The sequence below is a fragment of the Amycolatopsis sp. NPDC051372 genome (genome assembly GCF_040682095.1).
Classification (GTDB): Bacteria; Actinomycetota; Actinomycetes; order Mycobacteriales; family Pseudonocardiaceae; genus Amycolatopsis.
Genome location: NZ_JBFBAF010000016.1, coordinates 1 through 55,423, shown reverse-complemented (window position 1 = coordinate 55,423; position 55,423 = coordinate 1). Strand labels below are relative to the sequence as shown.

The window sequence follows — 55,423 nt, the reverse complement described above, 5'->3', positions numbered from 1 at the left end:
CAGGCGGTGAACGGATTCCCGCTGCGGGCGTCGGGAACGTGTCTCATTGCCCAGAGCGGCGCCGTCGCCGGGAGCCTGGTGTCTCGGGAGCTGGCTGATGGTTACGGCATCGGCGACTGGGTGACCGTCGGCAACCAGTCCCAAGTGGACGTGGCGGATTACCTCGAGTACTTCGCCGGCCTGGACACGACACGCTCGCTGGCAGTGTTTCTGGAAGGCGTACCGGACGGCGACCGGTTCCGCCACGCGCTCGCCGTGGCACGAGCGCGCGCGGTGCCCGTGGCGGTGTTCAAGACCGGGGTGACCGACGCGGGCCGGCGCGCCGTGTCGTCACATTCCGGCGCGCTGGCCGGGAGCGGGGCGGCTTATGGCGCGGTGCTGGCACAGGAAAGTGCCGTACAGGTCACGGAGATGACCGGGCTGCTCGAAATCGCCTGGACCCTGGGTCACACGCCGAGTCCGGCCGGCGGCCGCGTCGCGATCGTCACCACCTCGGGTGGCGCGGGCAGTGCCACGGCCGACTTGATCGACCAGCACGAGCTCGAACTGGCGGAGTTCGATCCGGGGACCGTTACCGAACTCGTCGGTGTGCTACCAGCGTTCGCACACGTCGACAACCCGCTCGACGTCACGGCCGAAGGCGCGTTCGCGGAGGGCACGATGCGGCGCGTCGTCGAGCTTGCAGCCGAAGATCCCGGGGTCGACCTCGTATGCGTGGTGCTCACCAGCATCGCGGGAGCCGATGCCGTCCGCGTGGCTCAGCAGATTGCTGACGCCGCCCCGGGCACAAAGCCGGTGCTGGTGTCCTGGCTCGTCACGCGGTCCCTCGCCGAAGAGGGCATGGCCTTGCTGGCCGATCAGGGTATCCGGGTGTTCACCGAGCCCGCGCGGATGGTCGCGGCCGCCGCCGCGCTCGTTTCCCACCGGGCGATTGCGCAAGACAGGAGTACGCGTGTCTGAAACTGATACCGTCGAAGACCTTCGGGCATTGGTCGCACTGTCGTGCCGCATCCTGGCCGCGACCGGGTGCGTCCGGGAGATCACCGGCCACGTCAGCGTCCGGGTACCGGGGACCGACCGGTTCCTGGTGCGCTGCCGGCCGCCGCGAGACCCCGGTGTGCAGTTCACTATCGCCGACGACATCCAGCTCGTCGGCCTCGAATCGACCAACGCAGACCTTCCCGACGGTTACGCGCTCCCGGGAGAGTGGGCGATCCACACCGAGCTGTACCGGCAGCGACCGGACGTAGGGTCCGTGGTGCACGGTCATCCCGAAGCTTCGTTGAAGTGCGGGATCCTCGGACTGCCCATGGAACCGGTGATCGGCGCCTACGACCCGGGCGCGATGGAGCTGGCCGTGCGCGGCGTGCCCACCTACCCCCGCGCCGTGCTGATCAGCGATCGACAGCTGGGTGGTGAGGTGGTCAAGGCGATGGAATCCTCCGACGCCTGCCTGCTTCGTGGGCACGGCGTGGTCGCGGTCGGCGCGGATCTTCAGCAGGCGACCGTACGCGCGATCAAGCTCGAGACGCTGGCCGAGCTGACGCTGAGCCTGCACTCGGTGCCGGGCGCGCAGCCGCAGCAACTGTCGCAAGACGACATCGCTGAAGTCTCGGGCTTCGTGGACAGCCGCAACGCCGGAAAGACCTACGCGCATTGGACGTGGGACTTCTATCGACACACGCTCGGCGACGCCGCCGATGTGACCAAACGAATCTGATTTGCGGAGGAGGAGTACATGGCTCAGGTAGTGGGCGGCGCCGCGATGTCGCACAGTCCGCAGCTTTCCATGGCATCGGTTGGCTGGCGCGCACACGGCGATCTGGAGCTGCCGCGCCTTCCAGGTCTCGACCTGACGCCGACCGACCGGACCGAGCAGGAGCTGGAGGAGGAACTCGTGCCGACGCTGCTCGCCAACAGGTACGAGGCGTGCCAGCGCGCGCTCGAGCGGACTCGGGACGAACTGCTGGCGCAGCGCCCCGACATCCTGGTGGTGATCGGTGACGATCAGCGGGAACTGTTCCTCGACGACATCATGCCGGCAGTCTCGATCTTCCGAGGCGAGTCGCTGGAGGACCGGCCGCCCGGTGCGGAGGTCTATCCGTCCACCATGGAGAGCGCGTACAAGTATTACCACGCCGACGGTGTCGACGTGTACGAGACGCATGGGGAACTGGGCCTGCACCTGGTTGAGCAGCTCGTCGAAGCGGGCTTTGACGTGGCGCAGTTCTCGGAGCAGCCCAAGGACCGCACGCTGGGTCACGCGTTCACATTCGTGTACCGCAGGTTGCTTGAAGGCTTGCCTCGGATCCCGCTGGTGCCGGTCTTCCTCAACACCTACTACCCGCCCAACCAGCCGACGCCGGGGCGCTGTGTCGAGCTGGGCAAAGCACTGCGCGAAGCGATCGACAGCTGGCCCTCTGACCAGCGGGTATCGCTGATCGCCTCGGGCGGGCTGACTCACCCGATCATCGACGAGAAGCTGGATCGCGGGCTGCTCGAGGCGCTCGAGGCTCACGACGACGAAGCTCTGGCCCGGATCCCGGTCGAAAGTCTGAGGGAAGGCAGTTCGGAGATCCGGAACTGGATCGCGGTCGGCGCAGCGCTGAACGACTCGCCTGGGAAGATCATCGACTACATTCCGGCCTACCGCTCGAAGGCCGGTTCCGGCTGCGGCATGGGATTTTTCACCTGGACCACCGAATGACCTCGATCCGGGAACGGCTGCTCGCCCTCGACACCTGCGTGCTGTCCGATGCGCTCGACGCACTGGGCCGGACCGGAGCCGTGGCGGGGATCCTGCCGGTCTGGGAAGGCGCGCGCCTGGCAGGCAGGGTAGTGACGATGCGTACGGTGCCGGCAGATGGGCGCAGAAGCCGAAGTCACTTGGGCACCGCGGCGATCGAGCGGGCGGTTGACGGCGAAGTCGTGGTGGTGCAGCAGGCGGTCGACATTCCCTACCGGTCGGCGACCTGGGGTGGCTTGCTGGCCCGGGCGGCGACGCTGAAGAGACTCGGAGGAGTCGTCATCGACGGCGCGTGCAGGGACGTCGACGAAATCCGCGGGCTTGGCCTGCCGGTGTCCGCGCGGGAGGCCACCCCCTTCACCGCGCGGGGCCGGATCGTCGAAGACGCTGTCGGCGTCCCGGTCAAGATCGGCGGGGTGCGGGTTGCCGAGGGCGACTACGTGCTCGCGGACGGCAGCGGCGTGGTTTTCGTCCGTGCGGACGAGGTCGAGGGTGTGCTGGCAGCGGCGGAACGGCTCGTCGCGCGGGAGGCCTTGATGGCTGAGGACTTACGGGCGGGCGGGCAGCCGTCCGAGGTCCTGGGAAAGGACTATGAGGAGATGCTCAATGGGTGACGAAACAATCGACCGCGCGCGAGCGATCGGCACCGCCGGACTGTCCGATGCCCTGGACAAGCTGGGCCTCGCCGGTGCCGTTCCTGGCATCGTGCCCTTCGACCCGCGGTTCACGATTTGCGGACGGGCCTTCACCGGTCAGTACGAACCCGTGGACTCCCTCGGCGGGACGGTCGGCGACTATATCGACGACGTCGAGCCCGGCCAGATTGTAGTGTTGAGCAACGACGGGCGCCTCGACTGCACCGTGTGGGGCGACATTCTCACCGCGGTCGCTTCCGCCCGCGGGCTCGGCGGTACCGTGATCGAGGGCGTCTGCCGCGACGTCGCCGACAGCCTTGCGATCGGCTACCCCGTCTTCGCACGCGGGCGGAGCATGCAGACCGGCAAGGACCGGGTGCGCCTAGCCTCGACCGGCCGGCCGGTCCGGCTGGGCTCGGTGCTGGTACACCCGGGAGACATCGTCCGCGGCGACGCCGACGGTGTCGTGGTCATCGCCGATGAGCACACGCAACGGGTGCTGGACCTCGCAGAGAGTATCGAGGATGCTGAAAACAGCATTCGCACCGCGGTTGTTGGCGGTCAGCGGCTCGATGAAGCACGGGCACGGATGGGTTACCATACCCTGCAGACGAAAGCCGATGCGCGATGACCGCACATGCGACCCAGCTCGGTGCATTCGGTACTGCCACCCTGCACGAATCAGGTGCCACTCCGCTTCCACCCCAGCTCCGCCCCCTCGACCGGGAATGGCGGATTTGCGGCTACGCGTTCACGGTTCGGCTGACACCTGGGAACAACATCTGGCTGCATCGCGCCCTTTACGCCGCTTCCCCCGGAGATGTTCTGGTCGCCTCGAGCGGCGGCGCGTTCGAGTTCGGCTACTGGGGCGACATCCTCACCAGCGCGGCCATCTCCCGACGCCTCGGGGGCCTGGTCCTCGACGGGTGCGTGCGTGACTCGGCCGATCTGCACCGGCTGGCCTTCCCCGTCTTTGCCCGTGGGCTCTGCGTTCGCGGTACCGGCAAGGACGCTAACGGCGGCGACCTCGACACGGACATCACCATCGGCTCGGCGGTGGTTCGGCCTGGTGACCTGGTCGTCGGTGATGCCGACGGCGTAGTGGTACTTGCCCGAGAGGACGCCGCTGCGATAGGTGAGCGGGCGGCACAGCGGGAAGACAAGGAAGCAGCAGTACGCGCACGGATCGCCGCCGGTGAGTCCACCCTCGAGATCTACGGTTTCTGATGGACACGTCCGGGCTGGGCATCGCCGGGTGGGGCGCCGCAGGGCGCCTGATGGCTGACGCGGTCACGCGCGCGAGTCGGTTCCGGCTCGCCGGCGTTGCCGACGTAGACCCCGCAGCGCGCGAGCACGCGGGGAGCGAAACCGGGTGCCGGACGTATGAGGAAGTTGCTTCGCTCGCTGCGGCCGAAGACGTCGACGTCGTGTACATCGCGACTCCGACCTTTACGCATGGTCCTGCGATCCGCGAGGTTGCCGCTCATGGCAAGCACGTCATCTCGGAGAAGCCGCTGGCGACGACGCTGGCCGAGGCGCAGAAAGCACTCGAGGCCGCCGAGCGCGCCGGTGTCAATGTGCTCGTCGGCGCGACTCACAGCTATAACGCCCCGGTGCGCGTCTTGCGCCGGATCGTCGAGGACGCCCGGCTCGGTCCGCTCCTGTCGGTGTGTACGACGTGCCACACCGACTGGCACCGGCGTCCGCGGTCCGCGTCCGACCTCGATGCCGCGCAGGGTAACGGGCTCGTGCTCCGGCAGGGAGCGCACCAGATCGACATTCTCCGATACCTCTGCGGTGGGCTTACCAAATCGGTGGCGGGGACGACGTTCGGTGGTTCGGACGGGACCGAGCTCGGGTTCACTGCGCAACTTGCGTTCCCCGGCGGAGTCCACGCCAGCGCGTACTACTCCGGAACGGGTGGGTTCGACAGCCGGGTACAGACGTGGGGCGTCGGGGAACTAGGGACCTTCGACGTCGCGCCCACACCGACGCTCAGCCGGCACTTCGTCCTGCCGGGGCAGAGATCGGTTTCCCCGGTCTTCGGCACACTCGTCGCGACCTTCGCTGCGGGTGGCGCATGGGTCACGCCCTCGGGCGTGCTCGTGTTCGCCGGCGGCGAGGTAACGGAGATCGGCGTCGAGGGCGAGCCGTCCGGCTGGGACGCTCTGCTGGACGAGACCGCGGACGCGCTCGACGGCCACCAGACTGTCCACACTGGACGATGGGGTATGGCGACACTCGAGGTGGGCTTGGCCCTGCACGAATCCGCTCGCACCGGACTCCGCGTCGACCTGCACCACCAGATCGGCACAGCACTGCTTCGCACACAGGCGTAAGGAGAGAAGAAATGATCATCGACGCTCACGCGCACGTCAACGCCCCGCCGGAGTTGTACGCCTACCAAGCGGCGCTGATGTCGTCGCGGGGTGCCCACGGGCGAGGCACTGCCGGTGTCGGCGATGCCGCGCTCAAGGAGTGGGGAGAGCGCACCCTCGCGACAATGGACAGCGTCGGCACCGACCTGCAGCTGATCTCACCGCGGCCGTTCCACTGCGGGCATTCCATGCGGCCGTCGAAGGCCGTGCACTGGTGGACCAGCGCAGTCAACGACGTCATCGCCCGCCAGGCGGCCTTGTTCCCGGGCCGCCTCGCCGGGGTGGCCGGCCTGCCGCAAGCGTATGGCGAACGCGCAGAGGATTGGGTCGACGCCCTCGATGAGGCGGTGACGCAACTGGGCATGGTCGGCTGTGTGCTCAACCCCGACCCTTCGGAGGGTTCCGGACACGTGCCGCCGCTGGGGGATCCGTTCTGGTATCCGCTTTACGAGAAGCTCGTGGAGCTCGACGTACCGGCACTTATCCACTCGGGCAGCTGCCTCAACGACCGGGAGACCTACAGCGAACACTTTGTTACTGAGGAGAGTATCGCGATCCTCACCTTGCTGAACTCAGAGGTGTTCCTACGCTATCCGACCCTGAAGATCATCGTCGCACACGGTGGCGGTTCGGTGCCCTACCAGATCGGTCGCTGGCGAGCGGCCCGAGCGCATCCGAAGCTGCGCGAAGGGCACGTGCTCAAGGACGAGTCGTTCGACGAGAGCCTGCGCCGGCTGTGGTTCGATACGGTGCTGCACAACCCGGCGTCGCTCGAATTGCTGATCAAGACCGTGGGTGCGGACCGGTGCCTCTTCGGCACCGAGAAGCCGGGTAGCGGTAGCGCTCTCGACCCCGTGACCGGACACGACTTTGACGACATTCGCCCGGTGGTCGAGGGCTTCGATTTCCTCGACGAGGCCGAGAAGTCCGCGATCCTGGCCGGCAATGCCCAGTCGCTGTTCCGGCTGCCTGTGACTGTGCGGTAGGTCGTCCGGCGCGAGCAAGGCTAAATCTGCGGAGCCCTCTGATGCGGGCGGCGGCCTCAGCCCTTCGCCGCTCGGAGGGCTCCGTCGACTCCGGGTCCGCGTCGCGAAGCCCTCCGGATGCCCAGGCACGATAGACCACATTAGGTCCAGCGTTCATTACTTACAGTAGTCTACTATCATTAGCCTCAAAGTTTGAGCCATGCTTGCCGGGCGAGGAGTGGGGTGCCACCATGGTTGTTCAACCTGTGCACGGCAGTGGTGATGAGCCGCGGTCTCCTCGTGGGGCGCGGCGCCGGCTTGACGGACGTCGACCCCAGAAGGTGTCGCTGACGATCGCACAGCGGATCGTGGACGACATCACCGAGGATGACCTCGAGCCGGGCACCAAACTGGCCAGCGAGCGGGACATGATGGCGCGGTTCGAGACCGGCCGCGGGACTCTGCGTGAGGCACTGCGATTCCTCGAGATGAACGGCGTCATCCGAGTCAAGGCAGGCCCGCACGGCGGTCCGATCGTCTCCGAGCCGGATGCTCACGACCTGGCCGGTGTCCTCGGACTTTTCCTGCAGCTGAAGGGTATGCCGTTCAAGGCTTTGGTCTCGGCCCGTGAGGTGCTCGAACCGGAACTGGCAGCGCTGGCCGCGGAGGCCGCGGACAAGGACATGCTCGCGGATATCGCGGATTCGATCGCGGGTATGCGGGAGTTCCTGGACGACGAGCACAACTTCCTCGCGGAAAACGATCGCTTCCACGTTGCGGTTGCCGCTGCCGCGGGCAACCAGTTGTTCGCACTGCTCATCACGTCTCTGCACTTGATCACCGATGGCATGCCTTTGGGCGTTAGCTACCCGCCGGCGCGGCGGAACGCGGTCCTGCAAGCGCACGAAGCTGTCTACGAGGCCATCAACAACGGAGATGTGGAAGGTGCCCGCTGGGCCATGCGCAGGCACATGCGTGAGTTTCGCCGGTACATCGTGGAGAAGTTCCCGATGGTGTACGAACGTCCGGTGCGTTGGCGCGACATCTCGCCGTGATTGCTTCGCGTGCCGGGTCGCAGAGCGGCCGAGTGGCTGCGGATTTCCGCATACACTCAGACAACGGAAGGGGGCGCGGTCAGGGAACGATCTCGCGCCACCGCAGCGGACGGTCCATGAGAGCTGGGAAATCGGTCTCGACTCGGGTGCGCAGGCGGCGAAGGTGTTTGCGCATCGCCCACCGCGCGCCTTCCGCGTCGCGTCCCTCAATGGCTTCGAAGATCTCTGTGTGCGAGCCGACCACGCCTTCCCTTCGAGGCCGGGAGTAATCCAAGCCGAGTGGGACGCCGTCGGTGATGGTGTGCAGCGACGAGATCACCAGCGCGAACAGCTCGTTGCCCGAGGCCGCGGCCACGGCGGCGTGGAACCGGTCGTTTTCGGCGAGGAAGTTCTGCTCGTCGTCGATAAACGCGGCCATCCCGTCGATGGAGTCCTTGATCTGCGCGCGGTGGTCGTCGGTGGAGTTTTCCGCCGCAAGACCGGCCAGCTCGGGCTCAAGGACTTCACGGGCCGCGACGATCGCCTTAAACGGCACCCCCCGCAGCTGCATGAACAGTCCCAGCACCCAGGCGAGGTCTTGCCCGTCCTGCTCGGAGACGATCGGGCCGCCGTAGGGCCCGGACTTGAGGGTAATCGCCCCCGTCATCTCTAAGAACCGAAGGGATTCCCGCAACGTGCCGCGCCCGGCGCCGAACCGGGTGAGCATGTCCTTCTCGCTCGCCAATTTCGTACCCGGGGCGAGCTTGCCGTCAGTGATCTCGTCGACGATCTCCTGGGCGATGGACAGAGCGGCCTTGTGAGATCGTCGACCATCCGGCCGTCGACGTGGCTTCCGCTGTACACCCGCGACGTCGTCGCGGTCGCTTGCCCCCGTGTTCACCACGTCGCACACCACCTTCTGCTCACGCGCACCCGCTGGTCAGCCCGACATTTGAGCCTACCATTACCCCCTTCTTCTATGAGGATGAACGACGGCGCGTGTTGCAGTCGCTGGTAGTGCGCGCACGAGGTGGAGTTGTGAATCGCTGCACTTGACGGCGGTCGCTCCTATAATTATCCTGCTAACCACTCCGCTTCCAGGCCCACTGAGGTGGTTTGCAAGATGGAGATCCTCGCGGGACTGCGTGGGCGCCCGTTCACAGGGGACTCCAAGACAGCCGACGGCCGGCTGATCACGCGTTCTGCGCGGGGATCGCCCGGCGGAATCCGACGCAGCGACGCGCCCACGGTGATCCGGCTCCGCAGCGCTGCGTCAAAGGACACGGATCTGACCGCTATTCCCGGTCGGGCCGAGCAGGAGCGCCGATGTTCACCGACGTATACGCCTCTGACGGACCAGCCGCATTGTGAATGGTCGTGCTCTCGGTGTGCTGCGCGCGATCCTCGGCGTCCGCGTGTCGCGGATGCGGTCTCCCCTGCAGGACTGGGCCGTTTCCTCCCGCCGCGAGTCCCGACACCGCCAGCTCCCACTCGGTGAGCTCGTTGATCCGTGTCCACCAGACGACACCGCAGGAGGATCAATGCCAGACAGCTGTCCCGCCCGTAAGTCCGCTGATGTCCCGCTGCCGCTCGATCCGACGTTGCCGCGCACGGCCAATTACGCAGATGGCAGCGCGGTGCTGCGATCCTCGGCATTCAGTGTGGACGTTTACCACGAGAACGCCGCGCTCCTAGCCGGTACGCTGCTCGGCTCGGACGGTGATCGCCACCGGCACCTAAAGCGGCTCGAAGGAGCCCTCTTCAGCCCCGCTCACCTCGCCCACTACGAGAAGTCGGTCTTGGCCAAGGTCGTGGATGAGGAGCTGGCGGCCGTCGCGGCCGCCTCACCCGCCGACGGTGTGCCGCGAGCCGATCTGATCCCGTTGGTCCGTCGCATGGCGTTGCGGATCTCGGCGGAGGTCGTCGGCCTCGACGACGTCGACGAAGCTCGCCTGTCGCAGCTGACTCGCCTGGTCGCCAGGCTCGGCGACGGCATCCTCATCCAGTGGACGACGCGGGATCACGGCGAGGTCATGCGAGATGCGTTGGCCTGCAAGGAGGAACTCTGGTCCGATTTTGTCTTGCCGGCCCTGCGGAAGCGGCGTGCCCGGGTGGCCGCCGGGCAGGAGTTGCCGGGCACCGACCTGATTTCGGTAATCATGACCGATACCACGCTGACGTGGTCGGACGATGACATCTCCAAGGAAACCCTGCTGTACATGACTGCGGCCGCGTTCACCACCGCGACGGCAGTGACGCACGCCGTCGCCGAGCTGACGAGCTGGCTGCCCGATCATCCGGAAGCTCGTGAGAAGCTGTCCGATCCCGAGTTCCTCCGGATCGCCGGCATGGAGTCCCTGCGGTTGCACCCGGGCCGGCATGTGTTGTTCAGGGCTGCGGCCGAGAAGACGACCATGCCGGACGGGACGAGGGTGGATCCCGGACAGGTCGTGCTGGTTGACAAGTTCCAGGCGAACATGGACGACGAGGCATACGGCGGTGCGGTCGACACATTCAACCCCTACCGCACCATCGCCGAGGGAACTTCTCCCTACGGGTTGAGCTTCGGGGCCGGCCCGCACCAGTGCCTGGGCAAGCCGCTCGTACTCGGCACCACCGCCAGCCGCCGAACCGAGGCCCGTGACGGCACGCTCGCTTTGTTGCTAGGTGTGCTGTTCCGTGCCGGCGTGGAGCGGGATCCAGACAACCCGCCGGTCCGACCGGACAGTGTCCATGACCGCTACGAGTCGTTCCCCGTTTGTTTCACGGCGATCTGACACTGACGCCGATCCTTAGATCGTTGTGCTCGCCCTTGCGGGCGTGGAAGGAGAGAGATCCGATGCGTTCACGGGCGATGGTGCAGCTCGGGCCAGGTGTGCTGGAGGAGCAGGAACTGGCGGTTCCTGTCCTTGCGGAGGGGGAGGCCCTGCTGAAGGTGGAGGCCACCGGGATTTGCGGCAGTGACAAAACGCAGCTTGACGGTGGGCTTGCGAAGAGCGGTTGGTCGTCGTATCCGGTCGTGCCCGGGCACGAGCCGGTCGGGCGGATCGTCGACATCGGGGCCGAGGCCCGACGCCTGTGGGGCGTAGAGGAGGGCCAGCTCGTCGCCGTCGAGTCCGTGGTTCCCTGCCAAGTCTGCGACCGGTGCACCAGCGGGCTGGTGAAGTTCTGCCGCAACCGCTTCTCCTACGGATTCACACCGACCACGTTCGGCAGCGGCTTGTGGGGTGGGTTCGCCGAATATCTCGTGCTGCGGCCCAACAGCCGCGTGCACCCGGTACCGGCGGGCGTGCCTGCCGAGGTGGCTACGCTGTTCAACCCCCTCGGTGCCGGATTCGACTGGACCGTCCGCAGGGGAGGAACCGTGGCCGGCGACGCCGTGGTCGTGCTGGGGTGTGGACAGCGCGGCTTGGCCTGCGCGGTTGCCGCGCGGGCCGCGGGCGCGCAACGGGTAGTGGTCACCGGCCTCAGCCGGGATCGGCACAAGCTCGACATCGCCGCCAAGCTCGGCGCGGACATTACGCTGGAAGTGGACAACCTGCCCGAGGGCTGCCTCGATGTCGTCACAGCAGTGCGCGCAGCGCTGGACGGCGATGCGGATCGGGTGATCGACACGACGCCACATGCCGTTTCCTCGATCGGCGATGCGATCGGGATCGTGCGGCCCGGGGGAGTGGTTGTGATCGCAGGGTTAAAGGGGGGCGCCGACATGTCCGGTGTCGACGCCGACGCGCTGGTGTTGAAGGCAGTCGACGTCCGCGGTGTGGTGAGCGTGGAATCGTGGGGGTACAGCCAGGCGCTGCGGCTGCTCGGCTCGGACCGCCTCCCGATCGAGCTCCTGCACTCGCACACGGTGGCGCTGGCGGACGTCCGGGAGGGTATCGAGCTGCTCAGTCGCTCCGACGCCGTGCACGTGTCGGTACTGCCCTCGAAAGTGCGCGAGGACTGAGCCGAAAACGGAGGCCGGCCCTTTCGTCTCCGCACTCTTGGGGATCGGGCTGAAGTGCTTCCGCGCGAGAGTGAAGGCCAGAAGGCGGAAAAACGTCGGGTGTTGGCGGATCGACGGAACGGACAGCGACCAGCTGCGGCTGCAGTTGGTCGCTGTCGCATGTTTTCCACATTTGGACCGGCACGTCGAACCTGTTGCACACCAGCAAAACTAGGCGTCTGCCCGCCTATTCCCTGAAGTCGCGCTAGCGGCCTGCAGCGCACTGCGTCACCGGGGGGTCACAGTCCAAAGTGAACGCTTGTGTGTCGACAGGATTGCTCCTATGGTTATCATCAATGTCATCCGGCCCAAAGGAGGGACCGTGCATCTCGGCTTCAGAAGTGGGGGGCGCAAGGGGCGGATGGCCGCCGTGCTGTCGCTCTCGCTCGGCGTCGTTCTTACCGGCTCCGCATGCAGCGGAGGAGTGGGTGGAGACTCGAGCGGCGACTCGATCAAGGTGGGCGCGATCTTCGCGCTCAGTGGCGTGTACGGAGCAGTCGGGAGCGAGATGCTTGACGGCGTCCGGTTCGCAGTCGACGAAGCGAACGCTGCAGGCGGTATCGGCGGCCGGAAGGTCGACCTCGACGTCAAGGACTACCGCTCCGACCCGAGCCTGCTTACCGGGCTCGCGAACGAGTTGTTGCAGGACGGGGCCGTCGCGGTCGTCGGACCGGAGACGAGTACGTCGGCGGTGGTGCTGGACCCGACGATGGCCTCGGCCAAGGTGCCGATTATCACGGCCGCGGGGCTGGTACCGAAGGGCGAGTACAGCTTCAGCGTTCAGCCGCTCAGCGGCTATTTCGACCTCGCTGCGGAGTACGCGAAAAGCCGTGGCGCCAAAGCTTTGTGCGATCTGGGTGTGAGCGGGGCGTCGTTCGAGTCGTTGCAGAAGGTGCTCGAGCCGGCCGCAGCGAAGGCCGGGTTGCCCATGGGCACCCGCATTCCGTTCGACGCCGCGGCGACTTCGCTGACGCCCCAGATGACCCAGCTCAAGAGTGATGGGTGCACCGCGATCTTCGCCGGGGGCACCGGACCATCGGTGCTGGTGGTCGCGAGAGCGATGGTAGATCTTGGGATGACCGACACGATCCTCATGACTCAGCCCACGAACGCAACCAGCGCGACGATCAACCAGCTCGGCCAGGCCGCGCCGTTCACCAATTTCGGTCTGCCGAAGGTAATGGTCGCCGACTTGATTTCGGCCGACGACCCGGCGATGGCGGCGATCAAGCCGTTCGCAGCGAGTTGGAAGCGAGCCGGAAAGCCAGCTCTGACGACGAACAACGCGATGGGCTACTCGAGCGTCCAGATCGTGGACCAGGCGATCGAGAAGGGCGGGCCGACGTCCGATGCGATCTACTCATACCTGAAGTCGGGCAAGGACTTCCAGACGCCAATGATGACGTACAACTTTGGCTCGTCGCGTAACGGAACGCTGCCGGATCGCGGTGACGGCTGGTTCAGCTTCGCCCGATGGAATCCCGCCACGAAGGCGTTCGAGCTCACCTTCGACCCGGCGAAGGCTCCGGCCGGCCGCTGAGCGAGGAGAATGCAGGTGCGGGAACTTCAATCACTGATCAACGGCATTGGCCTCGGTGCATTGTATGCGCTCGTCGGCCTCGCAGCGGCTTTCGTTCTGCGAGTCACGAAGATCATGAACTTCGCCGTGGGCGGGATCGTGGTTCTGGCCGGGTTGGCAGCAGCTTCCTTTTCGGGTGTGCCACCGGTTCTCCGGCTCGTGTTGCTGCTGGTGGTCGGGGCGCCGGTCGGTGTCATCGTCCACTTGGTGTCGACACGGTGGCTGGCGGGGCGCCAGAGCCAGAGCCAGGAACACGACCTCGGCGGTGTGCTCGTGACGGTGGCATTGGCGACGGCTTTGCAAGGCCTGGGATATCTGCTGTTTGGCTCCGATTTGCGCTTTGCGAAGCCGGTCGTGTCGGCACACACGTTTTCGCTCGGTGGTGGAATCACGATCACCACCGGCACGTTGCTCCTCGTCGGGGCGGTCGTCCTCGGCGGAGCAGCGAGCTGGCTGGTCCTGGAACGTTCGAGCCTCGGCCGGGCGCTGCGGGCCGTGTCCGACGACGCAGTCACAGCGCGGTTGTCCGGAGTACGGGTTTCGACGATGGCTTTCGTTGCCTACGCGCTGCTCGGAGTGCTGTGCTTCTTTGTCGGCGACATCTCGGCCGAGGTGGTCGGAGTGACACCGGACAACGTCTTTCACATCATCGTCGGCGCGTTGTTCGGGCTCGTCATTGGTGGCGGTGATCGCATCGTCGGGCCCATCGTCGGCGGTCTGATCATCGGGATCGCCGAGGCCGTCGTCAACGGGCGTGGCGGACAGTTCGCGGCGACCGTCGTCGAACTCGGACTGGTACTGGTGATTCTTCTGGTGGCGCCCCGGGGACTGTTCCCGGACCGGACGAGCAGGGTGGTCGGATGAGTGGGACGATCGAAATGAATCGCGCGCTGGAACAACGACGCAACGGATCAGCGCGTCGCGCGTTCGGCGACGAACGGGTGCTGCGCCGAGCGATCCAGATCATGGTCGTCGGCCTGTACTGCTACGGGCTGCTGGCCGGCAGCTACTCGTTCCAGGCAACGCTGACGACGGTCACGTTCACCGCGGCTCTGGCGGTGGCCTATTCCCTGGTGCTTGGCTACCTCGACGTATTCAACTTCTCCCAGCACGCGGTGATCGGCATCTCGGCCTACGGCTTCGCGATCATCGCGACGGCTACCGGGTCGGTATGGCTCGCGTTCGTGGCCGCAGCCGTGGGCGCGGTCGTCGTGCTTGTCGCGATTTCCGCGCTCAGCGTGCGGCTGACCGGGTTTCAGCTGGGACTGCTCACGATCTCGGTTGGGACAGTGTTCCTGACTGCATTGACCACCTTCACGGACTTGACCGGTGGGTCGTCGGGCATCACCGACTTCCCACGCTGGGTGGATTTCTCTGCCCGGCAGACGGGGCCTGCGCTGCTGCTCGCGGTTGGCGTGCTCGTCGGAACCGCGCTGGTGGTACGGCTGTTCATGTCGGGCCGGACCGGTCGGCTTGGAGTCGCAATTGGCGACGACGTCTTCCTCGCCCGGGTGGTCGGGACGAACGTCGTGCTCGTGAGGATCGGCGTCTCGATCGTGAGCGGTCTGCTCACGGCCGTGGGAACGGTCTTCTGGGCGCAGGAGCAGAAAGTCGTCGTGCCGACGACCTACGATCTCCCGCTGCTGATCCAGATCTTCCTCGTCCTGATGGTCGGCGGGCGGCGCAGCATCTGGGGGCCCATCGCGGCGAGCATCGTCGTGGTCGGTGTGCCGGGTTGGATCGGCGGACTCAATGGCAACCTGCTTACGATCCTGTTCGCGTTGCTGGTGATCGTCGTGGTGGTGCGCCGGCCGACCGGATTGTTCCCGGAGCCGCTGCGCGACCGTCGGCGTCGAACACTTCTCCGTCGCCGTAAGGCCGGGCCCGACATCGGGGAGAGGCAGGAGATCGTCGCGATCGAGGCTGACTCGGTGCGGAAGTCGTTCGGCTCGGTCGTGGCGCTCGACGAAGTCTCCGTGAGCTTCGCATCCGGTGAGATCACCGCGATCATCGGCTCCAATGGCTCGGGTAAGACGACCTTGCTGAACTGCTTGAACGGGATCTGGCAGCCGGAGTCGGGGATCGTGGGCCTTCGATGGTCAGACGGCGTGGGGCGACACCTGCGGTGGGGCCGCGTGCACCGGCTCGCCCGGCACGGCCTCGGCCGCAGCTTCCAGGTGCCCCGGCTGGCTGCCGGTTTGAGCGTGCGTGACAACGTCGGGCTGGCGTGCGACGGCTGGGGGAGGCGCGCGGATCCCGCTCGACTCGAAGAGGTCATGCAGCGCTGGAACTTGACCGAGTGGCTCGGTAGGCCGGTCTCGGTACTGCCCCACGGCGTGCGCCGGTGGGTTGAGCTGGCGCGGCTCGAACTCGGCGGGTGCCGGGTGCTCCTGCTGGACGAGCCGGCCGCCGGCCTGACGGACGACGAGGTCGAATCCCTCGTGGAGGCCTTGCGGCGGTGGCGGGCGGAAGGGCGCGCCGTAGTGCTCGTCGAGCACAATCACGAACTGGTGGAGCGCATCGCCGACCGCACGGTGGTGATGGTCGGCGGCCGCGTGGTCGGGATCGGCGACCTCGCTGAGATGCGAGACCGCGGAGACTTGCGTGACGTCATCGGATCCGGGACGAGGAGCTGACCGCCATGTTGCGACGAACGGTCGCGAGTAGCCCGATCCGTGCACTCACCATCGAGCGCGCGGACATCGGGTATGGGCAGATGAAGGTGCTGCGGCGCGTCAATTTCATCGTCGGCGCCGGAGAGTGCGTGGGCGTGCTCGGACCGAACGGCGTGGGCAAGACGACCCTGCTGAGCTGCCTCGCGGGCGTGCTCGGTCCCGGCCCCGGCACCGTGACCGGCGGGTACGAGACCGGCGAAACAGTCGACTTGACTCGGTCGGGACCCGAAGCACGGCGGATGGGAGGGATCTCACTCGTCCCCGAGGGCAGGCGCATCTTCCCCCGACTGACCGTCGAGGAGACGTTGCGCTTCGCCCACGAGGCCCTGAAGCAGCCCCGTGCTCGGGCCGACGAGGAGATTGACGAGGTCTACACGCGATTTCCGAGTCTGGCGAGCCGGCGTCAGGTCGCTGCAGGGATGCTCAGCGGTGGTGAGCAGCAGATGCTCTCGCTGGCCCGCGCGATGGCCGGTGGGCCTTCCGTGTTGTTGGTGGACGAGCCGTTCATGGGCTTGGCGCCGAAGGTGATTGACGAGCTGATCGACTACTTCCGCGAGCTTCGCAGTACGGGGATGACGCTCGTTGTGGCCGACGAAAGCGCCACCTCGGTGGACCAGCTCGATCCGGAGCGGACGGTCGACGTGCGCGACCTGCAGCCGGTGGATGCAGTCGGGGGACCGAGCTGATGACAGGGACTGACAAGGGGCCCGTCGTCGTCACCGGCGCGGCAGGTGGGATCGGGCTGGCCTACGCGCATGCTTTTGCGAAGCAGGGCCGTCTCGTGGCGTTCTGCGACCGCGCCGAAAGGGTTGTCGAGGTCGCCGAGGACGCAGGCGGGCGCGCATCCGGCGCTCTGGGCGTGGTGATGGACGTCGCCGACGAGCTTTCGGTCGACGCGGCGTTCGCGCGCATCGAGGAAGAGTTCGGTATGCCCTCAGTCCTTGTCAACAACGCCGCGTTGTTCGTGGATCTGCCGTTCAGCCGGTGGCAGGACATCGACGTCGAGACCTGGGACCGGGTCATGGCCGTGAACCTGCGTGGTCCGTTTCTGTGTGCCCGTCGCGCGTTGCCGGGAATGGAGCGCCGCGGCGCTGGAAGGATCGTCAACATCAGCTCGACGACCGCGCATGTCGGCGGTCATCAGCGCCTGCACTACGCGGCGTCCAAGGCGGGCGTCATCGGCTTCACTCGTGCGCTCGCACGAGAGGTGGGTGCATTCGGGGTAACCGTCAACGCGGTTGCCCCGGGCAGCACCCAGTCCGAGGGCGTACGCGAGCGCTACCCGCAGGACATGCTCGACCGCGCCGTAGCGGCGCGGGCCATTCCGCGAGCAGCTATTCCCGACGACCTCGTCGGGGCGGTCCTGTTCCTGGCCTCCGACGCGGCATCCTTCATCACCGGGCAAACCATCGTTGTGGACGGGGGCCATGTCTTCCTGTGAGCCGATCGACCCGATCGCTGCGGCAGATGCGGAAACCATTGCTGGCGCTCTCTCTCACCTTCGGGCCGGATTGCGTTCCGGCCGGCGGCACGGGCCGGGAAGCCGGCCCTGCGTCATCGTGGTCGACATGCAGCGCCATTTCATCGACGAGTCGGACCGGGACACCGTGGCAGCGGTCCAGGCCACGGCGGAACTGCTCGGCCACGCGCGCAGGGCCGCGATCCCGGTGTACCTGGTCCAGGTGGTGTTCGACGACGTCGCAGGAGCAGATCCCGCCTGGGCTGCGCGGTTTGACCTACGCGCACTGCTACGGGGTGAACAGGCCACAGAAATCGATACCCGGCTTGGGCCGCACACCGGAGACGTGGTGATCGGGAAGCGCCATGCTTCCGCGTTCGCGGGGACGGATCTCTCCGGGCGGCTGGCCGCAGCAGAGGTCGATACTGTGCTGCTCTGCGGCCTCACCACAAGCGGCTGTGTGCGAGCCACGGCCGTCGATGGCGCAGCGCAGGGGTTGCGGGTGGAAGTTGTGCTGGACTGCGTGGCCGACTCAAGGCCGTTGTCCGGGCCGGTGGCGCTGGCTGACCTGGCCGACCGGTACGCCGACGTGGTCGACCTTGGTGAGGCTCGGGACATGGTGGAATCGCTGGGGTGTGCACTTGGCCGAGCGAGGCGGTGAGCCGGTCTCACAGCTTCGCTGCCGGTTCCGCGGGCGCTGTGGCGCAGCTGGTCTCGCGCTCACGGTGGTCTGAAGCAGCCTCGCATTGAGCGTGCGTCAAGTGAGCTGGCTCGTGGTCAGCACCTTCAGAGCCGCCTCATGGAGTTCGGTCGTCCAGCCGGCGCACGCCCTCAGGCAGGATCGTCACACCGAAGTCCGCCGCAGAGGCGGTTCGCGCGGAGGACTCGACGCAAACGTTCGTGGCCGCTCCGCAGACGACGAGTTTCGTCACTCGCGCGCTGCGTAGCTCGATGTCAGCTCGGTGCCGTAGAACGCGTCGTACCGGTTCTTGTCGACGATCAAATCGTCGTCGCGAGGGCTGAGTTCCTCAAGCACTTCGGCGTCCCCGTTGCCGCGAAGCAGCTCGCCCGAGTCGCGGATCCCGGCGCCGAGCCGTTTGAAATTCGCGCCCGCGTCGACGTACCCCGGCCGGAGGCAGTGCCGGGTGTAGATCACCGGGACGTCGGCGGCGCGTGCGCTGGCAACGGCGTCCGTGCACCCGGTGACGGCCGCGTGCACCCCTTCCACGGGTCTCATCATCGCGGGCACCGAGCCGCGGGGGGTGGCAAAACTCGTTCTGCGAGCAGTGCCTGCCTGAGGGACTCCGATCAGAGTGGGTGGGTCAGTTCTCGAGAGGATCCGGGCGAACCCAACAGCGGGCTTCGGCCGAGTGATATGCCGCCTCGACCAGTGACATTACGTAGTAGCCCTCGGCGAAGGACGGACCCGGGCACTCGGCCGTGTTTCCGCGGACCTGCTGAGCGACGCTGTGGCACATGGCCGCGGTCGCGAAGAAACGCGGGTTTTCCGCCGACTCGATGACCGCGGGCGCGTCTGCCAGCCGGCGAAACGACTCGTGCACGGGGAGTTGCCCGAGTGTGGTGTCCTTGAGACCTGCGAAAAGGAGCCGGGCGTTCTGGGGACCGAGCCGGTCGGCGGTCAAGATCAAGCGTCCGGCCGTTCCGATGGCCTCGATCCCGAATCCTTCCGCAGCCGGTGTACCCCAGGACACATCGAGGCTGGCGTCGGCGCCGCTTTCCATCCTCATCAGCAGAGCGGCGTGGTCTTTCGTGCCGTTGGGCTTGCGCCGCCCGTCGGCGAAGACGAGTTCGGTGATGTTCTGGGACAGTGTCGCGCAGAGTTCAGCGACCGGGCCGAAGAGCCATACCAGGGTGTGCAGGAGGTGGGCGCCGAAGTTCCGCAGCGCGCTGGCCTTGTGCCGGGGTTCGACGATCCACTCGTAGGACCAGTTCGCAGGCGGACTCAGGAGGATGTCGCTGCGGACGTGACCGCGGATGCTGCGCACTTCGCCCACGAGTCCGGTGTCGATCAGGTGCTTGAACTGGCGTGCCGCCGGTTCGTGGCGGTGCAGGCTCTCGACGACCGAGACCCGACCAGTTGCCCTTCCCTCGTCGCGCAAGCTTCTACCCTGTGCCAGATCGAGTGCGAACGGCAGTGGCTGCAGCAAATGCTTACCTGCCCGCAGGATCGAAGGTCCCATCGGTGCCCGGATCGCCGGGCGCACGGTGACGTCGACAAGGTCGATGGTGGCGTCGGCGATCAAGTCTTCGACTCGCCAGTAAGCGGCTGGGATCGACTGCTGAGAGGCGACCTTCTCGGCCGTGTCCCGATGCGCGGTGCACACTGCGACGACGTCGACGCCCGGCGCGGCGCGCCACCCCGCGAGGTGCGCCAGGCCCCAGTTCGCGCCCACGAGCCCGACGCGGACCGGCTGGAGCGGGACATCGTCGCGGTCCTCGGCACGATGGGTCGATTCGGTCTCCGGCGCCGTTGCCACTGGCTGCTCCTCGGGGGAATACGTGCTCATCCACCAGGCACCTTCGGCGTGCGGTTGTGAAGCTGGACGCCCCTGAGGCCTGGGTATGAAGCCCAACTGGGCTGCTCCTATGATTATTTGACGCTAGTAGCGGCTTCGGCGGGCGTCAATGGGCATGTCCAGCGAGCGGGCAGGATGGTGCCCACTGTAGGAAAATTGCCGATGCGCGCTCGATCGAAACAGGCTCTGACCCTGTCGATCCTGCATAGACGAGGCGGCGATCTAGGCCTATGATTCGCCTAATCCCAGGCTCGACGGCCGGGTCGGGTGCAACAAAGCTCCATCTTCGATGACGAAGGGAGTGCTCTGCGATCATGAGCTCGACACCAGGCGCGGAAGCACCTACTGTGACGCCGCAGCGCAACGGCAACTTGCTCAAACTCGGGGTCTTTGCCATGAACTGCAAGGAGGCACGACCCTCACGAAGGTCGACTCTGGCGGATCGTCCCGACCTGGTGGCAGCAGGTGGCGATCGCACAGGCTGCCGACGCATCCGGCTGGGAGCTCATGCTCCTGCTCGCGCGGTGGCGCGACATCGGTGGCGAGACCAACCCAAATTCCGCGCAGTACGAGGTGGTTCCTGGGCTGCCGGGTTCACTGCGGTCACTTCACAGGTCCAGGTCCTTGCCACCGCATACGTGCCGTTGTTCGAGCTACCTACACCACCTCGGCGGCCGTCCCGGTGGTGCTGGTGACCACCTTCCGCGAGAACACCACCGTGCCGCCCTCGTTCACCGCGCACCCGTGAGGGAAGCCTTTGCCGACATCGATCCCGACCCACACCTCTCGCACAGCCACCCGGCCGGTCCTCGTGCTCGTGCCCGCCAACCCCGTGGACGACCCACCAGCAGTTCCATAAACGGCGACCGAGCGCAGATCTCAATCAGCGGCCAGGGCATCCAGAACGACGGGACGGCTACTCCTTGAAAGCCACCCCACGGGGCAAGAACACATCAGCCACACCCTGCCGCCCTGGGCATCCAGAACACTCGTCCTGAACATCAACAACCTTATGGAGGAAATGCATGACGGGACAGGGTCCGCTCGGCGGCCGGGTGGCGATCGTGACCGGGGCAGGGCGTGGCATCGGCCGCGGTGAGGCAATCGCCCTCGCGGCGGCCGGCGCGAAGGTCGTGGTCAACGACCTGGGGGTGGACGCCGATGGTGGGGGTGCGGCATCGGGCCCGGCCGACGAGGTGGTCGACGTCATTCGGGCGCAGGGCGGGGATGCGGTGGCCAGCTACGAGTCCGTTGCCGACTGGGCCGGCGCCGGGCGGGTAGTGGCCAGGGCGGTCGAGGCGTTCGGCCGGCTTGACGTATTGGTCAACAACGCTGCCGTCGTGCGTCAACACAAGATCGAGGACGCGACCGAAGAAGACTTCGACGTGATGGTCGGGGTTAACCTCAAGGGCACGTTCGCGATGTGCCGACACGCCATCCCGGTTCTCCGGCGGCAAGGCGGCGGGCGGATCATCAACACCTCGTCCAACCAGTGGGCAGCTCCGCTGGGCAACGCGGAGTACGCGTTGTCCAAGGGCGGGGTGACGAGCCTGACCTACGCGCTGGCCTGGGAGTTGCAGAACGAGAACATCACGGTGAATGCGGTCGCTCCGTTCGCGTTGACCAGGATGACCGCGGACCAGGCCGAGCGCGACGCAGCGCGCATTGCGGAAGGCGTGATGAGCGAGCGCCGGGCGAAGGCGAAGGAGCCCCGTGCCGAAGCTGGGCTGGTGGCGCCGATCGTCGTGTACTTGGCGAGCGACCACGCCGCGGGTGTGACCGGTCGGGTGTTTCGTGCCGGCGGAGCGAAGATCGGGATGTACAGCCACCCTGTCGAGACGCGGACGATCTTCAGGGAGGAGAACGCCGGTCCCTGGCCGCACGACGAACTCGTCGACCTGCTGCCCCGCACCGTCCTGGTGAGTGACACCAAGGCCCCGCACATCGTGTGAGAGGCATTCCCTGACGTACGCGTGGAGCCCCTGACGTACGCGTGGAGCCCCTGACGCCGGCGGCTCCACGCGTACGCCCACGCGGGGGATGCCGTTCTCTTCGCAGGAACAGTGCGTTCCCCGTGCACCCGCCTTGTATTCTCTGAAGCCTATCATTATATTGATAGGAGCAATCACGGCGAAGTGAAGGTGGTGCAATGGGCATCGGAAGGGTTCGGGTGACCCGCGTGGTTCGACCCGAGCGGGGCCGGCCATGAGTGCGTCCGAGGCGGAGTTCGAGGTCCGCGTGCTCGCTGCTCGCTGGGAAGCGGCCGGAGTCATCTCCCTTGAACTCGCCCGCGCGAACGGTGGGCAGTTGCCTCCGTGGAATCCGGGTGCCCACGTGGAGGTCGTCCTCCCCTCCGGCCGGATTCGCCACTACTCGTTGTGCGGGTCGCGCGAGGAGTCAGACTCCTACACCATCGCTGTGCTCCGGGAGGCGGCCGGGCGAGGGGGCTCGGCCGAGGTCCACGACACCGCGCTCGTGGGCAAGAGCCTAGTGATCCGTGGTCCACGCAACAACTTCCCGCTTCGGCCCGCGTCGGCGTATGTCCTCGTGGCGGGCGGCATCGGCATCACGCCCATGCTCAGCATGGCGCGTGAGCTGACCACGCGAGGCGCGGATTGGCGCATGCACTACGGCGGGCGCTCGCTCGAGTCGATGGCGTACCTGCGCGACCTCGACAAGCTCGCGTGCGCAGCGGACGCGCCCGTCGAAGTCCGCCCGCAGGATGAGGCGGGCGTGCTGCCATTGGACGAGATCGTGAGTGCGGCGCCGGTCGGCGCGGCGATCTACGGTTGCGGGCCGGCGTTGATGCTCGACGCTCTGCGCGCGGCGGTGGCGCGGCTGAGGCCGGAGCTCGAAGTCCACTTCGAACTCTTCAGCGCCGCGACGCCAGACGCGAGCGGGGACTGCGCTCCCGACCACCATGAGCGGCCGTTCACCGTCGTGCTGGCTCATACCGGCAAGGCCGTCGAGGTCGCTGAGGGCAAGACGATCCTCGAAGCCGTGCGCGACGTCGTGCCCGAGGTCCCGTACTCGTGTGAGGAAGGGTTCTGTGGCACCTGCTGCACCAAGGTGATCGGCGGGACCCCCGTTCATCGCGACACCGTGCTCAGTGAAGAAGAGCAGGCAGCCGGCGACACGATGATGATCTGCGTCGGCAGCTGCTCTTCCGCGGAGTTGGTGCTCGACCTGTGACCATGTAGGCATCCGAACAATGGTGAGTCCACTCTGCGCCTCAGTACAGTTTCCTGCTTAGGCCGGCCCACGTGGCCTGTGTGTCGATGGGAGAATTCGATGACCGCTGTTGACCGCGCGGCGTTCCGGGCGCAGGTATCGGGTCGCGAGCCGGTGATGGTGCAGTGGTGTCCCGACGCGCTGACCGCGCGCCTCTGCGAACGGCTGGGTTACGACGGCGGATACCTCGGTGGAGGCGGGCTGGGCTACTCGATGGCCATCTCCGAGGCACTGCTGAGCGTGTCGGATCTCGCGGCGGCGAGCTGGCAGATCCGGCGACGTTCGCAGATTCCGCTGATCGTGGACGGCGGGGTCGGCTTCGGCGATGCGATCCATGTGGCGCGGACAGTGTGGGAGCTCGAAGCGGCCGGTGTTCACGCGATCGAGCTGGAGGACCAGGTCGCGCCCAAGCGGGCGAGTCACCACCGGCATGTCGAGCACCTGGTCCCGATCGAGGAGATGGTGCAGAAGATCCGGTTCGCGACTGAAGCGCGGAGCGATCCGGACCTCCTGCTGATCGCACGGACCGGGGCTGTGCAGAACGAGGACTTCGAGCGGGCGATCAAGCGTCTCATGGCCTACCACGAGGCGGGCGCGGACGTCGTCATGCTGCTTCCGGGGAACGACGAGCAGCTGGCCGCGGCGCCGGCGCGGCTCACGGCGCCAGTCGCCACCCTGACGTCGTTCGACTTGCACACCGCAGACGAGTGGCAAGGACTCGGCTACGCGATTCTGATCGACGCGGTCACAGGACAGACCGCGGCCTTCGCCGCGCTGCGCGAAGCCTATGAGAGGCAGCGCGCGGGCAAGCCCAGTGGCCGGCCGGCCGCGGAGTCGTTCGCGATCTACGAGAGTTTCCAGGATTTCGCAGGATTTGAGGAGCTCTACGACATCGAGCGTGCGACCACGGAACCCGGAACCTGAGGTCACGTAAACGCGGTGATGAGCTTCGCGCTCGGGAAATGCATCACCGCCCTGACGGGTTTCGGGCCTGGAGCGCGCGACCAGTCCAGCAGGACGCTGAAGAGCTTCTCGAGCGTCCCCGGCAGGGCCGACTCGTCCGCCGCGTTCAGCGCCGTGCTGCCGTTCACCTTCCGCATCAGCCAGAACCCATTGATCAATGCCGGGGCGACCGCCGGACGCTCGGTGCCCGGGACGACGTCGAGTACGTGGCGTTCACGTGCTTCTCAATTCCGGCGCGGAGAATCTCTGTCGCCCGCGGGTTGGACGCGGACTGCAGGACGAGCAGGAAAGGGTCGAGGTCGTCCGCGTCCGGCGCGCTGCGGCGGACAAGCGTCGCCGCCGCGTCGCGCGCCAGTGTCGTGGGGTCGCCGCTCAGTTACCGTTCGCTCGGTCAGAGACACCTCCACCACTTCTTCGAAGAGCCCTTCCTTGGAGCCGAAATACTTTCTCAGGTATCAGCACGGTCGAATACGTCGACGAACCTAGCGGGAGGGTGTGCTGGGATCTGTTCTTTCCGGTCTGCGAAGGACCCCGGTAGCCGGCCGCTCTTCGTGCTCGGTCGGCCGGTGGCTCTGCGGGTGGACGTATGGCGAGTCTGGACAGCGCCATGCATTGAGTATAACTATAGGAACATTCTATCTGAGGTGAAACCTTCGCCTTTGGGCTGGGTGCCACGACTGCGTGCTGTCGCGGAGCGGCTCATTCACCCGGGCACAAGGCTTCGAGAGAATTGTGAGGCAACATGACGAGTGCGACGATGACCGACGAGCTGTTCTCCGTCCGGGAGAAGGTTGTCGTGGTCACCGGCGGCGGCCGGGGGTTGGGTGAGATGATCGCCCGGGGCTTCACCGAACGCCACGCCAAGGTCTACATCGTCGGCCGGGACGTGGACACACTGACGAAGACGGCCGAACGTCTGTCCGCCGCGGGGACGTGTATTCCGGTCGCGGCGGATCTGTCCACTGTCGCGGGTATGGACGCCGTCGCCGAGGCGCTGTCCGCAGAGCCGGCTGTCCACGTGCTCGTCAACAACGCGGGTGCCAACATCCGTGGCGAGGTGGGCACCTACCCCGAGTCGGCGTTCGACGACCTCTTCGCTATCAACGTAAAGCCGGTTTTCGGCCTGGTGCAACGGCTTCTGCCGGGCCTGCGCAAGGCGGCGTCGCCCGGGGATCCGGCGCGGGTCGTCAACATCGGCTCGGTGGTGGGACTGAAGCCGTCGGGGCAGGGCTACGCCTACTCGACGACCAAGGCAGCGGTGCATGCACTTACGCGCCACCTCGCCCTCGCTCTCGGCCCGGAGTCGATCACCGTCAACGCCATCGCGCCTGGCCCATTCGAGACCGAGCTGATGGCCGGCCGCATGGACCGCATCGTCAGCCAGCTGTCGATCAGGCGCCCAGGTGTCGACCTCGATCTGATCGGCGCGGTCGTGTTCCTGGCGTCTCGTGCCGGTGCGTTCGTGCACGGCAGCGTGCTGCCGGTCGACGGTGGTCTCGCGATCACGTGATCGGGCGGGTGAGCACCTGCAGGACGAGGCTAGACCCGGCCGTCGAGCGGCCGGGCCTCGGACTCAGCCGGTCAGGGTGTTCTCGAGCCAGTTCATCAGCACGCCCGCGATCTCGCTGCTGTTGTCCTCGAGCATCATCATGTGGCCGTTCCCCTCGATCCCGATGTCGGCGAGGTACAGCGGTTCCGCTGCTGCTCCGGCCGCGGTGAGCCAGTCGACGACCTCGGCGTCGAGCTCTCGCGGGTGGTCGATGTCCTCGGTGCCGGTCACGACCAGGATCCGTTTGCCGACGAAGCCGGAGGTGTCCTCGACCCTGAGCTGCCCACCGCCGATGTTGGTTCGTTCGAACACGACGGTACCGCTGATTCCTTGAAGGGAACGGAAATACTGATCTGCGGCGTCGCGGGGGAAGCGTGTACTTGACCCCACCAGCTTCGCGCTGTGGAATTCCGGCGGGAAGACCAGTGTGCGGTCGAGGTCGAGCACGGTGTGCCCGGATGGCATGGCCACGACCTTGCGGTTGCCCTCGTCGCGCAACAGCCGGCCGAGTTCCGCCTCCATGTTGCCGGGTGACGCGGGCGCGATACCGATCAGCGCCGCGATCGAGCCAGGGTGCTCTTCGACCAGTTTCCAGCCGAACGCGCCGGAGATTGAGTGGGTCAGCACGACCACCGGCTCCCCGATCGCGGCGATTACCTTCCCTAGCCCCGCGACAATCACTCGGCCGGTCAGGTCCTGCGGAGGAACATGGCCGCTTCGTCCGACTCCGGGCCAGTCGACGAGGACGACGCGGTGCCCGCGACGCAGGAAGTCTTCGGCCCAGCCCGGGCGTCTGTCCGGGGTTGTGAGGTAACACGCGCCGGAGTGCACGCCACCGGTGATCATGAGTACCGGTGGGAGTGAGCTGGGTTCGAGCGGCTCGAACACCTCGTAGTAGGTCGACGGCTCGTCGACGAACCCGGAACGGTGCCGGCAGGGGGTGGTCTCGAGCTGACGGCCACCGGTCATGTCTGAGTTCCCTTCGGTTCCGGTACGGCTAGAGCACACGACGGGGGAGCGGGGCGAGTCCCGCGGCCGGTGCGGCGATCTCGGCGAACCAGGCGAGTGCCTCGGTGAAAGCCGTCAGTGAGGGGGCCGGCAAATCGATGATGAAATCCGTGGCTCCGATTGCCGTCCAGCGCGTGACGAGATTGGCCACTCGTTCGGCAGCGGCATCGCTCGGCGCCTCGAACGACGGAGCGGGTTCGCCACGAGGTGCGCGCCCGCCCAGCGGTGCCAGAGGGGCAACGATCCGAAAGTCATCCGACTTCGATTCCCATTCGGGTGTCGAGCGGGCCTTGGCGACGACATCTGTGATGGTCTCGAGCGGCGCACCGAACGGGGCCCAGCCGTCGCCGAGGCGCAATGCCCGTCGCAACCCAACGAGCCGGTTCCCCCCGATCCAGATGGGCGGCCGGGGCAGCTGACTGGGTCGGGGCTCGCACAGAACGTCGTCGAACCGGACGAACTTTCCATGGTAAGTGGCGACCTCGTCCCTCCACAGCGCTTCGATCGCCTTGATGTGATCATCGACGATGGCTCCGCGCTGGTCGAAGTCGACACCCGCGGCGTCGGCTTCGTGCCGACGGCTGCCCACGCCGAATCCGGCGATCAGGCGACCGCCGGAGAGATGGTCCACCGTCGCCAGTTCTTTGGCTGCGATCAAGGGACTGCGCAGATGGGCCTGGTACACGAGGGTCACCAGGCCGATGCGGTCGGTGGTCGCGGCCAGGAACCCCAAGGTCGCGACGGGGTCGTAGAAGCGCGCACGCCCGTACACGCGCAACTCGTCCACTGCCAGTGCGCCATGGTCGCCACACGCGATGAACGCGTAGCCGAGTTCGTCCGCGAGCCGGCCGATCTCGACCAGATCGGCGGGGGTTGCGTGCACTTCCCAGTCCCGCAGGCTGATCGGGTACAGGATCGGCGGGAAGAGCCCAAAGGAGAGCTTCGGGAACCTCTTCGCGGTCGGGCTGGTCTCCGTCTGTGCCCGGATCTCCGGGGTGTCGAGCATCGTCGCTCCCATCTGGCCTGACGGTCCGATGCCGGCGCCGCGCCTGGTGATCCTGGTAGGAAGACGCCGACGATCGCCTTAAGCTCCTATGATTATCCTATAGGGTGAAGCCTGTCCAGAGGGTAGATCGGCGCCGTGGTGCGCAGCCAGTCGGGCACCGATTGCGCATTTTCGTTGTCGGCCTGCGGAAGGGATGACGGTCATGGACAAGCACGTAACGGTGATCATCGGCGTCGGCGGAATGGGGATAGCCATCGCGCGGAGGGTCGGGTCCGGGCGGGCGCTGTTGCTCGGCGACCTCGACACGAAATCCCTCGAAGCCGCGGCGGCCCAGTTGCGCGCTGAAGGCCACGACGTGACTACGCGACCGGTGGACGTCGCCGACGGCGAATCAGTCGCGACGCTCGCGGGCACGGCGACGAACCTCGGACACGTCAGCCAGATCATCCACACGGCTGGGGTCTCGCCGGCCCAGGCGTCCGCAGAGCAGATCCTGCGCGTCGACCTGCTCGGCGTCGCCCAGGTCGTGGACGAGTTCGGCGGAGTCGTCGCGCCCGGAGGGGCGGGAGTCGTGATCGCGAGCATGGCCGGGCACCGGTTGGCCACGATGCCGGTCGAACAGGAGTTGGCCCTCGCCGACACCCCGGCCGCGCACCTGCTCTCGCTCCCGTTCGTCGAGGCCACCCTTTCCTCTGCCCGCTCCGCGTACTGGCTGTCCAAGCGAGGCAACCAGCTGCGGGTGCAGGCCTCGGCGGCACGATGGGGTGAGCGGGGCGCCCGCATCAACTCGATCAGCCCCGGCATGGTGTCCACACCGATGGGACAACAGGAGCTCGACGGGCCGGGCGGTGACCGAATGCGTGCGGCGGTGGCGGAATCGGCCGCCCGGAGATTCGCCACCCCCGACGACATCGCGTCCGCCTGCGCCTTTCTGGTCAGCGCGGAAGCGGGATTCATCACCGGCGCGGACCTGCTGGTCGACGGCGGCGTCACCGCCATCCGGGCGCGCGAAGCCCGCATGGCGATCGCGGGTTGACACCGCTGCGCGCGCCGCGGACGTGCTGTCCTCAGTGGACGTCCGCGGCCGCGCGTGCGGAGTCAGCCCTTGAGCAGGGCCCGAGCCATCACGATTCGCTGGATCTGGTTGGTGCCTTCGTAGATCTGGGTGATCTTGGCGTCGCGCATCATGCGTTCGACCGGGAAGTCGCGGGTGTAGCCGGCGCCGCCGAAGAGCTGGACGGCGTCGGTGGTGACCTCCATAGCGATGTCGGACGCGTAGGTCTTCGCGGCGGACGCCATGAAGCCCGCGCATTTGTCACCGCGTTCGGAAGCCGCGGCGGAGGCGTAGATGAGATGGCGGGCGGCTTCGATTTTCATACCCATGTCGGCGAGCATGAACTGCACGCCCTGGAACTCCGCGATCGTCTTCCCGAACTGGCGACGTTCCCTAACGTACGCCACGGCCGCGTCGAGAGCGCCCTGCGCGATGCCGAGCGCCTGAGCGCCGATGGTGGGGCGGGTGTGGTCCAGTGTCGCGAGCGCGGTCTTCAACCCGGTGCCGGGTTCGCCGATGATGCGGTCGGCGGGGATGGCGCAGTTCTCGAAGTGAATCTCGCGGGTGGGGGAGCCCTTGATGCCGAGTTTGCGTTCCTTCGAGCCGATGGAGAAGCCCGGGTCGTCTTTGTGGACGGCGAACGCGGAGATGCCGTTGGACTTCTTCGCGGCGTCGGGGTCGGTCACGGCCATGACGGTGTACCAGGTGGACTCGCCGGCGTTGGTGATCCAGGCTTTGGTGCCGTCGAGGATCCAGCGGTCGCCGTCGAGTCGAGCGCGGGTGCGCATGGACGCGGTGTCGGAGCCGGCTTCGCGTTCGGACAGGCCGTAGGAGGCCAGCGCACCGGCGGCGATGTCGGGCAGCACTTGCTGTTTGAGATCTTCCGAGGCGGACAGGATGATCGGCTGGGTCCCGAGCTTGTTCACCGCGGGGATCAGGGCCGCGGACGCGTCGACGCGCGCGACCTCTTCGATCACGATGCAGGTGCTGATGGCGTCGGCGCCCTGGCCGCGGTAGGCCTCGCCGACATGTACCGCGTTGAAACTCGACTTGTTCAGTGCCTCGACCGCTTCGGCCGGGAACCGCTCGTGCTCGTCGACCTCCGCCGCGTACGGCCCGATCTCCTTCTCCACCATCGCACGCACGGCGGTGCGCAGCTCCTCGTGCTCCACGGCGAGCTGGTACATCAGGCATCCTTCCTGTAGTCGTAGAACCCGCGACCGGATTTCTTGCCGTACAGCCCGGCGTCGACCATGCGCAGCAGCAGCGGAGGGGCGGCGTAGAGCGGCTCCTTGAACTCCGCGTACATGGAGTCCGCGACAGCCTTGGTCGTGTCGAGCCCGATCAGATCGGTCAGCCGTAGGGGACCCACGCGGTTCCGAAGAAGGCGATGCTGCCGATCACGTCGGTGGGCCAGTGGACGCCGAGGTACACCCGGGTCCGCGCGATCGCCACCACGTAGGTGCCCGCGATGATCCACAGCGTCGCGCGCAGGACCGGCCGGTCGCGCAGCCGTTGCGCCGCGAGCCGGGCGAGCACGCCCGCGGCCAGGATCGCGTCCGAGGTGTGACCCGAAGGGAACGACTGGCCCGACGCGGCGGCGGCCCAGTCGGTCTCGGGCGGTCGCGGCCGCGCGATCAGCGCGGAGAGCCCGAACCGGCACAACACGCCCAACCCGACGACCCCGGTGACCATAGCGGCGCGCGCCAGTCGCGGACCGAGCGAGCCTTGCGTCAGCGCGATCGCGGCGAGGAACACCGCCGGCACGGCGAACGCCGAGGACGCCGTGCTCGTCAGGGTCGCAGCGAACGAGACCACCGCGACGGAGCGGTGGCCGGTCACCCACGCGTGCAAGCCCAGGTCGAATCCCTTCGTCCAGAGCAGGATCCCGGTCGCCGAGACCGTCAGCAGCAGAAAAACCAGTGTCGCGACCTCGGCGACGGCGGCCGGGGCGAGCACCCGGCCGCCGGTCTCCGGTTCCGCGGTTCCGTGCACGGCTCGACTGTAGGTTCCCCACGACTAACGGGAGGTTCGAGCGAGGTCAATGACTTCGCAAGCGGATTTAACCGGTCGCTAACCGTACGCTGACGGTCTGCTCAGCCACGCGCCGGTAGTTTGCGGTGGAAGAGACCCGGAGGCGCGAGTGCACGTCGTGATCGTCGATGACGAAGCCGCGCTGCGGGACTCGCTGTCGCGGACCCTGCGGTTCGAGGGCTACACGGTGTCGGTCGCGTCGGACGGGGCGCGCGGGCTGGAGCTGGTCAGGTCGCAGCGGCCGGACGGGGTGATCCTCGACGTGACCATGCCGGTCCTGGGCGGCATCGACAGCTGCCGGCTGCTGCGGGCCGAAGGAAACCACGTCCCGATCCTCATGCTCACGGCCCGCACTGGCGTGGACGACCGTGTGGCCGGCCTCGATGCCGGTGCCGACGACTACCTGGTCAAGCCGTTCGCGTTGCAGGAGTTGCTCGCCCGGGTCCGGGCCCTGCTGCGCCGCACGGACTACGCCGCCGCCGCGACGGAGCTCCCGCCCCCGCTGGCGTTCGCCGATCTGGTGCTGGACTCCTCGACCCGGGAGGTCACCCGTGGATCGCGGCCGCTTCGCCTCACGCGCACCGAGTTCTCGTTGCTGGAGACGTTCCTGCGCAACCCGCGCCACGTGCTGACCCGCGCGGTGATGTTCGAACAGGTGTGGGGGTACGACTTCGGTGCGGCGTCCAACGGCCTCGACGTCTACGTCGGTTCGCTGCGCCGCAAGCTCGAGGCCGGGGGAGAGCCGCGGCTGCTGCACACGGTGCGCGGCGTCGGCTACGTGTTGCGTGAGGACCCGTTGTGAAACGGCGGTTCCCGGACCTGACGTTGCGGGCCCGGCTGACCGTGCTCGTGGTGGCGGCGGTCGCGGTGGCCGTGGTCGCCGTCTCGCTCACCTCGTGGCTGGTGACGCAGGCGAGCCTGTACCGGCAGTTCGACGCGCAGTTGCAGGCCTACGCCCAGGTGGCCGCGAAATCCGCGTCGCCGGCCGACGCGCTGGCTACCTTGCGCGCGGCCGACCGTGACGGGCGCAGCGCGGACCCGGGTCACGGCGTCGGCCTCACCGTCCAGTTCCTCGACGCAGCGGGCGCGCCGACCGGGGCCGCCGGGGAGGTGAGCGCCTTTCCGGTCGGTGCGCAGGCGCGGCAGGTCGCGGCCGGGGTGATCTCGGTCGGCTCCGAGGTCGACAGGATCGGGTCGGACCGCTACCGCGTCTGGATCGCCGCGCGTCCGGCCGGCGGTGCGGTGCAGGTCGCCCGCGATTCGGAGGGGGTCGAGCACACTCTGGCCGACCTCGGGCTGTGGGAACTGCTGGTCGGTCTCGCCGGTGTCCTGGTCGCCGCGCTCATCGGCCGCGCGGTGGCGAAAACGGCGTTGCGTCCGGTCGACACGTTGACCGCGGCGGCCGGCGAGGTCGCGCGGACCCAGGCGCTGGCGGCCGAGATCACCGTGAAGGGCCGGGGTGAGCTGGCGAAGCTGGCCGAGTCGTTCAACGAGATGCTCGCCGCGCTGGCCACTTCGCGCGACGATCAGCGCCGCCTGGTCGAGGACGCCGGCCACGAGCTGCGCACGCCGCTGGCCAGCCTGCGCAACAACATCGAGCTGCTCATCCACGCGCAGACCCGGTCCGGGCTGCCGTCGGACGACCACGCTCGCCTGCTGGCCGACCTTGATACTCAGTCCGCCGAGCTCACCGACCTGGTCGGCGAGCTGGTCGAACTGGCGACGGGAGACCGTTCACCCGAAGACGTGGAAGACGTCGAGCTCGCCGACGTCGTGCGTACCGCGGTGGACCGGGCGCGGCCGCGAGCGACCGGGATCCGGTTCGCCCTGTCGGCCGAAGCCGCCGTGGTCCGGGGCGGGCCGGCCGCGCTCGAGCGCGCGGTGCTGAACATCCTGGGCAACGCCGCCAAGTGGAGCCCTGCCGGCGGCACCGTGACCGTCACCCTCACCGCCGAGCCGGGCGAGGCGCACCTGGTGGTGACCGACGAGGGCCCGGGCATCCCCGACACCGATCTGCCGCACGTGTTCGAACGCTTCTACCGGGCCGCGTCCGCCCGGGCACTGCCCGGCTCCGGGCTCGGGCTGGCCATCGTGCAGCAGGTCGTCCTGCAGCACCACGGACGGGTCACCGCGTCCAACGGCGACCGCGGCGGGGCTCGCTTCGAGCTGACCCTGCCATGCGCAGCACCCGTCCGCGGTTCTTAACCAAACCGGGCTCGATCTTCATCGTTTCCTCATTCAAGCTCACGATCGTGGGCCGAGTGACGACCACTTCGCCTCGGCCCGCTCGGATCAGCCCGATCGCGTGGACCGCGATCGGGCTGTGGACGGCGGCGTTGGCCCTGGTGGGCGGGCTGACCATCGGGTTCGCGGACCGCGTCGACCCGTTCCGTGACCCGGTGAGCGACTACGCGCTGCACCGCTGGGGCCGGGCCCTATTCACGATCGCGGTGCTGCTCGTGCTCGCCGGCGGGATCGCCCTCGTCGTGGCGGCCCATCTGGCGGGGCTGCCCCGCGACCGCGCCGTGTCCGTCCTCTTCGGACTGTGGGTGGCCGGGCTGTTCCTCGTCCTGCTTTTCCAAGAAAACCCCAGCACCACCGTCGTCACGGTGCACGGCGAAATCCATCGCTTCGGCGGCGCCGTGCTGTTCGCGTGCCTTCCGCTGGCCTGCCGGGCGCTGGTGCGGCTCCTGCGCGCTGACCCCCGATGGTCACGCCACGCGCAGCGGGTCCGCTCGTGCGGCCGGCTCGCCTTCGCCACCGCGGCGGCGTTCGGGATCGCACAGTTCGTCTCTGAGCTGCCCCAGGGACTGCTCGAACGAGGCGCGCTCGCCGGGGAGCTCGGCACCCTGGTGACCATCGCGCTCGTGGTGCGGACGGCGGCTCGATGACCCTCCTCGCCGTCGCCTTCGCCCTGCTCGGTGCCTGCTTCTTCGCCGGATCTGTTGCCTTGCAGCACAACGCCGTCCAGACTCGGAGCAGCGGCACGGGCCGGGTCAAGCTCGCGTGGCTGGCCCGGTCGCGGACGTGGCAGGCCGGGGTCCTCCTCGGAGTCACCGGCACCGCGCTACACCTGACCGCGCTGTCGCTCGCGCCCCTGGCCATCGTGCAGCCGCTCGGCGTACTCAGCCTCGTGCTGACCGTGCTCGCCGGGCACGGCGCGGTGACCTCACGCCGGATCCGCGTCGCCGCCGCGGTCGTGTGCGTCGCCGTCGCCGGGTTCGTGCTCACCTCGGCGTCCGCGCCGGCCCCGCACGCGCACATCACCACGAGCGCCGTTGTGCTCGCCGTGCTGGCCGGCCCGGCCGTGGCCGCGGCGGGGCTCGCCTGCAGGGGCCGCGCGCGCTGCCTCGGGCGCGCAGCCGCCGCGGCCGTGCTGTTCGGACTCAGCGCCGCGGTGATGCGGGCGGCCGCGCTCAGCCTGCCCCACCCGCTGACCGCGGCGGGATTCGCGCTCGCGGGCGGTGCGCTGATCGCCGGTGGCGGCTGGCTGCTCCAGCAAGCCCACGCCGCCGGGCCCACCGCCGTCGTGGTCGCCGCCACGACGGTGCTCGACCCCCTCACCGCCGTCGGCGCCGACCAGCTGCTCTACGGCGAAGCACCTCACCTCGTCCCGGCACTCGTCGCCGCACGCCTGGTCCTGGCGCTGGCCGCCGTGCTCGGCGTGCTCGTGCTGGCCGGTTCCCTCAGCGGTCCCTCCGAACATGACCTCTCCGAACATGACCTCTCCGAACACGGTCCTTCCGAAGACGACAAGGAATCTCAGATGCCCGACTCGCGCTCCGCCTCAGGTTTCCGGATCCTGCTCGGCGCCGACACGTTCCCGCCCGACATCAACGGAGCGGCCCACTTCACCGCCCGCCTCGCCCACGGCTTGGCCGGCCTCGGCCACGAGGTACACGTGCTGCGGCCCCAGCCCCGCAGCGACGACTCGGACCACGGCCGACTCACCGTGCACGACGCGCGCGCCTTCGGGACGCCCTTCCACCCGACGTTCCGGGTCAGCACTCCCGGGGGTGCTCGCCGAGCCGCGGAGCAGGTGATGGATCGGGTCCGGCCCGACGTCGTCCACGTCCAATCCCACTTCTCCGTCGGGCGCGCCCTGCTGGCCGCCGCGCACCGCCGAGGCATACCGACCGTCGCGACCAACCACTTCATGCCCGAGAACCTTCTCGGCTACCTCCGGCTGCCGCAGTCGGTCCGGCGCGTGCTGATCCGCGTCGGCTGGCGCGACCTGGTTCGCGTGTATCGCACGGTCGGGACCGTCACGACGCCGACGCCGCGGGCCGCCGATCTGCTGGCGCGCAACGGACTCGAACGCCCCGTCAGCGTCATCTCGTGCGGGATCGATCTCGCCCACTACCTCGAGCGGGCCACGCCGGCGACGGGTGACGTCGCGGTCCTGTTCGTCGGCCGCCTCGACGCGGAGAAGAACGTCGACGAGCTCATCCGCGCCGTCGCCCGCGTGCCGCGGCTTCGCGCCGAGATCGTCGGCGACGGCTCTTGCCGCCCCGCGCTCACGAACCTCGCCGCGCAACTCGGTGTGGCCGACCGCGTGTGCTTCCACGGCTTCGTCCCCGACGCCGACCTGGTCCGCATCTACGCGTGCTGCCAGATCTTCTGCATGCCGGGCACTGCGGAACTGCAGAGCATCGCCACCATGGAAGCCATGGCCGCCGGCCTGCCCATCGTCGCGGCCGATGCGATGGCGCTGCCGCACCTCGTGCGCCCCGGCGTCAACGGCCACCTCTACCCACCCGGCGACATCGACGCCCTCGCCATCCGCCTCGACGAGCTGGCCGTCGCCCCAGGCGTCCGCGCGTCGATGGGCGCGGCCAGCCGTGCCCTGGTGGCACGGCACGACCTCGCCGACACCCTCGAGAGCTTCGTCTCCGTGTACCGCCACGCATGCGGAGTGGCGCAACCGGCGGAGACCGAGCTGCGCCAACCGTCTGTTGCGCAAAGCTCGTGACCACCGCCTGACCGATGTGACCAACGAGGCTGAATTCGAAGCTGCCGGGCTCGTCGAGACGTGGGCCGAGGCCGTCCTGCGGCAGGCCGAGCGCGACAACAGCGCTTGGGCTGATCTGAATCAGGCATGGGACCGCTTCGACCGCGCCGACGGTTGGAGTTCCGCGGGGGACGAACGATCGAAGGCATTCCGGCAGCTGTGGGCCGAAACTCATCTGCTTGTCTGGTCGGCTCGCCAGCTCGAATCCTGGGTTGCGCGGTTGGCGACGGAACGGGGCGAACCCGTGCCGACCGAGGACCCCTGGCTGAAAACTCTTCGAGACGCCTTGGAGCACCTCAACGAGGCCGAGGTCCGCGACGGGCACGCTGTTGCCGGGCAGGAAGCTGTTGACACCGTGGCGGCCGGGCGACGATGGCGCGGGCGCCGTGGCGTGCGTTGCTCGCGCTGCCCGGACGTTCCCTCGGGACCTCACTCGTAGACGATGGTCGGCTCTTCGGCCTCGTCGAGCCAGCACGGCTCGACCAGGCGGCGCGCGATGCGCTGGAGAAGATCGAGAGTGAGCGCCTCGACCAGGCTGCCGAGACCTGGATCGACGCACAGCCTGACTGATCGAGCTGGACCGCGACCGTCGATGAGCTGCGTGAACGGACCAGTCGAGACGCCGCTCCCGTGGATCATCGAATTCGGCCAGGGCACAGCAAAATCGCGGCCAATTCGGCTGCCGCGGGCTTCGGGCCCGGGCAGTCTCGAACCATGGCTGTTCCTGATTCGGCCCGTTCGGCACTCTCCCCGGTGGCACGTTTTCTTCGTCTGGTGCGCCCGGCCGTGCGGCGGCGGCCTTCGGTGCGGATCTGGGACCGGATCGAGGCGGTGCTGATCCTGGTGTTGAGCGCGGCGCTCTTCGGGTCGGTGCCGGTCTGCTTCGGGCTCGCTTCGTCGGTCTTCGCCGAGGATCGGGCGACGGATGCGCGGGCCGGGGTGCGCTACCAGGTCACGGCGAAGGTGTTCCCGGGCTCGGCTGCCCTGCAGACGGCCGGCAGCGAGGGCTTGCTCGGCACGCGCCGCGTCCGCGCAACGTGGACCGCGCCCGACGGGGCGGCCCGCGGAGGCGATCTCACGGTCGAGCTGAGCCCCGCTGGACCGCATGTGGTGAAGATCTGGGTTGACCGCCGGGGAGTGCAGCAGGCGGCGCCGCGGACCACCGCCGACCTGCTGTTCGGCGCGCTCATGTACGGCGTCGCGCTCGAGTTCTGCGTGGTCGTGGCGGTCGCGCTCGGGTACGCGACTGCGCGATGGTGGCTCGACCGTCTCCGCGCCCGGGGCTGGGACCGCGAGTGGCGGCGGCTCACCGGCGTCGGGAGGGACGCCTGATCACTCCGTAAAACGACAATGGTGTAGAAATACTACATTCCTGTCGAATATCTGGACTACCGCGGAAGGCGGTCTGCTGCATGAATCCGTTGAGCGCGACGTCGTGGCTCTCGAGCCTCGGCACGGCGGGGGTGTTTCTCGTCCTGTTCGCCGAAACCGGCCTGCTGATCGGGTTCTTCCTGCCCGGTGACTCACTGCTGTTCACTGCCGGGCTGTTCTGCACCACCAATGCCACGGCCACCGTCCACCTGTCCCTGCCGCTGGTGCTGGTGGCCGCGGTCGCCGGTGCGCTGCTCGGGGCGCAGACCGGGTTCGTGCTGGGTCGCCGCGGGGGACGGGCGCTGCTGGCGCGCACGAGCAACGCGCACCTGCACCGCGGGATGACCAGAGCCGAAGAGCTCTTCACCCGCTATGGCCACGCGAAAGCGATCGTGCTGGCCCGGTTCATCCCGGTCGTGCGCACCGTGCTGAACCCGCTCGCGGGCATCCTTGACGTCCCCACGCGCACGTTCACCTTGTGGCAGGTCCTCGGCGGGCTATTGTGGTCGGTCGGCGTCACGGTCGCCGGGTACCTTCTCGGTGCCAGTGTTCCCGGGATCGACCAGTACCTGCTGCCGATCATCGCGCTCGTGGTTATCGTCTCGCTGATCCCGCTGGCGCTCGAAGTGCTCCGGAGCCGCAAGCAGCGCCGCGGAGCCGGCTCCTGATGTTCCCGCCCCTCAGTACCTTCAGCACTGTCAGTAAAGGAAAAACGCGTTGAGCGCGATCGACCTTGGCCAGTCCGTGATCCTCGGGATCGTGGAAGGCCTGACCGAATTCCTGCCCGTGTCGTCGACCGGGCACCTAAAGATCGCCGAGGGGCTGCTCGGCATCCCGGTCGACGACCAGTCCGTGGTCGGATTCACCGCGGTGATCCAGGTCGGTGCCATCGCCGCGGTGCTGGTGTACTTCTTCCGCGACATCGTGCGGTTCGCCGCGGCGTGGGGCCGCGGGCTGGTCAACCCGCGGGCGCGCCAGGAGCACGACTACAAGTTCGCGTGGTGGGTCATCCTCGCGACAATGCCGATCGTCGTCGCGGGCCTGCTGTTCCAGTCGCTGGTGAAGGGGCCGCTCGCGTCGTTGTGGGTCGTCGCGATCTCGCTCATCGTCGGCAGCGGGATCATGGGGGCCGCGGATCGGTTCGGGACCGGCAAACGCGGTGAGGCCGAGTCCACCTTCGCCGACGCGATGCTGGTCGGCTCGTCGCAGATCCTCGCACTGCTCTTCCCTGGGTTTTCGCGCTCCGGCGCCACGATCTCGACCGGCCTGCTCCGCGGCCTGGACCGGGTCACCGCCACGCGGTTGTCGTTTTTCCTGTCGATCCCGGCGTTGACCGGAGCCGGGCTCTACGAGCTGAAGGACGCGCTCGGCGGCGGCGTCGACGTGCTGCCGCTCGTGGTCGGGACGGTCGTGTCGTTCGTCGTGGCGTACGCGGCGATCGCGTGGCTGCTCAAGTTCGTCGCGGCGCACACCTTCACGGCGTTCGTGATCTACCGCGTTGTCGTGGGGGTCGCGCTGCTGGCCGCGTTGGCGTCGGGCGTGTTGTCGGCCTAAGCGGAGTCGGACCGTGCGAAGCCCTCTGCGGCGAGCGCTTCGCGTGCGGCGGCGACGATGCTTTCGCCGTGGGCGAGCAGGTCGTTGAGGCTCCGCTCGCGCATGAGCGGAGCATCGCGAAGATCCCCGTCAGGCAACAGCTCGGCAACCCGCTGCACTGTATTCACCGCGTGCCACGCGGCCAGCGTCAACGGGCCAGGCGGTGGAGCGTCGTCGGCCGGCATCGACGGTCGGAGTTGCGCGGCGAGCCGGCCGGTCAGCTCGGACAGGCGCGCCGCGCGCGGCAGCTGGAGTTCGGGCATGGGCTCGTCTCCGTTGTGGCAGCGGGAAACCAGGTAGTGGCGGCAGTGTGACACGAGGCGGGTCAACCTCCGGCAAAATGTCTTACCATCCGTTTACCTATGTGGCCGGCGTTTGGCCGCACGAAGACGTTCCTGCCGCAAGGCGTCGATCTCGGGCAGGGGCAGCGCGGAGCGCGTCACGCCGAGAGCCCACGCCAGTAGCAGGTCGGCCAGTGCGGGGTTTCGGGCGAGGACCGGGCCGTGCAGGTAGGTGGCCAGGACACGGCCGGTGAGCGCGCCCTCTGTGCCGTCCCCGTTGCCGATGCCGGTCTGGACAGGGCCGAGCGCGCTGCTGCCGTTGCCGATCTGCGTGCGGCCGAGGTGGTTCTCGAAACCGGTAAGGGGTTCGGTGCCGAGCCGATCGGCGACGTCGACGACGACCTCGCCGACCGCGCGCTTGCTACCTGGAGCGGTGACTGCGTCGAGCAGGCCGAGCCCGGAGTGGGTCACACCGTCGGAGGTGGTGAACTTCGTGCCCAGTACTTGGAAGCCCGCGCACACCCCGAACACGACCGCGCCACGGGCCGCCGCGTGCTGCAATCCGGGATGGGTGCGGAGGTGGTGGACGGCGAGGGCTTGCGCGTCGTCTTCGCCGCCACCCAGCAGGTACAGATCGAGGGAGGACGGGACGGCGTCGCCGTGCCGGATGTCCACGACGGTGGCGGCGGTGCCGCGCCACTGCAGCCGGCGCTGGAGGACCTGGCCGTTGCCGCCATCGCTGTAGGTGCCCAGGATGTCGGGCAGCACCAGGCCGATGCCCAGCGTGGAGTCAGCCATCGCCGAGCTTCCGGTGCGCGTCGCGGAACGCCGTGTAGTTCGCGACGAGCTCGACGGGACCAGGTGGCAGGGCGCTGACCGCGGTGAGTGGCCGTCGGCACAGGGTGTGCTGCACGTCGGCGTAGGTCAGGCGCACCGCGACGTCGGTCGCCCGCTCGCCGGCGGCGACGACGTGGCGCCCGCGCAGCTGCTCGAAGGGCACGTCCCACAGCCACGACGTGTCGCGTCCGTCGGCCTGGCCGCTGTTGACCGCGATCACCACGGAAGCCCACGGATCGATCAGCGGCAGTGTTTCGCGCCAGCCCGCGGGGTTTTTCGCCAGCAGGAGCCGCACGGCGTGTCCGCTCACGTCGGCGCGGCGGTAGCGGCCGGCGACGTCGTCGATCGTGCGCAGCCGAACCGCGGCGACGTTCGGCGACACGCCGAAGTGCTCGGCAGTGGCGACCGCGACGGCGGCGTTGGCGGCGTTCGCCCGGCCAGGCAACCGGAGGTCGAGCGTGACGCTCGTGCCCCGCGCGTTTTCCAAGGTGTTGCCGTGCAGAGTCCACAGTGGATCAGGCCGGGTCAGGCCGCACGTGCAGCACCATCCGCTCGGGGTGTGGAGGACGGCTTGGCCACAGCGAGCGCAGGTCACCGCGTCGGCGTGCCAGTCCTGTCCCGCTCCGACCCAGAGCGGCCGCGTGGAGGCGAGCGTGGCCGAGGTGACGAGCGGGTCGTCGCAGTTAGCGATCACCGTCGTGCCCGGCAGGGCGGCGACGAGCGCCCGCAGTTCCCGCTCGAGCGTGCGCACCTCGCCGACCCGGTCGAGCTGGTCCCGGCTGAGGTTGAGCAGGATCAGGCACGCCGGGCGTACTTGCGCGGCGACGGCCGGGGCGTAGTTCTCGTCGATTTCGAGCACCGCGATAGGCGCGTGAGGTTTCGCCACCAGGGCGGCGGTGACCCCGTCGGGCATGTTCGCCCCGTTGCCGTTTCGGGCCACCTCGCCGAGCGTCTCGAGAATGCGGCTGAGCATCAGCGCGGTGGTGGTCTTGCCGTTGGTGCCGGTCACCAGCACCACCGTGCGGTCGCGGGCAAGGTTCCGCAATGCGTCAGGGTCCAGCCGCAGCGCGACGCGCCCGCCGATGATGCCGCCCGACCCCAACCGCAGAAGACGGGAGACCGCCGCGGTAGACCGGGCGGCGGCGACCGCAAGCCGGGTACGCGCCGGCAGCCGCCCCGGACCCGGGGACACCCGGGCTCGCGCGGTGAGAGTGGCTGGTGGACTCGGGCTCTCCACGGGAACTCCTTCACACGGTGGACGAATCGCGGCCACCTTCGTCGCAGTGTCCTGTGAGGACGCTGAGCGCGCCCACAAGCCGACGGTAGGCCGAGGCAGCCCAGGGAACGGTTCGAGCAGGGTTAACCGATTGCTGTCTTATATTTTCACGGTGGACACGGCTAATGGGACGCAAGAACTTTTTTGCCCGCGTCTTACCCGGACCCTGGTTGGCTGAGATTTGCCGAATCACTGAGGGGGCCGCCGTCTATATGGGCCGAGGGCGTGCCGAACTACTTCGTGGGCGGGCAACACCCAGCAGAACCTCGTCACGCAGTTCGAAGCGGTGCAAGGCGGCCTCGCCGGTGAACCCCTGGCCGACTACCTGCGCCCCCTTCGGCGGCGGCTACTTCTTCACCCTGCCCGGCGCGCGGGACGACCACGACTGGTACGGCAGTGGACTGCTCTCCTGAGTCGTCAGCACCCCTCGGTAGAGCGCGAGCAATCCGTGGGTCGCGGTGTCCCAGCCGGACTCGGCGGCGTGGCGGCGGGCCTCGGCGCGATGGTCGTCGTTGAGGAGCGCACGGGCGCAGGCGGGCAGATCGACGGGCCGCTCGACGGGGAAGAACCGCGCGGCGGTGGTGCCGAAGAGCGTGGTGCGGGCGGCCGGGCTATCGGCGGCGAGGACGGGCAGCCCGCTGGCGAGGGCTTCCACGAGGACGAGGCCGAGGGTGTCGGTGGTGGAGGGAAAGACGAACAAGTCGGCGGAACGGTAAGCCTCGGCGAGTGCGTCGCCGTGGAGCATGCCGGTGAACACGGTGTCCGGCGGCAGGGTGCGCTCGAGCTGAGCCCGGGCCGGGCCGTCGCCGACGAGCACGAGCCGGAAGCCGCCGGCCGGCGTGGCGAGCGGGGCGAGACGCTCCAGGCCCTTTTCGGCGGCCAGACGGCCCACGTAGAGCGCGACGGGCCGACCCGCACGCCGAGGGCCGGGGGCGGGGTGGAACCGCCGGAGGTCGACGCCGCGGGGCCAGAGGCGCACATCGGTGATGCCATGGCCGGCGAGGTCGTCGACGGACGCGGTGGAGGTAGCGAGGTTGAGGTGCGCACGGCCGTGCAGGGCGCGCAGCAGGGACCAGATCAGCGGTACGGCGGCGCCGAGCTGGTAGTGACGGGCGTAGCGGGCGATATCGGTGTGGTACGAAGCCACGATCCGCCGGTGCTGCCGGCGCGCGGCGAGCAGCCCGGCCGCGCCGAGCAGCACGGGGTTCACCAGGTGGACCACGTCGGGGTCGAACTCACGCAGGTAGCGGCCGACGCGGGGAAGCGGCAGGCCCCACCGCTTGCCCCCGTAGAGGAACGTCGCGCCGACCGTCGGCACGGTGCGCACCGTCGCACCGGTCAGTGTCGAGCCGGGACCCTCCGGCGCGATCACCAGCACGTCATGACCGGCCGCGTGCAGCTCGCGCACCGTGGCCACCAGCCTTGTCACGATGCCGTCGACGGAGGGCAGCCACGTCTCGGTCACCAAGGCCACGCGCATCCCGGACCTACCGGTTCCGCGGGACGGATCCGGAGCCGGTCGCGGCGAGACAACCGACGAGCGCGGCGATCACGAGCAGCAGCACGAGACTGACGGGTCCGGTTCCCAGGCCCACCCCGCCTCGGTCAGGCCCGACACCGAACCAGTCCGCAAAGGAGGCACCCAGCGGCCGCGTGAGGATGTACGCCGCCCAGAACGTGCCGACACGGCTCACGCCGGGGAACCGGGTCGCGATCGCAGGGAGGGCGATGACCACGGCGAACCCGATCCCGGAGCCGAGATACCCAAGGTGCAATGTCGTCGCGGTCAGATCGCCCACGGCGGTGCCCAGCGCGAAGGTCGTGCCGACGGCGAGCCAGTAGAAGAACTCGCGGCGCGGCGTGCGGATCTCGTGGATCGACAGCGTCTTCTCGAACCGGTGCCACAGCAGGAAAACCGCGCCTAGCGCGACCGCGAAGACCGCCGTCGACACCGCGTATTGCACGCCCAGGCCCACGTGGGCGACGTCGGCCGCCATGGTCCCGAACACGCTGACCAGCAGCACGGTCGTCCAGTACAGCGCCGGACGATAGGAACGCGCGCGAAACTGCGCGACGAGGGACACGGCCAACGCCAGGCCGGCCAGCGCCACCGCGATCACCGGGTTGATCAGGTGCGCGAGGAAGTCGCTCGTCGTCTCCCCGACACCGGTCGTGAGTACCTTGATGATCCAGAAGAGGGCCGTGACCGCCGGGACCTTCGAGGCTCCGCGCTCGCGGGTGTGGCGCGCACCGTCGCTCAGTTCCGCTGCCGTCATGGGGAAATTCTCGCATTCCCCAACGCCGGCGGTGCGATCGGAATGAATGTTCCGGCGGTGTCCCGGTTGCTTGTTTTGCCGGTATTCTTCTTGCCATTGAATGGCAGTCCGTAAACCTCGCGCTAACCTTCGGCGCTGTACTGTGCAGCGTCATTCCTATTGGTGTGTCAGGAAGCTCAGTTCACTCGATGTTCTTCCTCAGGTTTCCAGGAATCCGTTTCGGAAGCCTGGAATACCCCGTGCGCCGCCGACTTCGGCCGCGCAACACCAGGAGGAAGATTCGTGTCGAGAAACCGCACACCGTTGTTCGCCCTTCTCGCAGCCGCGGGATTGTTCGCCACCGCCGCGCCCGCGGCGGTGGCGCAGCCGGGGCAGTCGGGTCAGCAGCACGTCCTGCTCGTCTCGGTCGACGGCATGCACCAGTCGGACCTCGTCTGGTACACCGCGACCCATCCGCATTCGGAGCTGGCGAACCTGCTCGCGCACGGCACGCAGTACACGCACGCGAGCACCCCGGTTCCCTCGGACTCGTTTCCCGGCATGGTCGGCCAGCTCACCGGCGGCAACCGCGCGACCACCGGCGTGTACTACGACGCCACCTACAACCACGCCCTGCTGCCGGCCGGCACCACCCAGTGCGCCGGGGCGAAGCCGGGCGCGGTGGTCGACTACACCGAAGACCTCGACCGCGACAAGAACGCCCTTGACGCCGGGCAGGGCGTGGGCGGCCTGCCTGACGGCGTGCTGGCGATGACCGGGGACCCGCGCACGCTCATCGACCCGGCGAAACTGCCGGTCGACCCGCAGACGTGCCAACCCGTGTACCCGCACCAGTACCTGCGGGTCAACACGGTGTTCGAGGTGGCCCGCCAGGCGGGGGTGCGCACCGCGTGGTCGGACAAGCACCCCGCCTACGAACTGCTCAACGGCCCGTCCGGCACCGGCATCCAGGACCTGTTCACGCCCGAGATCAACAGCCAGGTGCCCGGCGCACCGTCCGGATCGGACTGGACCACCGACAACGCCGCGACCCAGCGCTACGACGCCTACAAGGCCCGCGCGGTGCTCAACGAGATCGACGGCTACGACCACAGCCGCACCACGAAGGTCGGCACTCCCGCGGTGTTCGGCCTCAACTTCCAGTCGGTGTCCACCGCGCAGAAGCTCCCGGTCTCCGGCGGCCAAGCGGGCGGCTATCTCTCCGGTGGCGCCCCTGGGCCCGTCGTGCGCTCGGCGCTCGACTTCGTCGACCGGCAGCTCGGCGCGTTCGCCGCCGAGCTCAAGCGGCGCGGCATTGACCGGAGCACCACCATCGTCCTGTCCGCCAAGCACGGCCAGTCGCCGATCGACCCGAACGCGCTGACCCGCATCGACGACGATGCCCTGCTCGACGGGCTCAACGCCGCCTGGCGCGCCGCGCACCCGGGGGCGGCCGACCTCGTGGCCCAGTCGACCGACGACGACGCGATGCTGCTGTGGCTCACCAACCGATCGGCCGCGGCCACGACGTTCGCGAAGAACTACCTCCTGGCCCAGTCCGGCACGGGCAACGGGGCCACCGGCGCGGTGAAACCGTTTGTCCACTCCGGACTGGCGACCGTCCACGCGGGAGCCGACGCCGCTCGCTACTTCGGCGTGCGCCCCGGCGACGACCGGGTGCCCGACCTCGTCGGTCTGACGGTGCCCGGCGTCGTCTACACCGGCGGGCAATCGAAGATCGCCGAACACGGCGGCGCTGCCGCCGACGACCGGTCCGTCCCCCTGGTCGTCAGCGGCACCGGCCGTGGCCAGGTGATCGGCGGTGCCATCGAGACGACGCAGATCGCGCCGACCATACTGCGGCTGCTGAACCTCGACCCCCGCTCGCTCGCCGCCGTGCGTGCCGAAGGAACCCGCGTGCTCCCTGGGCTCGACCGGCACTGACGTCGACGGTCCTCGCCCCGGTGGCAGTCCGGGGTGGGGGCCAACCCGGCGAACCGGACGCGCGCACCCAGAAAGCCCTTCCATCTACATGAATGTAGATTTACTACGTGCCTGTAGATACTCTGGAAGGCGTGCGCATGGAGCGTGTGGTGATCGTGTCGGCTCGGATCGGGGCCGGGCACGATGGTGCGGCGAAGGAGCTGGCCCGGCTGCTGGGGGAGCGCGGCACCTCATCGGAAGTCGTGGACTTTCTGGACCTGCTGCCCGGACGGCTCGGCCGGATTCTGTGCGGTGCTTACCATCGGCAGCTGCAGGTCGCTCCGCGCAGCTGGGACTGGTTGCTCGGCGCGCTCGGTTCGCCCGGCCCGGCCTCGGCGGCGCACCGGTTCGCGGGGCTCGCGGTCGAGAACCTCGCCGATGCCGTGGCCGGGGCCCAGTTGGTTGTGTCGACGTACCCGCTTGCGACGCTCGCTGCCGGGCGGCTGCGAGCACAAGGGCGGCTTGCGCAGGGGCTGGTGGCGTACCTGACGGACCCCTCCGTGCACCGCCTGTGCGTGAGCCCGTGGGCCGATCTGGTCGTGGCGCCCAACGCTCTCGCGGCCGAGCAGGCACGGGCGCTCGGTGCCGTTCGCACGGTGGTGCGGCAACCGTTGGTCGCGCCCGCGTTCCGGCCGGTTGCCGGGGCAGCCGAAAAGGCCCTGCTCCGCGTGGCACATGGTCTTCCTGGGGACCGCGCGCTCGCCCTCGTCGTCTCGGGCTCCTGGGGTGTCGGCGAAGTCGAACGCACAGTGGGCGACTTGCGGGCCGAAGGCACGGTCGAGCCCGTGGTCGTCTGCGGCCGCAACGACGCGCTGCGGCACCGGCTCGAGAGGGCGGGGGTCCGGCAGGTGTTCGGCTGGGTCGACGACATGGCCGGCCTGATGCGCGCCTGCGATGTGGTAGTCCAGAACGCGGGCGGGCTCACCACGTCGGAGGCGCTCGCCACCGGCCTGCCCGTGCTGACCTACCGTTGCCTGCCCGGGCACGGCCGCGCGAACGCCGCGGTGCTGGACCAGGCCGGCACCGTGCCGTGGGTGCGGTCGCCGGATGCGCTCGGCGCGGCCCTGCACGCGGCTCTGCAGCCGGTACCGCCGGTGTTCGATGCCATCGCGCCCATCGAGGTGGCGGGATGATGCGTGCCGCCGCTGTGGCGGCGGCGGTCGCGGCGCACGCCGGGCCGGCCGCGCTGTTCCTGCCGCCGGTGCGCGCGGCACTCGCGCCCGCGCTGGCCGGTCTCGGCGATCCCGGCCACGTCGCCCTCACCTTCGACGATGGGCCGCACCCGCGGTCCACCCCGCATTTCCTGTCGCTGCTGACCCGGACCGGCACGCGGGCAACGTTCTTCGTGCTCGGTCGCGAACTCGCCCGCGCCCCGGAACTCGGCCGCGAGATCGTCGCGGCCGGGCACGAGCTCGCGGTACACGGCTGGGACCACCGCTGCTTTCTGCGCCGATCCCCGTCCGCTCTGCGCGATGATCTGGCCCGCACGATGGATCTGATCGGCTCCGTGACCGGGGAACGGCCGCGCTGGCTGCGCGCTCCGTACGGCGTGTTCTCCTCCGGCGCACTGCTGACCGCGCGCACCCTGGACCTGCGTCCGGTGCTGTGGACGGCCTGGGGCTTCGACTGGACCGGCAACGCCACCTCGGAGTCAGTGGCCGCGAACGTCCACAAGGGACTTCGCGGCGGTGGCACGATCCTGCTGCACGACTCCGACACCGAAGCCGCGGTCGGCGCGTGGCGCTCAGCCCTCGGCGCACTCCCGGCGATCCTGGCGGACTGCGGTGAGCGAGGCCTGACCGTGGGGCCGCTTCGCGAGCACGGGGTGGGCCGCGCACGACGCCAGCTGGGCGGCTTCGATGTCGGAGTGCAACGTGATCGCCGCCTGGGCTCCGGCCCCGGCCGACCAGGCAGCGCCGGCCAGTACGACCGCCACGGCGACGGCTGTGAGCCCGCGCCCGCGCACACCCAGTGATGGCGGGGCATCGTCAAGCAGCGCACGCACCCGTCGGGGCACCGGGCCGCCGCCCGCGGCGAGCGCGTAGGACGCCGGTCTCCTGTCCGCCAGCGCCGCCTTCGCCACCGCGGTCGCCACCACCCGTCGATTGCCCACACCAGTGGCCGCGGCCTCGTCGGCCCAGCGTTCCATGGCAAATCGCGCCGCCGTCGTGAGAGGACGAACGAACGGGTTGAGTGCGCCCGCGAGGACTCCCGCGGCGGAGTAGCGCGGGTGCCGCAGCCGCAGGTGAGCACGTTCGTGATGGAGCAACGCGGCCCGCTCGTCCGCCGACAGCGCGCTGAGCATGCCCGTGGACACAGCGATTCGGCCGCCACGACCGGCGATCGCGAACGCCACCGGGTCCGCGCCGGGCAAGACCACGACGCCGCCATCGCTCGAATACTCGTCCAGCTCGGCGTGTACCCGCCGGTACCAGCGCCAGTGACCCGACGCGGTTCGTCCGAGGGCCACGACGGCTCCGATCAGCAGTACTCCGCAGGCGATCGCCAGCGGCATGTCGGAGCCGGCGATCGCGCTCAGCGAGGCGGGGGAGAAGTCACCGAACTCGGCCACCGCGGGTACGAGCGACAGCCCCGCGACCGTGCCCAGTGCCAGCGCGCACGTGCTTCCGGCCGCGAAGACCACGGCCAGGAACGTCAGCAGCCGCGCGCCGTGTTGCGGGGCCAGCCGCGGCGCCAGCCATCGGGCCACCGGCCACGAGGCCAGCGGCACCAGCAGCGGAACCAACACGCCCGGGTACATCGATCACGTGCCTTCGCGGTCGCCCTGCAAGAGCTGCCGCAGCGCTTGTTCGTCGCCGAGTGGCAGGTTCGAGACGAACCGGGCCAGCACGCTTTCCCGGTTGTCCTCGCTGTCGAGTACCGCCCGCATCCGCCGGGCTGCCAGGCCGGGGGCGTCATCGACGGGGTGGTACGCGAACATCCGGCCTTGCTTCTCCCGGGCCAGCACACCCTTCTCGTGCAACCGGGACAGGATCGTCACCACGGTCGTGTAGGCCAGGCTGTCGTCGTCGAGCCATTGCCGGACGTCCGCTGCCGACGCGGGCTGATCGTGCTGCCACAGCACGGCCAGCACCTCGGCCTCCAGTTCACCTGGTCCTCTGCGCATGGCGTAAATCTACACTGTTGTCGTAGTTCATGGCGCCGTCGCCGGGGGAAGGCGCAGGGAGGTGGCGAAGAAGTCACGCTGGTCGGGTTGCAGGTAGCGGCCCAGGCTGCCGGGCATGGCGGGAAGCAGCTTCGTCGCGCCCGTGTTCAGGTCGGGCCGGTAGCTGTTGAAGGTGACCATGGGGGAGTGGATGTCGAGCTCCATGCCCTGCTGGATGCCCGCTTGGACCATGGCGTCGGCGAGGGTGTGCAGGGTCAGGCCGGTACCGCCGACGTAGAGGAGGTTGCCGGCTCGGTCGGTGCCGAGGCCTGATCGCCAGGTGTACTGGAACTGGTTCGACGCGCTGCCCCAGTGGCCTGCCGGGTTGAGATCCAGCCCCCGCACGGGAGCGCCGTGGTCGATCACGAGGTCGAGGTTCTGGCGCACCGCGGCGATGTTCGCGTTCATCGTGGCGTCCCGTCCCCATTGCGCCACGGACACCCGCCCGGTGTTGTCGATGACGACCGACGCCATGCCCTCGTGGAGCGGCGCGACGGTGGTGCCATCGAGGTAGAAGCCGCCGTTGCAGTCCTTGAGCTGGAAACCGGAGTTGAATGCGGCCACGAGCGTGCTGTGCATTCGGGAAGGAATCGCGGCCGGGCCGGGCCCGCCGGGGTCTTTCGTGCCGGCGAACAATTGTGTGCGCACCAGGGACTGGTTCAGCCATGCGACGCCCGCGACCACGCTCGCGTGGGCCGGGTCGGGCTGGATGAACGTGGTGTATTCGGCGACCTGGTTGCCACTTCGTGCCTCGGGGGTCCACTCGCCGGCTCCGGCGGCGGCGGACGGGCCGACCGGGAGGTTCTGCGGGCGCGGGCCGGCACCGCCGGCTGCCGGGTCTCCCATCATGGGCAGCTCGCCGGCCGACGGCGGTGCGCTCGAGGGTGGGTGCCGGGTGAACCACCAGTTCTCCACGGCGTTGACCACACGACCGAGACCGATGTCCCGCAACCAATCCACGGTCCGGACCGAGACGCTCGCGTCGCCGGGGTAGGTCAGTGCGTAGGCGTACGTTCCGGCTGGATAGCCGACCAGTGCCGCGATGACCAGAAGCACGATCCGCCGCCGCCAGCGTCGCTTCGGGGGCGCGGGAGCGGTCGGGCTCGGTGAAACCGGGTGGAAGAAAAGCTGATCGGCGGACATGATCCCAAGCTATTGCCGGCTCGGTGCACGCTCGGAAAGCCGGAGGTTAGTGACAGGGAAAAACGCATTCCCCGGCGAACGCGAACCGATTTCGCCGTCCGCGCGGGCAAGCGAACAGTCCGCTCAGGTTAGCGGCAGGCAAAATGATCGCGCGCCGCCCCGGAATCGGGAAACGTGGATATTCTCGGCTCATGGCCCGAGTCCTTGTCGTCGAAGACGACCGCACCATCGGTGAGGTTCTGCACACGAGCCTGACCCAGCACGGGCACGAGGTCACGTGGCACACCCACGGCCGCACGGCCTTGCAGGACGTCGCGAAGCAGCCGTGCGACCTGGTGCTGCTCGATCTCGGCCTGCCGGACCTGGACGGCGCTGAGGTGTGCCGCGAGCTGCGCGGCGCGCTGCCGGCCTGTGTGATCGTGATGCTCACTGCGCGTGCCGACGAGATGGACGTGGTCGTGGGGCTCGAGGCGGGCGCGGACGACTACCTCGTGAAACCGGTGCCGCTGGGCGAACTGCATGCTCGTCTGCGCGCGCACCTGCGACGCCACTCGACCGATCGCAGCCAGGTCGAGATCACGCTCGGCCGGCTGCGGATCGACCCGGCGGCGCGGCGGGTCACCGTGGACGGGATCGAGTTCCAGTTGCGCGCCAAGGAGTTCGAGCTCCTGCTGCGCCTGGCCCAGGACCCCGGCAACGCGGTGAGCCGCGAAGCGCTGATGGCCGACGTGTGGGATGCCCATTGGTTCGGCTCGACCAAGACGCTCGACGTCCACATCGCCACGCTGCGGCGCAAGCTGGCCGAGGCCGGCGGTGTGGGTCCGATGCCGGAGATCGCCACGCTGCGTCGGCACGGCTACCGGCTCGAGGAACCGGAAGGGTGAGCCCGTGCGCCGCCGCATCGTCCTGACGACGGTGCTCGCCGCGTTGGTCGCGATCGGGCTGTTCGGCGTTCCACTGGCCGTCGCGGTCGCGCGCTACTTCGTCACGGCCGAGCGCGCCGAACTCGAACGAGCCGCCGACTCCTACGCTCTCGACGTCTCGGCCGACATCCTGCGTCACCGCACCCCCGACCGCACACCTGCCACCGAGGACCCCACCTTCGTGGCGGTCTACAGCCCGGCCGGCACGCTGCTCGCCGGTGCCGGCCCGCCCACGCTCGCCGACGCGGGCGAAGCCACCGCGGCGGGCGAAGTCCTGTCCGCGGACACCTCCGGGGAACTGGTGGTCGTCGTGCCGATCAGCGACGACGGATCGGTGGTCGCGCTCGTGCGCGCCGCCACCGCGCGCACCGAGGTCTACCAGCACACCGGCGTGACTTGGCTCGGCATGGCCGGCCTGGCCGTTGTCGCCCTGCTGTCCGCCTACCTCGTGGCGCGCCGCCAGGCCCGGCGGCTGGCCCGCCCGCTCGAACAGCTGTCCGCGACCGCCCATGACCTCGGCGACGGCGACTTCAGCATCCGCGCCGACCGGGCCGGGATTCCCGAGATCGACTCGGTGGGCGAGTCCCTCGACTCCACCGCCGAACGGCTCGACGACCTGCTCGCCCGTGAACGCGCCTTCTCCGCCGACGCGTCCCACCAGCTGCGCACCCCGCTCGCCGGGCTGCGTCTGCAGCTGGAGGCCGCGCTGGAGAACCCGAAAGCGAACCTGCGCGACGTGGTCGAGGCCGGCGTCGCGACCACCGGGCGGCTCGACCGGACCGTCACCGACCTGCTCGCTCTCGCCCGCGACACTCCGCCTGTCCGCGACGACGCCACCGACCTCGCCGGCGAGCTCGCCGCCATCGAAACCGAGTGGGCGCCGGCCCTGGCCGATCACGATCGCGACCTCGTGCTGAAGGTGGAACCCGTTGTCGCCGGCGCCCGGCTGTCCGGCCCGGTGCTGCGCCAGATCATGACCGTCCTGCTGGACAACGCGCTGCGCCACGGCGCCGGCATCGTCACCGTGACCGCCCGCGACGCCGGCGACGTGCTCGCCGTCGACGTCGCCGACGAAGGCGAGGTCACCGGCACCGACGTGTTCGACCGCCGCTCGCCCGGCGCCCGTGGAACCGGGATCGGCCTCGCCCTCGCCCGCCGCCTCGCCGAAGCCGAGGGTGGACGCCTGCGCCTGACCCGCCCAGCGCCTGCTCTCTTCACCCTGCTGCTGCCGCTCGAGCCCTGACCGTGGCTACTACATTCATGTAGAATTTCGGTGACAGCAGTTGCTGTCTGCCAGGCCGGGAGGAAACCATGACCGCCGACGAGCCACTAACGGGGCCACAGCCGCCGGCCCCGGGGATCCGCTGTTCCGACGCCGAGCGCGAAACCGCAGCCACGGCGCTGCACGCGGCCGTCGGCGAAGGCCGGCTGTCACTGGCCGAAGTCGAGGAACGGACCGCGACGATCTACGCCGCGCGGTTCCGGCACGAGCTCGACGCCGTCCTCGCCGACCTCCCTCGTTCCGCTGCGCCCGCGCCGACCTCGGGATGGCGGCCCGTGCTGACGCTGGCCGCCCACCAGCTGGTTACGGACTTCATCACGCTCACCGGTCGTGGTGCCGCCGCCGGCACCCGCCGGCGGGCGTTCCTGATCGCGGCCACCGTCCTCGTGTTCGCGGCGATGCTGCTGCTCGCGGTGCACGGCATCGCCGACGACGGCCCACATCACGGCTTCGGCCGCGACTGACCCGAGACGACGTCAGCCGGCCGCTTGCTTGTTGTCCTTTGCGGACGACCGTGCGAGGAGGAGCGTGATGACCACGATGGACACCAGCGGGGCGGCCCCGGCGACCGCGAGGGCCATGATCACCGGTAGTCCGGCGTGGGGAGCCGGACCGCCGGGAGGCGCGGGCGGCGGAGTGAAGCGCGGGCGTGAGTCCAGATGGTGCCAGCGGGTCACTTCCAAGTGGGATGATGCGCCAGCTACCGGCCCAGGCAGCCAGGCCTGTCGCGAGCAGCCGCCACAGGCAGCGGCGGTTCTGAAGGGTCACGACGTCACCACGTGCGGTCGAGAAGCGCCGTCCGAAGTGCCGGCGCTGAAATGCCGAGGGCGGTCAGGATCGGCGGCACCATCCCGCCAGACGTGCCGACCACGACAGCACCGAGGTGACTGGCCCCGGGCGGGGGACACGCCACGGCGCCTGGCCTCGGTGGCCGCGGCCCGCAGACAGGACCGGGCCCGACCGGTGATCGGCAGGTGTCCTGGTAGCCGCGGAGGCCGGGTCCGCGGCCAGGGTGGCGGGATGGGGCCGAAGTTGGTCTCGAGCGCTTCCCTCACCGCGTCCAGGTCGATGCCGATCGCGGCGAGCGCCTCGGCGTCCAGGTTGTCGAACGCCCGGCGTGGCCTGGCCAGGAGCCGGTCGGTCTGGGTGGCGACGCCGTCGGGAGTCAGGCCGTAGTCCCGGGCCACCTCGCCTACTCGGGTGGGTGCGTCCGCGACCGCGAAGAGCAGGTGCTCGGAGCCGATCTCGGGGTGTCCGAGCGTGCGGGCGCGTTCCTGTGCCGTCCGTACCAGGGCGCGGGCGTCCTCAGCTAACTGCCGGTTCCTCATTTCGGCCCCCGGATTCTGCGGCCGTGCTTGCGGTGCACCGTCTGCTTGCTCACGCCGAGTCGGGCCGCGATGTCCTGCCACGACCATCCCGACAGGCGCGCCCGGTCCACCTGCAGCGTCTCCAGTTCCTCCGTCAGCGCCCGCAGCGCCGCCACCGCCCGCAATCCGACGTCGGGGTCGGAACTGGCCGCGCTCTCGGCGATCTCCGCTCGTGTCTTCATCTCGTCAACATAAGCTGACGATGCCGAGGTGTCAACACAAGCTGACGATTGCGATCGGGACTTTGCTTGATCAATCAGGCGGGGCCGGCCGGAAGAACGGGTTCGGCCGGCCCCGGGGTCAGGCGCCGAGTCGGGCTGGGGTCGAGTGGTGGCGGCTGATGTTGCGTTCCAGCAAGCCGAGCGACTGCGCCACACCGACCCCGTCGGCGCCGAGCTCGGGGAGCCGGCCGTCGTCGTGCCGGAGCCGGATGAGCGCGTTGTCCATCGCCTCCTGCGCGGCGAACAGGCAGGGCGTGCTGTAGATCGCGACGTCGACCCCGAGCGCCGAGAGCTCGGGCAGGGACAAACGTGGCGACTTGCCGCCTGCGATCTGGTTGAACAGCAACGGTTTGTCGCCGATCACGGTCCGGATTTCCGTGATGGCGTCGGCGGAGCGGACGCCGTCGATGAGGACCACATCCGCGTCGGTGCGGGCCAGGGCTTCGGCGCGGCGGAGGATCTCGTCGTGCTCGGTGGCGTCGGTGCGGGCGACGACGACGAGATCCTGGCGGGCGGACAGCACGAGGTCGAGCTTTTCGAGGTACTCGTCAATGGGCAGGACCTGTTTGCCGTCGACGTGACCGCATCGGCGCGGTCGTTTCTGGTCCTCGAGGATGACGCCGGACGCGCCGAGCTGCTCCAGTTGCTGCACGACGTGGCCGGCGACCTCGGGGTCGACGTACCCGTCGTCGATGTCGGCGAGCAGGTGGTGGCGGGGCAACGCCAGGCGCAGCCGCTGCACGAAGGCGACCATGTCGGGCCACGCGATGAACCCGATGTCGGGCAGTCCGTAGTGGGACGCGGCGAAGCCGAACCCGGAGACGAACAGTCCGTCGTAGTGCTGTGCCGCGACCGAGCCGGAGAACATGTCGAAGACGCCGATGAGCGGGGTGATCGAATCCGAGCGGATGGCCGAACGGAGGCTTTCGCCGTAACGCACCTTTGATCTCCTTGCGGTGGATGTCGGTGATCTTGGTGCCGATGGTGGCCGGGGCAGGGTTAACGGCTCCCTATCGTGCGGACGGCTTGCGGCAAGACGGTTTCCTCGATCGGGTGGTGTTCGGCCTGGTGCTTCGGTCAGGCGGGTCGCCGTTGTGCTTTCACCTGGGGGAATTCGGTGTTGCCTGCCTGGAGGAGCGGTTCCGGGCGGGCGTGGACGGTGTGGTCGAGGAACGCGGTCACGTAGGCGCCCGTGATCGTCAAGACCTCGTCGAGGTCGCCGAGGGCGAGCTGGGATCTGAGTGGAGCGGCGAGGTAGTAGGCGTCGTAGTCGCTGAAGTCGAAGTGGCGGGCGCCGTCGATCTGGTAGCACCACGCCGGCCCGGCTGTCGCCAGCAGTTCGCGGGCGGCGGGGTCGGTGGTGGCCACCGGGCAGGTTACGGCCAGGCACATGTCGCCGGAGGCGAGGAGCAGGTGCGGTTCGGCGAGTCCGGTGTGGACGACGCAGCCGTAGGGCGTGCCGTCGAGATCGACGGCGCCGGCGCAGCGCGCCTCGGAGCGGCAGGCACCGGCTGCGGCGCCTGCCGCCGACTGGCGCCATCTCTCGAGCCGCGGATGCCAGACGGACAGGAACTCCCGCAGCGAGCCAGGACGGTCATGATGACGTCGGCCGCGGCGCTGCCAGGCTCCCGCCCTTCCCGGGGAGGACCACCCCAGCGCCGCCGGCATCCGCCATCCCCGCCGCCGGACTCGCGGTACTGTCCGTCGGCCTCGCCAGCCTGGCTCGTCGTGCTGGTACGGAGGCGCGGGAGCCAACGAAGTGCCGGCGTGATCGCGTCGGTCACCGGTGGCCGGCGCGCGGTGCGGGGGTGGCGGAGAACTGGCCCTGCCAGCTGGCTTGCGCGCCGGAGTCGCCGATGCGGTAGATGTCGTA

General features: G+C 68.7%; 56 protein-coding genes and 3 pseudogenes (1 of these 59 cut by a window edge). 36 read left to right on the top strand and 23 right to left on the bottom strand.

Annotated elements, in window-relative coordinates:
• The 9 genes from AB0M56_RS24040 to AB0M56_RS24000 all read left to right on the top strand — a co-directional run.
• Positions 1–960 carry the final stretch of an acetate--CoA ligase family protein gene (locus AB0M56_RS24040; protein WP_364179727.1) on the top strand. 1,206 nt of this gene lie to the left of the window's left edge, so 960 of the gene's 2,166 nt are visible here — the last part of the coding sequence; its start codon lies off the left edge, out of view; it ends in the stop codon at positions 958–960.
• Positions 953–1,720, top strand: coding sequence for a class II aldolase/adducin family protein (locus AB0M56_RS24035; RefSeq protein WP_364179725.1), 768 nt, complete (start codon positions 953–955; stop codon positions 1,718–1,720). Before AB0M56_RS24040 ends, AB0M56_RS24035 begins: the two co-directional genes overlap by 8 nt.
• An 18-nt stretch (positions 1,721–1,738) precedes the next feature.
• The gene (locus AB0M56_RS24030) at positions 1,739–2,707 is read left to right on the top strand and encodes a hypothetical protein (RefSeq protein WP_364179723.1); all 969 of its coding nucleotides are present in this window, start codon (positions 1,739–1,741) and stop codon (positions 2,705–2,707) included.
• Positions 2,704–3,360, top strand: coding sequence for a 4-carboxy-4-hydroxy-2-oxoadipate aldolase/oxaloacetate decarboxylase (locus tag AB0M56_RS24025; RefSeq protein WP_364179721.1), 657 nt, complete (start codon positions 2,704–2,706; stop codon positions 3,358–3,360). The genes AB0M56_RS24030 and AB0M56_RS24025 overlap by 4 nt, the downstream gene beginning before the upstream one ends.
• Complete coding sequence (locus AB0M56_RS24020; protein ID WP_364179719.1) at positions 3,353–4,012, top strand: RraA family protein; 660 nt, start codon at positions 3,353–3,355, stop codon at positions 4,010–4,012. The genes AB0M56_RS24025 and AB0M56_RS24020 overlap by 8 nt, the downstream gene beginning before the upstream one ends.
• Entirely contained in the window at positions 4,009–4,608 is a 600-nt protein-coding gene (locus AB0M56_RS24015; RefSeq protein WP_364179717.1) for a hypothetical protein, read from the top strand. Before AB0M56_RS24020 ends, AB0M56_RS24015 begins: the two co-directional genes overlap by 4 nt.
• A complete protein-coding gene (locus AB0M56_RS24010; RefSeq protein ID WP_364179715.1) occupies positions 4,608–5,720 on the top strand; it encodes a Gfo/Idh/MocA family oxidoreductase in 1,113 nt (370 codons plus the stop codon). Before AB0M56_RS24015 ends, AB0M56_RS24010 begins: the two co-directional genes overlap by 1 nt.
• 11 nt (positions 5,721–5,731) lie before the next feature.
• On the top strand, positions 5,732–6,745 hold the full coding sequence (locus AB0M56_RS24005; RefSeq protein WP_364179713.1) for an amidohydrolase family protein: 1,014 nt from the start codon (positions 5,732–5,734) through the stop codon (positions 6,743–6,745).
• 320 nt (positions 6,746–7,065) lie between these two features.
• The gene (locus AB0M56_RS24000; protein WP_364179711.1) at positions 7,066–7,779 is read left to right on the top strand and encodes an FCD domain-containing protein; all 714 of its coding nucleotides are present in this window, start codon (positions 7,066–7,068) and stop codon (positions 7,777–7,779) included.
• Between the two features lie 79 nt (positions 7,780–7,858).
• Here AB0M56_RS24000 and AB0M56_RS23995 read toward each other — a convergent pair whose 3' ends face one another.
• Positions 7,859–8,662, bottom strand: a complete 804-nt coding sequence (locus AB0M56_RS23995; RefSeq protein WP_364179709.1) for an FCD domain-containing protein — start codon at positions 8,660–8,662, stop codon at positions 7,859–7,861.
• Positions 8,663–9,299: 637 nt separating this feature from the next.
• Here AB0M56_RS23995 and AB0M56_RS23990 point away from each other — a divergent pair.
• The 8 genes from AB0M56_RS23990 to AB0M56_RS23955 all read left to right on the top strand — a co-directional run bounded on the left by AB0M56_RS23990 (position 9,300) and on the right by AB0M56_RS23955 (position 18,120).
• Positions 9,300–10,535 (top strand): cytochrome P450, encoded by a 1,236-nt coding sequence (locus AB0M56_RS23990; RefSeq protein ID WP_364179707.1) that lies wholly within the window; start codon positions 9,300–9,302, stop codon positions 10,533–10,535.
• Between the two features lie 62 nt (positions 10,536–10,597).
• Positions 10,598–11,707: an alcohol dehydrogenase catalytic domain-containing protein gene (locus tag AB0M56_RS23985; RefSeq protein ID WP_364179705.1), complete on the top strand. Its 1,110-nt coding sequence runs from the start codon at positions 10,598–10,600 to the stop codon at positions 11,705–11,707.
• Between the two features lie 322 nt (positions 11,708–12,029).
• A complete protein-coding gene (locus tag AB0M56_RS23980; protein WP_364179703.1) occupies positions 12,030–13,286 on the top strand; it encodes an ABC transporter substrate-binding protein in 1,257 nt (418 codons plus the stop codon).
• A gap of 15 nt (positions 13,287–13,301) precedes the next feature.
• Positions 13,302–14,189, top strand: coding sequence for a branched-chain amino acid ABC transporter permease (locus AB0M56_RS23975; RefSeq protein WP_364179701.1), 888 nt, complete (start codon positions 13,302–13,304; stop codon positions 14,187–14,189).
• A gap of 101 nt (positions 14,190–14,290) precedes the next feature.
• Positions 14,291–15,961, top strand: a complete 1,671-nt coding sequence (locus AB0M56_RS23970; protein WP_364179699.1) for an ATP-binding cassette domain-containing protein — start codon at positions 14,291–14,293, stop codon at positions 15,959–15,961.
• 80 nt (positions 15,962–16,041) lie between these two features.
• On the top strand, positions 16,042–16,686 hold the full coding sequence (locus tag AB0M56_RS23965; RefSeq protein ID WP_364179697.1) for an ATP-binding cassette domain-containing protein: 645 nt from the start codon (positions 16,042–16,044) through the stop codon (positions 16,684–16,686).
• Positions 16,686–17,441, top strand: coding sequence for an SDR family oxidoreductase (locus AB0M56_RS23960; protein ID WP_364179695.1), 756 nt, complete (start codon positions 16,686–16,688; stop codon positions 17,439–17,441). The genes AB0M56_RS23965 and AB0M56_RS23960 overlap by 1 nt, the downstream gene beginning before the upstream one ends.
• Entirely contained in the window at positions 17,428–18,120 is a 693-nt protein-coding gene (locus AB0M56_RS23955) for an isochorismatase family protein (protein ID WP_364179693.1), read from the top strand. The genes AB0M56_RS23960 and AB0M56_RS23955 overlap by 14 nt, the downstream gene beginning before the upstream one ends.
• 136 nt (positions 18,121–18,256) lie before the next feature.
• Here AB0M56_RS23955 and AB0M56_RS23950 read toward each other — a convergent pair.
• From AB0M56_RS23950 to AB0M56_RS23940, 3 genes and pseudogenes are all read right to left on the bottom strand, one after another.
• Positions 18,257–18,696: pseudogene (locus AB0M56_RS23950) on the bottom strand (isochorismatase family cysteine hydrolase).
• Positions 18,697–18,781: 85 nt separating this feature from the next.
• Positions 18,782–19,987, bottom strand: coding sequence for a Gfo/Idh/MocA family oxidoreductase (locus AB0M56_RS23945; RefSeq protein WP_364179691.1), 1,206 nt, complete (start codon positions 19,985–19,987; stop codon positions 18,782–18,784).
• Positions 19,988–20,653: 666 nt separating this feature from the next.
• Complete coding sequence (locus AB0M56_RS23940) at positions 20,654–20,794, bottom strand: hypothetical protein (protein WP_364179689.1); 141 nt, start codon at positions 20,792–20,794, stop codon at positions 20,654–20,656.
• Positions 20,795–21,051: 257 nt separating this feature from the next.
• On the opposite strand from AB0M56_RS23940, the gene AB0M56_RS23935 reads away from it, so the two are divergent.
• From AB0M56_RS23935 to AB0M56_RS23925, 3 genes are all read left to right on the top strand, one after another.
• Positions 21,052–21,948, top strand: coding sequence for an SDR family NAD(P)-dependent oxidoreductase (locus AB0M56_RS23935; protein WP_364179688.1), 897 nt, complete (start codon positions 21,052–21,054; stop codon positions 21,946–21,948).
• Between the two features lie 253 nt (positions 21,949–22,201).
• On the top strand, positions 22,202–23,188 hold the full coding sequence (locus AB0M56_RS23930; protein WP_364179686.1) for a PDR/VanB family oxidoreductase: 987 nt from the start codon (positions 22,202–22,204) through the stop codon (positions 23,186–23,188).
• 99 nt (positions 23,189–23,287) lie between these two features.
• A complete protein-coding gene (locus AB0M56_RS23925; protein WP_364179684.1) occupies positions 23,288–24,151 on the top strand; it encodes an isocitrate lyase/phosphoenolpyruvate mutase family protein in 864 nt (287 codons plus the stop codon).
• A 2-nt stretch (positions 24,152–24,153) separates the two neighbouring features.
• Here the strand turns inward: AB0M56_RS23925 and AB0M56_RS23920 are convergent, their stop codons facing one another.
• The gene (locus AB0M56_RS23920; RefSeq protein WP_364179682.1) at positions 24,154–24,327 is read right to left on the bottom strand and encodes a hypothetical protein; all 174 of its coding nucleotides are present in this window, start codon (positions 24,325–24,327) and stop codon (positions 24,154–24,156) included.
• A gap of 605 nt (positions 24,328–24,932) precedes the next feature.
• Here AB0M56_RS23920 and AB0M56_RS23915 point away from each other — a divergent pair.
• Positions 24,933–25,700 carry an SDR family NAD(P)-dependent oxidoreductase gene (locus AB0M56_RS23915; RefSeq protein ID WP_364179680.1) on the top strand — a complete coding sequence of 256 codons (768 nt, stop codon included), beginning with the start codon at positions 24,933–24,935 and terminating at the stop codon, positions 25,698–25,700.
• A gap of 63 nt (positions 25,701–25,763) precedes the next feature.
• Here the strand turns inward: AB0M56_RS23915 and AB0M56_RS23910 are convergent, their stop codons facing one another.
• The gene (locus AB0M56_RS23910; protein ID WP_364179679.1) at positions 25,764–26,708 is read right to left on the bottom strand and encodes an alpha/beta fold hydrolase; all 945 of its coding nucleotides are present in this window, start codon (positions 26,706–26,708) and stop codon (positions 25,764–25,766) included.
• A gap of 28 nt (positions 26,709–26,736) precedes the next feature.
• Complete coding sequence (locus AB0M56_RS23905) at positions 26,737–27,753, bottom strand: TIGR03619 family F420-dependent LLM class oxidoreductase (RefSeq protein WP_364179677.1); 1,017 nt, start codon at positions 27,751–27,753, stop codon at positions 26,737–26,739.
• A gap of 202 nt (positions 27,754–27,955) precedes the next feature.
• Here AB0M56_RS23905 and AB0M56_RS23900 point away from each other — a divergent pair, with 202 nt between their 5' ends.
• Positions 27,956–28,789: an SDR family oxidoreductase gene (locus AB0M56_RS23900; protein WP_364179676.1), complete on the top strand. Its 834-nt coding sequence runs from the start codon at positions 27,956–27,958 to the stop codon at positions 28,787–28,789.
• Between the two features lie 62 nt (positions 28,790–28,851).
• Here the strand turns inward: AB0M56_RS23900 and AB0M56_RS23895 are convergent, their stop codons facing one another.
• From AB0M56_RS23895 to AB0M56_RS23885, 3 genes and pseudogenes are all read right to left on the bottom strand, one after another.
• On the bottom strand, positions 28,852–29,994 hold the full coding sequence (locus AB0M56_RS23895; RefSeq protein WP_364179675.1) for an acyl-CoA dehydrogenase family protein: 1,143 nt from the start codon (positions 29,992–29,994) through the stop codon (positions 28,852–28,854).
• Positions 29,994–30,179: pseudogene (locus AB0M56_RS23890) on the bottom strand (3-hydroxyacyl-CoA dehydrogenase family protein); the annotation flags it as partial. The gene AB0M56_RS23895 and the pseudogene AB0M56_RS23890, both read right to left, overlap by 1 nt.
• Positions 30,161–30,502, bottom strand: coding sequence for a phosphatase PAP2 family protein (locus AB0M56_RS23885; protein ID WP_364180017.1), 342 nt, complete (start codon positions 30,500–30,502; stop codon positions 30,161–30,163). The pseudogene AB0M56_RS23890 and the gene AB0M56_RS23885, both read right to left, overlap by 19 nt.
• A 448-nt stretch (positions 30,503–30,950) precedes the next feature.
• Here AB0M56_RS23885 and AB0M56_RS23880 point away from each other — a divergent pair, with 448 nt between their 5' ends.
• From AB0M56_RS23880 to AB0M56_RS23860, 5 genes are read left to right on the top strand one after another with little or no spacing between them, the layout of a single operon-like run.
• Entirely contained in the window at positions 30,951–31,643 is a 693-nt protein-coding gene (locus tag AB0M56_RS23880) for a response regulator transcription factor (protein ID WP_364179673.1), read from the top strand.
• Positions 31,640–33,046, top strand: coding sequence for an ATP-binding protein (locus AB0M56_RS23875; protein ID WP_364179671.1), 1,407 nt, complete (start codon positions 31,640–31,642; stop codon positions 33,044–33,046). Before AB0M56_RS23880 ends, AB0M56_RS23875 begins: the two co-directional genes overlap by 4 nt.
• A 56-nt stretch (positions 33,047–33,102) precedes the next feature.
• Positions 33,103–33,732, top strand: a complete 630-nt coding sequence (locus tag AB0M56_RS23870) for a DUF998 domain-containing protein (protein WP_364179669.1) — start codon at positions 33,103–33,105, stop codon at positions 33,730–33,732.
• Positions 33,729–35,813: a glycosyltransferase gene (locus tag AB0M56_RS23865; protein WP_364179667.1), complete on the top strand. Its 2,085-nt coding sequence runs from the start codon at positions 33,729–33,731 to the stop codon at positions 35,811–35,813. The genes AB0M56_RS23870 and AB0M56_RS23865 overlap by 4 nt, the downstream gene beginning before the upstream one ends.
• Positions 35,814–35,829: 16 nt before the next feature.
• Positions 35,830–36,291, top strand: coding sequence for a hypothetical protein (locus AB0M56_RS23860; RefSeq protein WP_364179665.1), 462 nt, complete (start codon positions 35,830–35,832; stop codon positions 36,289–36,291).
• On the opposite strand, the gene AB0M56_RS23855 is transcribed toward AB0M56_RS23860, so the two are convergent.
• Positions 36,282–36,491 carry a hypothetical protein gene (locus AB0M56_RS23855; RefSeq protein WP_364179663.1) on the bottom strand — a complete coding sequence of 70 codons (210 nt, stop codon included), beginning with the start codon at positions 36,489–36,491 and terminating at the stop codon, positions 36,282–36,284. The genes AB0M56_RS23860 and AB0M56_RS23855 overlap by 10 nt on opposite strands.
• Positions 36,492–36,566: 75 nt before the next feature.
• Here AB0M56_RS23855 and AB0M56_RS23850 point away from each other — a divergent pair, with 75 nt between their 5' ends.
• The 3 genes from AB0M56_RS23850 (at position 36,567) to AB0M56_RS23840 (ending at position 38,777) form a co-directional block, all read left to right on the top strand.
• On the top strand, positions 36,567–37,184 hold the full coding sequence (locus AB0M56_RS23850) for a hypothetical protein (protein WP_364179661.1): 618 nt from the start codon (positions 36,567–36,569) through the stop codon (positions 37,182–37,184).
• Positions 37,185–37,264: 80 nt separating this feature from the next.
• Positions 37,265–37,891 carry a DedA family protein gene (locus AB0M56_RS23845; RefSeq protein ID WP_364179660.1) on the top strand — a complete coding sequence of 209 codons (627 nt, stop codon included), beginning with the start codon at positions 37,265–37,267 and terminating at the stop codon, positions 37,889–37,891.
• A 49-nt stretch (positions 37,892–37,940) separates the two neighbouring features.
• Positions 37,941–38,777, top strand: coding sequence for an undecaprenyl-diphosphate phosphatase (locus AB0M56_RS23840; RefSeq protein WP_364179658.1), 837 nt, complete (start codon positions 37,941–37,943; stop codon positions 38,775–38,777).
• Here AB0M56_RS23840 and AB0M56_RS23835 read toward each other — a convergent pair.
• From AB0M56_RS23835 to AB0M56_RS23815, 5 genes are all read right to left on the bottom strand, one after another.
• Entirely contained in the window at positions 38,774–39,079 is a 306-nt protein-coding gene (locus AB0M56_RS23835; RefSeq protein ID WP_364179656.1) for a hypothetical protein, read from the bottom strand. The genes AB0M56_RS23840 and AB0M56_RS23835 overlap by 4 nt on opposite strands.
• A 93-nt stretch (positions 39,080–39,172) precedes the next feature.
• Positions 39,173–39,895: a glutamine amidotransferase gene (locus tag AB0M56_RS23830; RefSeq protein ID WP_364179654.1), complete on the bottom strand. Its 723-nt coding sequence runs from the start codon at positions 39,893–39,895 to the stop codon at positions 39,173–39,175.
• On the bottom strand, positions 39,888–40,979 hold the full coding sequence (locus AB0M56_RS23825; RefSeq protein WP_364179652.1) for a MurT ligase domain-containing protein: 1,092 nt from the start codon (positions 40,977–40,979) through the stop codon (positions 39,888–39,890). The genes AB0M56_RS23830 and AB0M56_RS23825 overlap by 8 nt, the downstream gene beginning before the upstream one ends.
• A gap of 577 nt (positions 40,980–41,556) precedes the next feature.
• Entirely contained in the window at positions 41,557–42,690 is a 1,134-nt protein-coding gene (locus tag AB0M56_RS23820) for a glycosyltransferase family 1 protein (RefSeq protein WP_364179650.1), read from the bottom strand.
• A gap of 7 nt (positions 42,691–42,697) precedes the next feature.
• Complete coding sequence (locus AB0M56_RS23815) at positions 42,698–43,486, bottom strand: hypothetical protein (protein ID WP_364179648.1); 789 nt, start codon at positions 43,484–43,486, stop codon at positions 42,698–42,700.
• 282 nt (positions 43,487–43,768) lie between these two features.
• Between AB0M56_RS23815 and AB0M56_RS23810 the strand changes: the two genes are divergently transcribed.
• From AB0M56_RS23810 to AB0M56_RS23800, 3 genes and pseudogenes are all read left to right on the top strand, one after another.
• Complete coding sequence (locus AB0M56_RS23810) at positions 43,769–45,409, top strand: alkaline phosphatase family protein (protein WP_364179646.1); 1,641 nt, start codon at positions 43,769–43,771, stop codon at positions 45,407–45,409.
• 137 nt (positions 45,410–45,546) lie between these two features.
• Positions 45,547–46,581 (top strand): glycosyltransferase, encoded by a 1,035-nt coding sequence (locus AB0M56_RS23805; RefSeq protein ID WP_364180015.1) that lies wholly within the window; start codon positions 45,547–45,549, stop codon positions 46,579–46,581.
• Positions 46,578–47,036: pseudogene (locus AB0M56_RS23800) on the top strand (polysaccharide deacetylase family protein); the annotation flags it as partial. The gene AB0M56_RS23805 and the pseudogene AB0M56_RS23800, both read left to right, overlap by 4 nt.
• 156 nt (positions 47,037–47,192) lie before the next feature.
• Here AB0M56_RS23800 and AB0M56_RS23795 read toward each other — a convergent pair.
• Genes AB0M56_RS23795 through AB0M56_RS23785 form a run of 3 tightly spaced genes read right to left on the bottom strand, consistent with a single transcriptional unit; the run spans position 47,193 to position 49,757 of the window.
• Entirely contained in the window at positions 47,193–48,209 is a 1,017-nt protein-coding gene (locus AB0M56_RS23795) for a M56 family metallopeptidase (RefSeq protein WP_364179644.1), read from the bottom strand.
• A gap of 3 nt (positions 48,210–48,212) precedes the next feature.
• Positions 48,213–48,575 (bottom strand): BlaI/MecI/CopY family transcriptional regulator, encoded by a 363-nt coding sequence (locus tag AB0M56_RS23790; RefSeq protein WP_364179642.1) that lies wholly within the window; start codon positions 48,573–48,575, stop codon positions 48,213–48,215.
• Positions 48,576–48,602: 27 nt separating this feature from the next.
• Positions 48,603–49,757, bottom strand: coding sequence for a hypothetical protein (locus AB0M56_RS23785; RefSeq protein WP_364179640.1), 1,155 nt, complete (start codon positions 49,755–49,757; stop codon positions 48,603–48,605).
• A gap of 191 nt (positions 49,758–49,948) precedes the next feature.
• Here AB0M56_RS23785 and AB0M56_RS23780 point away from each other — a divergent pair, with 191 nt between their 5' ends.
• The 3 genes from AB0M56_RS23780 (at position 49,949) to AB0M56_RS23770 (ending at position 52,426) form a co-directional block, all read left to right on the top strand.
• Positions 49,949–50,641, top strand: coding sequence for a response regulator transcription factor (locus AB0M56_RS23780; protein ID WP_364179638.1), 693 nt, complete (start codon positions 49,949–49,951; stop codon positions 50,639–50,641).
• A gap of 4 nt (positions 50,642–50,645) precedes the next feature.
• Positions 50,646–51,923 (top strand): HAMP domain-containing sensor histidine kinase, encoded by a 1,278-nt coding sequence (locus AB0M56_RS23775; protein WP_364179636.1) that lies wholly within the window; start codon positions 50,646–50,648, stop codon positions 51,921–51,923.
• 68 nt (positions 51,924–51,991) lie between these two features.
• A complete protein-coding gene (locus AB0M56_RS23770) occupies positions 51,992–52,426 on the top strand; it encodes a DUF1707 domain-containing protein (RefSeq protein WP_364179634.1) in 435 nt (144 codons plus the stop codon).
• A gap of 300 nt (positions 52,427–52,726) precedes the next feature.
• Here AB0M56_RS23770 and AB0M56_RS23765 read toward each other — a convergent pair whose 3' ends face one another.
• The 4 genes from AB0M56_RS23765 to AB0M56_RS23750 form a co-directional block, all read right to left on the bottom strand.
• Positions 52,727–53,290 carry a Clp protease N-terminal domain-containing protein gene (locus AB0M56_RS23765; RefSeq protein ID WP_364179632.1) on the bottom strand — a complete coding sequence of 188 codons (564 nt, stop codon included), beginning with the start codon at positions 53,288–53,290 and terminating at the stop codon, positions 52,727–52,729.
• Positions 53,287–53,511, bottom strand: a complete 225-nt coding sequence (locus AB0M56_RS23760) for a helix-turn-helix domain-containing protein (RefSeq protein WP_364179631.1) — start codon at positions 53,509–53,511, stop codon at positions 53,287–53,289. Before AB0M56_RS23760 ends, AB0M56_RS23765 begins: the two co-directional genes overlap by 4 nt.
• Before the next feature lie 118 nt (positions 53,512–53,629).
• Positions 53,630–54,490, bottom strand: a complete 861-nt coding sequence (locus tag AB0M56_RS23755; protein WP_364179629.1) for an isocitrate lyase/PEP mutase family protein — start codon at positions 54,488–54,490, stop codon at positions 53,630–53,632.
• A 137-nt stretch (positions 54,491–54,627) separates the two neighbouring features.
• Entirely contained in the window at positions 54,628–55,218 is a 591-nt protein-coding gene (locus AB0M56_RS23750; RefSeq protein ID WP_364179627.1) for a hypothetical protein, read from the bottom strand.
• Positions 55,219–55,423 lie beyond the last annotated feature (205 nt).

Excerpts from the sequence above, each read along its gene's own strand:
- AB0M56_RS23900 (WP_364179676.1), top strand. The coding sequence starts at position 27,956 with ATGGACAAGCACGTAACGGTGATCATCGGCGTCGGCGGAATGGGGATA.
- AB0M56_RS24030 (WP_364179723.1), top strand. The coding sequence starts at position 1,739 with ATGGCTCAGGTAGTGGGCGGCGCCGCGATGTCGCACAGTCCGCAGCTT.
- AB0M56_RS24025 (WP_364179721.1), top strand. The coding sequence starts at position 2,704 with ATGACCTCGATCCGGGAACGGCTGCTCGCCCTCGACACCTGCGTGCTG.
- AB0M56_RS23765 (WP_364179632.1), bottom strand. The coding sequence starts at position 53,290 with ATGAGGAACCGGCAGTTAGCTGAGGACGCCCGCGCCCTGGTACGGACG.
- AB0M56_RS24010 (WP_364179715.1), top strand. The coding sequence starts at position 4,608 with ATGGACACGTCCGGGCTGGGCATCGCCGGGTGGGGCGCCGCAGGGCGC.
- AB0M56_RS23905 (WP_364179677.1), bottom strand. The coding sequence starts at position 27,753 with ATGCTCGACACCCCGGAGATCCGGGCACAGACGGAGACCAGCCCGACC.
- AB0M56_RS23780 (WP_364179638.1), top strand. The coding sequence starts at position 49,949 with ATGGCCCGAGTCCTTGTCGTCGAAGACGACCGCACCATCGGTGAGGTT.
- AB0M56_RS23910 (WP_364179679.1), bottom strand. The coding sequence starts at position 26,708 with ATGACCGGTGGCCGTCAGCTCGAGACCACCCCCTGCCGGCACCGTTCC.
- AB0M56_RS23895 (WP_364179675.1), bottom strand. The coding sequence starts at position 29,994 with ATGTACCAGCTCGCCGTGGAGCACGAGGAGCTGCGCACCGCCGTGCGT.
- AB0M56_RS24020 (WP_364179719.1), top strand. The coding sequence starts at position 3,353 with ATGGGTGACGAAACAATCGACCGCGCGCGAGCGATCGGCACCGCCGGA.
- AB0M56_RS23920 (WP_364179682.1), bottom strand. The coding sequence starts at position 24,327 with ATGCGGAAGGTGAACGGCAGCACGGCGCTGAACGCGGCGGACGAGTCG.
- AB0M56_RS23770 (WP_364179634.1), top strand. The coding sequence starts at position 51,992 with ATGACCGCCGACGAGCCACTAACGGGGCCACAGCCGCCGGCCCCGGGG.
- AB0M56_RS24005 (WP_364179713.1), top strand. The coding sequence starts at position 5,732 with ATGATCATCGACGCTCACGCGCACGTCAACGCCCCGCCGGAGTTGTAC.
- AB0M56_RS23885 (WP_364180017.1), bottom strand. The coding sequence starts at position 30,502 with ATGGTCACCGGGGTCGTCGGGTTGGGCGTGTTGTGCCGGTTCGGGCTC.
- AB0M56_RS23865 (WP_364179667.1), top strand. The coding sequence starts at position 33,729 with ATGACCCTCCTCGCCGTCGCCTTCGCCCTGCTCGGTGCCTGCTTCTTC.
- AB0M56_RS23760 (WP_364179631.1), bottom strand. The coding sequence starts at position 53,511 with ATGAAGACACGAGCGGAGATCGCCGAGAGCGCGGCCAGTTCCGACCCC.
- AB0M56_RS23815 (WP_364179648.1), bottom strand. The coding sequence starts at position 43,486 with ATGACGGCAGCGGAACTGAGCGACGGTGCGCGCCACACCCGCGAGCGC.
- AB0M56_RS23930 (WP_364179686.1), top strand. The coding sequence starts at position 22,202 with ATGAGTGCGTCCGAGGCGGAGTTCGAGGTCCGCGTGCTCGCTGCTCGC.
- AB0M56_RS23985 (WP_364179705.1), top strand. The coding sequence starts at position 10,598 with ATGCGTTCACGGGCGATGGTGCAGCTCGGGCCAGGTGTGCTGGAGGAG.
- AB0M56_RS23795 (WP_364179644.1), bottom strand. The coding sequence starts at position 48,209 with ATGTACCCGGGCGTGTTGGTTCCGCTGCTGGTGCCGCTGGCCTCGTGG.
- AB0M56_RS23835 (WP_364179656.1), bottom strand. The coding sequence starts at position 39,079 with ATGCCCGAACTCCAGCTGCCGCGCGCGGCGCGCCTGTCCGAGCTGACC.
- AB0M56_RS23945 (WP_364179691.1), bottom strand. The coding sequence starts at position 19,987 with ATGAGCACGTATTCCCCCGAGGAGCAGCCAGTGGCAACGGCGCCGGAG.
- AB0M56_RS23955 (WP_364179693.1), top strand. The coding sequence starts at position 17,428 with ATGTCTTCCTGTGAGCCGATCGACCCGATCGCTGCGGCAGATGCGGAA.
- AB0M56_RS23980 (WP_364179703.1), top strand. The coding sequence starts at position 12,030 with ATGGTTATCATCAATGTCATCCGGCCCAAAGGAGGGACCGTGCATCTC.
- AB0M56_RS23845 (WP_364179660.1), top strand. The coding sequence starts at position 37,265 with ATGAATCCGTTGAGCGCGACGTCGTGGCTCTCGAGCCTCGGCACGGCG.
- AB0M56_RS23785 (WP_364179640.1), bottom strand. The coding sequence starts at position 49,757 with ATGTCCGCCGATCAGCTTTTCTTCCACCCGGTTTCACCGAGCCCGACC.
- AB0M56_RS23820 (WP_364179650.1), bottom strand. The coding sequence starts at position 42,690 with ATGCGCGTGGCCTTGGTGACCGAGACGTGGCTGCCCTCCGTCGACGGC.
- AB0M56_RS23805 (WP_364180015.1), top strand. The coding sequence starts at position 45,547 with ATGGAGCGTGTGGTGATCGTGTCGGCTCGGATCGGGGCCGGGCACGAT.
- AB0M56_RS23830 (WP_364179654.1), bottom strand. The coding sequence starts at position 39,895 with ATGGCTGACTCCACGCTGGGCATCGGCCTGGTGCTGCCCGACATCCTG.
- AB0M56_RS23850 (WP_364179661.1), top strand. The coding sequence starts at position 36,567 with ATGGCTGTTCCTGATTCGGCCCGTTCGGCACTCTCCCCGGTGGCACGT.
- AB0M56_RS23915 (WP_364179680.1), top strand. The coding sequence starts at position 24,933 with ATGACGAGTGCGACGATGACCGACGAGCTGTTCTCCGTCCGGGAGAAG.
- AB0M56_RS23965 (WP_364179697.1), top strand. The coding sequence starts at position 16,042 with ATGAAGGTGCTGCGGCGCGTCAATTTCATCGTCGGCGCCGGAGAGTGC.
- AB0M56_RS24015 (WP_364179717.1), top strand. The coding sequence starts at position 4,009 with ATGACCGCACATGCGACCCAGCTCGGTGCATTCGGTACTGCCACCCTG.
- AB0M56_RS23960 (WP_364179695.1), top strand. The coding sequence starts at position 16,686 with ATGACAGGGACTGACAAGGGGCCCGTCGTCGTCACCGGCGCGGCAGGT.
- AB0M56_RS23750 (WP_364179627.1), bottom strand. The coding sequence starts at position 55,218 with ATGCCGGCGGCGCTGGGGTGGTCCTCCCCGGGAAGGGCGGGAGCCTGG.
- AB0M56_RS23925 (WP_364179684.1), top strand. The coding sequence starts at position 23,288 with ATGACCGCTGTTGACCGCGCGGCGTTCCGGGCGCAGGTATCGGGTCGC.
- AB0M56_RS23990 (WP_364179707.1), top strand. The coding sequence starts at position 9,300 with ATGCCAGACAGCTGTCCCGCCCGTAAGTCCGCTGATGTCCCGCTGCCG.
- AB0M56_RS23790 (WP_364179642.1), bottom strand. The coding sequence starts at position 48,575 with ATGCGCAGAGGACCAGGTGAACTGGAGGCCGAGGTGCTGGCCGTGCTG.
- AB0M56_RS23970 (WP_364179699.1), top strand. The coding sequence starts at position 14,291 with ATGGTCGTCGGCCTGTACTGCTACGGGCTGCTGGCCGGCAGCTACTCG.
- AB0M56_RS23855 (WP_364179663.1), bottom strand. The coding sequence starts at position 36,491 with ATGATCCACGGGAGCGGCGTCTCGACTGGTCCGTTCACGCAGCTCATC.